The organism is Streptomyces sp. NBC_01334, from assembly GCF_035983595.1.
GTDB lineage: Bacteria > Actinomycetota > Actinomycetes > Streptomycetales > Streptomycetaceae > Streptomyces > Streptomyces coriariae.
On sequence record NZ_CP130718.1, the window covers coordinates 4749143 to 4806315 of the forward strand.

Sequence of the window (57173 nt, forward strand, 5' to 3'; positions counted from 1 at the left end):
AGCTCGGCCGTCCGGTGCCGCTCCACGAGATCGGCCTGGCGGACGCGGATCCCGCGCCCGAAGTGGGCCTCGCCTTCCCCAGGGACGTCAACCAGGCCGTGCGCTCCGCCACGGAGCTCTATCGCCTCGACCTCGCCGGCCGCCGGGCCGGTTCCGGGGGCATCTGGCAGTCGCTGGCCGGATCGTTCGCAGTAAGCGCGTACGCGACGCCCGCCTCACGGTGGCTGATAACCCCGGCCGACAGTTCGGTGGCGCGCGACGCACACCTCGTCGAGGAGTCCGGCGCACCGCTCAAAGTCGGCCACAGCGATGTGCAGAAGCTCCGTGAGGCCGCCGAGGACGCCAGACGCTGGGACTCCAAGTACGGAGGCGGCGACTGGCGTTCTTCCATGGTGCCGGAGTGCCTGCGGGTGGAGGCGGCTCCGCTGCTGCTCGGCTCGTACTCCGACGAGGTCGGCCGGGCCCTGTTCGGGGCGAGCGCCGAACTGACCCGGCTCGCGGGGTGGATGGCCTTCGACACCGGTCAGCAGGAGGCCGCACAGCGCTACTACATCCAGGCGCTGCGGCTCGCCCGCGCGGCGGCCGACGTACCCCTCGGGGGGTATGTGCTGGCCTCCATGTCCCTCCAGGCCACCTACCGCGGCTTCGGCGACGAGGGCGTCGATCTCGCGCAGGCGGCCCTGGAGCGCAACCGGGGGCTGGCCACGGCCCGCACGATGAGCTTCTTCCGGCTCGTCGAGGCACGCGCGCACGCACGCGCCGGGGACGCGCATGCCGCCGGCGCGGCGCTCAAGGCCGCCGAGGGCTGGCTGGAGCGGTCCCGTGACGGCGACCACGACCCGTCCTGGCTGGGCTTCTACTCCTACGACCGCTTCGCCGCGGACGCCGCCGAGTGCTACCGCGATCTGAAGGCGCCGCGTCAGGTGCGGAGGTTCACCGAGCAGGCGCTGTCGCAGCCGACGGAGGAGTTCGTCCGGTCGCACGGGCTGCGGCTCGTCGTCTCGGCGGTCGCCGAACTGGAGTCGGGGAACCTCGACGCCGCCTGCGCACAGGGGGTGCGGGCCGTGGAGGTGGCCGGGCGTATCTCCTCCGCCCGCACCACCGAGTACGTCAAGGATCTTCTGCATCGGCTGGAGCCCTACGGCGACGAACCCCGGGTGGTGGAACTGCGCGAGCGGGCCCGGCCCCTGCTGATGACTCCGGCGTAGGACGGCGCAGGACCCGCAGGACGCCCGACCCGGGTTTGAAGGCACTGTCAGTGGCGCAGTGCACTATCGAAGCCGGGAGGTGGTGTACGTGTCGAAGATCGCTTACGACTGTGATGTGCTCGTGGTCGGCGGGGGCATCGTCGGGCTGTCCACGGCGTACGCGATCACGCGTGCCGCGCCGGGTACGCGGGTGACGGTGCTGGAGAAGGAGCCCGGCGTCGCCCGGCACCAGACGGGGCGCAACAGCGGGGTCATCCACAGCGGGATCTACTACCGGCCGGGGTCGCTGAAGGCGCGGTACGCGGTGCGGGGCGCGGCGGAGCTGACGAAGTTCTGCGCGGAGTACGGCATCGCGCACTCCGTCACCGGCAAACTGATCGTCGCCACGGACCGGGCCGAGCTGCCTCGGCTGCACGCACTGGTGCAGCGCGGCCGGGAGAACGGGATTCCGGTCCGGGAACTGGGCGCCGCCCAGATCGCGGAGTACGAGCCCGAGGTCCGGGGACTCGCCGCCATACGCGTACGGACGACGGGGATCTGCGACTACACGGCCGTCGCACGGCAGCTGGGCCGGGCCTCCGGGGCGGAGATCCGGTACGGCGCGCGGGCCGTGCGGATCGACCGGCGGCCGGAGCGCGGGGTGGCGGTGCTCACCGCGCGCGGTGACGTCGTACGGGGGCGGGTGCTGGTGAACTGCGCCGGGCTGTACTCCGACGAGGTCGCCCGGCTGACGGGGGACGAGCCCGAGGTGCGGATCGTGCCGTTCCGGGGCGAGTACTACGAGCTGGCGCGGCCGGAGCTGGTGCGCGGGCTGGTGTATCCGGTGCCCGATCCGGCGTTCCCGTTCCTCGGCGTCCATCTGACCAGGGGGATCGACGGGGGCGTGCACGTCGGCCCCAACGCCGTGCCTGCGCTGGCCCGGGAGGGGTACGGCTGGGGCGTCGTACGGCCCCGCGAGGCGATGGCGACGGCGGCCTGGCCCGGGGTGTGGCGGATGGGCCGGCAGCACTGGCGGTACGGGGTCGGGGAGCTGCGGCGGTCGGTGTCGAAGGGGGCGTTCGTGGACGCGGTGCGCCGGCTGCTGCCGGCGGTGGAGGAGGGGGACCTGGTGCGGGCGGCGGCCGGGGTGCGGGCGCAGGCGGTGCTGCGGGACGGCGCTCTGGTGGACGACTTCCTGATACGGGAGGGGCCACGGACGGTCCACGTGCTGAACGCGCCCTCGCCGGCGGCCACCGCCTCTCTGCCGATCGGGCGGGAGGTGGCCCGCCGGGCCCTGGGAGCGCTGACCGACGCTTGAGCGGCGGGGTGCCGCGCTCACGGAGGCGGCGGTCGGGTGCCGGACTCCCGGCCGCGGCAGGCACCGCGAGCCGACCCGTAAAATCGACACCACTGTGTCTGATTCCGTGAGCACCCCCGAAGCCCCCCAGCCCTTTCCCGGTGGCGAGCACCACCCGGGCGAGTCCGTTCGGCACACCCGGGCCAAGGGGGAACCCAGGTTCCCCGACGGGCCCAAGGCCGATCCCGCCGGGTCGCACTTCGAGCGGCGGATCCGGAGTTTCCAGCCCCGGCGCAGCCGGGTGACGGCCGGGCAGGCGGACGCGTTGCAGCGGCTGTGGGCCAAGTGGGGGCTCGACATCGACGGGCACGCCGTCGACCTCGCCGAGCTGTTCGGCGACGACCGTCCCGTCGTGCTGGAGATCGGCTTCGGCATGGGTGAGGCGACCGCGCAGATGGCGGCCGCCGCCCCGGACACCGGCATCCTCGCGGTGGACGTGCACACGCCCGGCCAGGGAAATCTGCTCAACCTCGCGGACCGCACCGGGCTGACCAACGTCCGGGTGGCCAACGGTGACGCGATCATCCTGCTGCGCGAGATGCTGCCGGCGGACTCGCTCGACGGGCTGCGCGTCTACTTCCCCGACCCCTGGCCGAAGAAGCGCCACCACAAGCGGCGCCTGATCCAGCCAGAGTTCCTCGACCTGGCCGCGACCCGGCTGAAGCCCGGGGCGACCGTGCACTGCGCCACGGACTGGGAGCCGTACGCCGAGCAGATGCTCGAGGTGCTGACCGCGCACCCCCACTTCGAGAACACCCGGGCCGACGGCGGGTTCGCGCCCCGGCCCGAGTTCCGGCCGCTGACCCGTTTCGAGGGACAGGGGCTGGACAAGGGTCACGTCGTGAACGATCTGCTCTTCCGTCGCGTACAGCATCGCGTCCGGCCCGGGGATCGCTGACCGCCCAGGGGCCGATCAACAAGATCGGCCAAGGGATCACCGACCGACCTCCACCTCCACCACAGTCCTCTCCCTCGTTAGGGTCGATGCCGTGGCCATCAGTCCTCCGTTTCCGCCCTGTCCGCCGCATCCCGGCGGCGCACCCGAGGACGGTGTGCTCCGGCACGCTCACTGGTGGCAGCGCAGGAGAGTGCGGTACGGGGCGCTGATCACCCTGCTCACGCTGTCCGGCCTGGTCATCCTCGCGCTGGTGCGCGAACAGACCGGTACGGAGGGATTCCTGGTCGGGCTCGGGCTCGCCGTGCTGCCCGTGCCGCTGCTGGTAGCCGCCTTCCGGTGGCTGGACCGGGTCGAGCCGGGACCCTGGCGGAACCTGGTCTTCGCCTTCGCCTGGGGCGCGTGCGCGGCAGCGCTGATAGCCATCATCGCCAACAGTTTCGCGACCAGATGGATAGCCACCGCGACCGCCGACCCGTCCAGCGCGGACACCCTCGGGGCGACCGTCATAGCGCCGATCGTCGAGGAGTCCGCGAAGGCCGCCGCCGTCCTGCTGGTGTTCCTCTTCCGCAGGCGGGACTTCACCGGGATCGTCGACGGCGTGGTCATAGCCGGGGTGACCGCCACCGGCTTCGCCTTCACCGAGAACATCCTCTACCTCGGCACCGCCTTCGGCACCGACCAGCTCACGGGCGACACCGGCATCGCCTCGGTCACCGCCGCGACCTTCTTCGTCCGCGTCATCATGTCGCCGTTCGCGCACCCCCTGTTCACCGTCCTGACCGGCATCGGCTTCGGCGTCGCCGCGCTCTCCGGGGACCGCCAGCACCTGCGGCGCGGGCTGGTCCCGCTGGGCGGGCTGCTCCTCGCGATGGGCATGCACGCCCTGTGGAACGGCTCCTCGTCGTTCGGCGAGTTCGGGTTCTTCGCGGTGTACGCGGCGATCATGGTGCCCGCGTTCGGGCTGCTGACCTGGCTGGTGGTGTGGACGCGGCAACGCGAGCTGCGCACCGTACGCGAGGAACTGCCCGCCTACGCGGCCGCCGGCTGGCTCACCCCGGCCGAGCCGTTCGCGCTCGGCTCGATGCGGGCCCGGCGACTGGCCCGGGAGTACGCCGGCCGTCACCTCGGCAAGCCGGCCGCGCGGGAGGTCGCCCGGTACGAGGCGTACGCGACGTCCCTCGCGTTCCTGCGGCATCGCGGCCGACGGGGGCGGGCCGGCGCCGACTTCCTCGTACGCGAGCGGGAGTTGCTCAACGAACTGTGGCGGCGGACGGACGTCGCCCGGCCCGCGCTGGAGCACGCGGCCCGGATGACGGCCCCGCCGGTACGGGTGGCCGCGCCGCCCTGGCCGGTCCACGGGGCGTACGGGTACGGCCAGGGTCCGGCCCACGGCCAGGGTTACAGCGCCGGGTTCGGCCATCCGACGGCGCCGGTGTACGGCAGTCCGGCGGCGCCGTCGTACGGGTACGGGTACGGGTACGGGTACGGGTACGGCTACCCCGCGGCACACATCCCCGGACCCGGGCACGGACCCGGACACGGCCCATCGCACGGACCCGGACCCGGATATCCGGCGGAACCGTATCCCGCTCCCCACTCGCACCAGTAGGCCCGGCTGGGCAGGCCGGGCCGAGGCCCTGGTCGGGTCGTCAGACCGAGGCGCGGGTCAGCCGGGTGATCTCCTCCGCCGTCAGTTCCAGCTGCGCCACCCCCAGCAGCGCCGGCAGCTGCTCGACCGTCCGCGCGGAGGCGATCGGCGCGGCCACCGTGGGCTGCGCGGCGAGCCACGCCAGGGCGACCGTGGGGATCCGGGTGTCGTGAGCCTGGGCGATCTCGTCCAGGGCGGTGAGGACGTTCCGGCCCCGTTCCGTGTCGAGGTGCTTGGCGGCGCCGGCCGCGCGGGCGCTCTGCACGGTCGTACCGGGCCGGTACTTGCCGGTGAGGAAGCCGGCGGCCAGGGCGAAGTACGGGACGGCGGCGAGGCCGAAGCGGGCGGCGAGGTCCTGGAGTCCGCCCTCGTAGGTGTCGCGGGAGACCAGGTTGTAGTGGGGCTGGAGGGCGACGTACCGGGCCAGGCCCTCACGGTCGGAGAACTCCAGGGACTCCTGGAGGCGCTCGGGCGTGATGTTGGAGGCGGCGATGTGCCGCACCTTGCCCGCCCGCACCAGTTCGTCGAGCGCGCCGACGATCTCCTCGACGGGCACTTCGGGCTTGTCGAAGTGCGTGTAGTAGAGGTCGATGTGGTCGGTGCCCAGACGGCGGAGCGAGGCGTCGGCGGCGGCCTTGATGTTGTCGGCGGACAGGCCGGGGAACTCGGGGTGCTGGCTCACCTTGGTGGCGATCACGACGTCGTCGCGGTTGCCCCGGGCCTGCACCCACCTGCCGATGATGGTCTCGGACTCACCACCGCTGTTGCCCTCGATCCACGCCGTGTAGGAGTCGGCGGTGTCGATGAAGTTGCCGCCCGCGGCAGCGTAGGCGTCGAGTACGGCGAAGGAGGCCGTCTCGTCGGCGGTCCAGCCGAAGACGTTGCCGCCGAGGGAGAGCGGGAAGACCTCGAGGTCGGAGGAGCCGAGCTTGCGAAGAGAAGTCATGCTTCGTGTCAACGGGCGCCGACGGCCCGCCCATTCCAGGCGTGACGCGAAGAACATGTGAACAGCACGTAGGACCGGCACCCATGCCCGGCACGGACCGGCAGCCCCGACGCGGAGGGCGTCGGGGCTGCCAGGTGGATCAGGGTGACCGAACGAACCGGCTCAGGGGGTCCGAAGCAACGGCTCAAGGTTCGGTTCCCGGACGGCCGGCTCGGGGGCTCCGGAGGGACGACTCAGGGGTTGAGGCCCTTGTCGCGCAGCCAGGCCGCCGGGTCGATGCCTTCGGCGCTGCCGCCCGGGTGGACCTCGAGGTGGAGGTGGGCCCCGGTGACGTTCCCGGTGGCGCCCACCCGACCGATCACATCGCCGGTGGCGACCTTCTGGCCGACACTGACGCTGATCGACGACTGGTGGCAGAACCACAGCTCGGTGCCGTCGTCCAGGGTCAGGATGGTGCGGTAGCCGTACGAACCGGCCCAACCGGCCTCGGTGATGGTGCCGCTGTGGACGGCCTTGATGAGCGTGCCCGTCGGCGCGGCGAAGTCGAGACCCGTGTGGTAGCCGGAGGACCAGAGCGAACCGGCCTGACCGAAGGTCGAGGTGATCGTGTACGAGGAGGTCGGCAGCGTGTACTGCTTGGCCAGCTCGGCCAGGCGCGCGGCCTCGGCCTTGGCGGCTGCTTCCTCGGCGGCCTTCTTCTTCGCGGCGGCGGCCTTGGCCTCCGCCTCCTTCTCGGCCTTGGCGGCGGCGTCGGACTCGGCCTTGGCCGCTGCGGCGAGAGCCTTGACCTCGACCTGGGACTGCTGCGACTCGGCCTGCGCCATGATCCGGCTGCGCAGTGCCTCGCCGGCGTCGGCGGCGCTCTCCTCGGTGTCCACGGCGGCTTCGGAGCCGAAGCTGGCGAGGGCCGGCGCGGCTTCCGGGGCGGGCTCGTCGTCGGAGATGAGCGAGCCCACGTTGGGCAGGTCCGGCATCGAGATGGAGACCGGGGCCTTGCCGGTGTTGGCGCTGGCCATGCCACCCGCGCTGACGGCGGCTATGACGCCGACGCCGAGAACGGTGGAGCTGCGGGCGAATCCGCCGCCGCGCTGCTTGGCGACGCGGTGCTTGCCGCGTACCGGGCGAGTGGACTCCGCGGTGGGGTTCCACTCCTCCCAAGGTCCCTCGTCGGTGCGGTAGCCGCCGTAGCCGAAGGTCTCGGTGGACCGCTGGCTGGGCGCGTACGGGGCCTCGGGGGCAGGCGGGTTGGACGCCACGCGGGCGCACTCCTTTCCTTCCGTCGCCTACCGGGTTAGCTGACGGGTTCGGAGCGGGAAGGTCTCCTACGCGCGTATACCGGTCGTGGACTCTGCGAGTTCACGACGGCTTCCGCGTGATTCACCCCATGGTGGTGGTTCCCCGGTTCCCTTGCGGGATTCGGCACGTGCCGCACGGAGCCGACTCTGGTGCCGGCTGGGACGACCGCGCTGCGTTATCGAACGTTAATAGACCCGGGGGTGGGTTTCCAAGCTGTTCCTCTTGATCAACAACATTTCTGGCCTGGACTTTTGGGCTACCAGCGGTGAAAAACGGGCGAGTTGACCACGCCTCGACATACCCCGGAAACGCTTCATCAGTCACAGGAGTTTTGATGGTGACTCAGTCGTCATGCGCAGGGCGGTCGACCGGTCACCAAGAGTGAGGAAGCGATCGACGGGGTCGACGAAAACGCCGAAGGCCGGAACCCTTTCGGATTCCGGCCTTCGGTCCATCAGTAGCGGGGACAGGATTTGAACCTGCGACCTCTGGGTTATGAGCCCAGCGAGCTACCGAGCTGCTCCACCCCGCGGCGATGAACACAACTGTACGCCATCAGCGGGGCGGAAAGCACATCGGTTGATCCGCGGGGCCCCAGCGGCCTCACAGGAGGTGGCGGTTCGGCTCCTTCGCCCGCTCCTCGTACTCCGGGAGGACGAGGACGTCGACGCCCCGGGCCGTCAGCAGACCGGTTCCGTCCGCCTCGGTGACGAAGGTGTCCGGCTCGCGCCAGGCCGTGACCACCCGGCGCACCCCTGCGTCGAGGATGAGGCGGGCACAGGGGGCCGGGCGGGAGGAGCGGCGGGCGCACGGTTCGAGGCTGCTGTAGACGGTGGCGGTGGGCAGCCGGGGGTCGGCGGGGTCGAGCTTCGCGAGGGCGGCCTCTTCGGCGTGCACGACCGGGTCGCCGGCCTCGCGGGAGTGGCCGCGTGCCAGCTCCGTGCCGTCGGCGGCCACGATCACCGCGCCCACGCTGAAGGCGGTCTCCGACGGCGGGCAGTCGGCGGCGAGTGCGCAGGCGAGGGCCAGCCAGTGCCGGTCGGCCGCGGCGGGCAACGGTCCGGCACCGGGGGCGGTGGGCTCGTAGCGGTTCAGGACGACGTCCTCGATGCGCCGGGTCTCCAACAGACGCAGGCGCCCGCCCTGGTAGCCGCCCGGCCCGAACAGGCGGGGCGCGGCCGGGTCGCCCACGAAGAGCGGGGCGAGGACGAGCTGGAGTTCGTCGGCGAGGCCCTGCCGGAGCAGCTGGGTGTGGATCGTGCCACCGCCCTCGACCATGAGGCGCCGTACGCCGCGCACGTCGTGGAGGTGTTCGAGGAGGCGGCGCCAGTCCAGTTCGGGGCCGAGCGGGACGGCGTCCGCTGCGATGCCGAGCGCGTGGACCCGCTCGGCGCCCTTCTCCGTCGTGTACACGATCTTCTCGCCGCCCGTGTGCCAGAAGTTCGCCGCCGGGTCGAGATCGCCGGAGCCGCTGACGGTGACCTTGAGGGGGTACGGCGGCAGTCCGGCGGCCACGCGGGCGGCGCGGCGCTCGGGGGAGTTCACCAGGAGCCGGGGGTTGTCGGCGCGGATCGTGCCGGCGCCGATGAGGATGGCGTCGACGGAGGCCCGTACCTCGTCGACGCGGTCGAAGTCGGCGCGGCTGGAGAGGAGCAGGCGCTCGGGCGTGGTGTCGTCCAGATAGCCGTCGAGGGAGACGGCGGCGGACAGCAGGACGTACGGGTACGGCATCGGCGCGGCTCTCCCTGGGATGACGGGCAGGGCTTGGTTCAAGTTTGAAACAAACTTACACTGGGGGCATGACGACTCGCTGGCTCACCCCCGAGGAGCAACGCGCCTGGCGCGCGTACGTTGCCGGCTACCTCCTCCTCGAGGACGCGATCGACCGGCAGCTCCAGCAGGAGGCCGGCATGCCCCACCTGTACTACTCCATCCTCGCCAACCTCTCCGACATCCCGGAGCGGCGGCTGCGGATGACCGACCTCGCGGAGCGGCTGAAGATCACCCGCAGCCGGCTGACCTACGCGGTCTCCCGGCTGGAGAAGGACGGGCTGGTACGGCGTGAGGACTGCCAGTGGGACAAGCGCGGCAGCGTCGCGGTGCTGACGGACGAGGGCATGGCGGTGCTGGAGGACGTGGCGCCCGGCCATGTCGAGACGGTCCGCACGGCCCTGTTCGACCGGCTCACCCCCGAGCAGGTGGGACAGCTGGAGGAGATCTTCACGCAGGTCGCACGCGGGTTCCAGGAGAAGGACGGCGGCGAGACGGCACCGGAGGACCTCCCGTGGCGCCGCCGCTCGTCGCCCTGCTCCGGCACCCCGTGACCGCGGCGCCGTGACCCCCGTGACCGCGGCCCCGCAACCGGGGGCCGTGATCGCGACCGCCTGACCGCGGCCTCGTGAGGGGCGCCACAAACCAGTTGCTTCAAATTTAAAGCATGGGGTAGGGTCTCGACTCGTTGGATCTGCTTCAAATCTGAAGCACAAGGCGGCCCAGCGCCGCCTTGCCACCGTCCTCCGGACCCGGGAGACCGCATGCCCGACACCCCCGCCGCCACCCCGCGCGCCCGCGTCCGGGTACCGCTGCGTTTCCCCGACGGCTACTCCGTCGACGCCGAGCTGGTCACCTTCCACGGCCTCGTCGACGGCCAGGAGCACGTCGCCGTCGTCCTCGGTGAGCGGGCGCCCGGCGCCACCCCCCTGGTCCGGCTGCACTCCGAGTGCCTGACCGGTGATGTCTTCGGCTCCGCCCGCTGCGACTGCGGGCCGCAACTGCGCGAGGCGGTCGAGCGCATAGCCGGGACCGGCGGTGTCCTGCTCTACCTCCGCCAGGAGGGCCGCGGCATCGGCCTCTACAACAAGCTCGACGCGTACGCCCTCCAGGACCAGGGCCTGGACACCTACGAGGCGAACGCCGCGCTCGGCCTGCCCGAGGACGACAGGGACTACACGGCCGCCGCCCAGATGCTGCGCGCCCTGGGCATCACGAGCCTGGACCTGCTGTCCAACAACCCCGACAAGGCGGGCCAGTTGCGCGACCTGGGCATCGAGGTCCAGGACCGGGTCCCGACGGGCGTCTTCACGACCCCGCACAACGTCCGCTACCTGCGTGCGAAGGTCCTCCAGACCCAGCACACGCTGCCGCTGGCCGACCTCACCGGGCTCGGCGTGGGCTGACCGCCGGCGGTGCGAACGGGCCGTCCAGCGCGGCCCACTGGAGCAGCATGATGGTCTTCGCGTCCGCGATCGCGCCGGTGCGGACGAGGTCGAGGGCCTCGGCGAAGGGGAGTTCGACGACGGTGATGTCCTCGCCCTCGGCCGCCACGCCCGCCGTGTCGGCACCGGGGGCGGAGGCGTCGTAGGGCGCGGCGAAGAAGCTGAGGCGCTCGGTGACCGAACCGGGGCTCATGAACGCGTCGAAGACATGCTCGACGTCGTGCACCGCGCGACCGGTCTCCTCGGCCGCCTCGCGGCGGATCGCCTCGCGCGGGTCGTCGCCGTCCAGGAGTCCGGCGGCGGCCTCCAGCAGCATGCCGTCCGGATGTCCGTTGACGTACGCGGGCAGCCGGAACTGCCGGGTGAGCAGGACCGTACGGCGGTCGGGGTCGTAGAGCAGGATCGTGGCGCCGTCGCCCCTGTCGTACGTCTCGCGCAGTTCGCGGCTCCAGTGGCCGTCGCTGTGCCGGTAGTCGAAGGTGGTGCGGCGCAGGACGGACCAGTCGCAGGCGAGGACCTCGACGTCGAGGACGCGGACCCGGTCGTTGCCGGTGAGGTCGCGTCCGTGGCGGTCGAGTCCGGTGCGGCCGCGGGGGTCGGGGACGTCGATGCCGGGGGTGCCGGGGGCGGGCCGGGGCGGAGCGTCGTGGGAACCGGACGCGGGGGCGGGTGCGGTGTCGACGTGCTCGGTCATCGGCGGCCTTCGAGGAGGGTGGCAGCGGCGTCGGGGACGGCGCCGAGGTCGGCGTAGACGGGCTTGCCCTGGGCGCGGGCCTGCTCGGTCATCCGGTCCGCGCCCTGCGACGGACCGCCGATGCGCAGCACCGCGTCGCAGCGCTCCAGCAGGCGTTCGGCGACGGGGTGGAAGAGCTCGTCGAAGAGCGGGTCGCCGGGGGCGGCGCCGCCCGCCGCCTCCAGCAGGGGCAGCGCGAGCGCCTCGCCGGTGACGGGCAGGTGCCCGGCGCGGAACAGGGCGAGGGCGACCTCGTTCATGGCCCTGACATGGGCCGCGAGCTTCGCGGGGTCGTCGCCGGTGCCCGAACGGTACGGGCCGGCGACCAGGATCATCAGCGGTTTCACGGGGTCTCCTGGAACGGGTTCAGGCCAGCCGGGTCTCGACGCCTGCCTCACGCAGGGCGTCCAGGGTCTGCGGGCCGCCGGGATGGGTGGCGGGGTCCGCCGCGGCGGCGTCGGTGACGAAGGACTGCACGGCGTCGAGCGGGGCGACCTGACTGAACGCGCGCACACCGAGCTTGGTCGCGTCGGCGACGGCGACCGTACGGGCGGCCTGACCGAGTCCCACCTGCTTGACGGCCGCGTCCTCGAGCGAGAACTCCGACCAGCCGTGCACGGCGTGCACCCCGCCGATCGACATCACGAACACGTCGAAGGCCAGGGACTCGAGGGTGCGCAGGGCCAGCGGTCCGACGAGGGACCGCTCACCCGGGCGGGACCGGCCGCCGACGACCAGCAGGTCGATGCCGGGCCGGTCGGCCAGCCGCAGCGCCGCCTGGAGACTGAGCACGGCCACGGTCAACGGGCCCCGCGCGGCGAGGTGTTCCGCCACGTGCACGGTCGTGGTCCCGGCGTCCAGCAGCACCCGTGACCCCGGCTCGACGAGTGCGGCGACGGCCGCGCCGAGCCGATCCTTCGTCGCCGCCTGCCACGCCTGCCGGGCCTCGAAGCCGCCGCCCTCCTCGCGCGGCCGCCCGGCGACGGCCCCGCCGTGCACCCGCCGCACCAGCCCCTGCCGCTCCAGCACGTCCAGGTCCCGGCGCACGGTCATCTCCGAGACCCCGAGCCGCTGGGCGAGCTCGGCGACGGAGACCCGCCCCTGCCCCTGCCCTTGGTCCCGGCCGTGACCCTGCACGAGGCGAAGGGTCAGGTCGAGACGGTCTGCGACATCCATGACGCCATTTCTACCACGTCAATGTTCGAATGAACATCGACATGTTCACCTACTCCTGGGAACCCAGCGGAGTCGCCTGGACCTCGGGAGCGTGCGGATAGGCGGCCGACCGGTGCTGGAAGGAGAGGATCTTCGGGTTCTGGACGACCCCGTCGCGGATCTCGACGGCCTTCCTGACCGTGGGGTCGGCGTCCCATGCCGCGGGGCCGCTCATGACCTTGCGCAGGTACGGAAGGAGCGCCTCGCTGATCTCCCAGGTGGCGGAGTTCCACAGGTGGGACGGGCTGTGATCCACCGCGTAGTAGTGGCACCCCGGCCCCACCGCGGGCATGGGCTCGCCGAAGGTGGTCGGACGGGCCCATGCGAAGCCCATGCCCTCGTCGCAGGCGACGTCGACGAAGAAGGTGCCCGGCCGGAACAGGGCGAGTTCCTCGTCGGTGACGAACATGAGCGGCGCGTCGGTGTCCTGCAGGACGCAGTTGACGATGATGTCGAACCCGGCCAGGTACTCCGCCAGCGGCACGGAACCTGCCGCGGTGACCGCCCGCAGGCGCGACGGATCGTCCTCCTGCTCCTCGAAGTGGGCCATCACGACCGAGGGCATCGGCGAGGCCACCGCCGCGGCGGCGCGCTGGGTGAGCACCGTGACGTCCGTGACCCCCATGGCGCCCAGGCCGGTGACCGCTCCGCGCGCCGTGGCGCCGAAGCTGATCACCACCGCGCGCATGCGGCGGCCGTAGTGCCCGGTCAGCCCGCCGAGCTGGAGGGCGTGCAGCACCGAGCAGTAGCCGGCGAGCTCGTTGTTCTTGTGGAACACATGGACGCTGAAGGCGCCCGTGGGCGTCCAGTGGTTCATGGCCTCCCAGGCGATCAGGGTCAGCCGACGGTCGATGCCGATCTGGGTCATCTTCTCGTCCTGCACACAGTGCGGCCATCCCCACAGGACCTGGCCCTCGCGCAGCTCGGCGATGTCGTCGTGCATCGGCTTGGGCAGCAGCGCGATGTCGCACTCGGCGATCAGCTGCTCGCGGGAGCGCAGGCCGGCCACGAGTGGTCGCAGCGCGTCGTCGGCGATGCCGAACCGTTCGCCGTAGCCCTGTTCGAGGAAGATCCGCTCGCGTACGTCCGGGGCGATCCGGTCGAGGTGACGGGGGTGCAACGGGAGGCGGAACTCGTTCTCCTTGCGGGAGGAGGCGAATACTCCGAGACTCATCAGGCTCATGTGGGGCGGCTCATTTCCGACCGGACACGATGTGCTCCGGCATTGCCGTTCCCCGAGGGCGACGCCGAAACGGATGACGGCGTGCGAGGTGCGCTCGGTACCGCCACCGTACTCCCGGCCCGGCCACGGAGCGCCCGCCGCTCGTTTGAGCTCGAAGGATCCGCGAGCCCGAAAGGCGCCTGGGGCCCCCGCGGGCTTCTAGCATGATCGAATGGTTGCCGATGATGCCCAGAGGTCCGGGACAGGACGGGAAGCCGTGTCCCGCGACGACGTCGACGGCGGAAGCGACGCCCGGGAGGGCCCGCACCCCGTGGCCGACCTGGTGGAGCGGGCGGCCGACCTGGTCGAGCCGATCAAGCCGAAGCTGCGTGGCTGGCTCCACGCCGCGATGGTCCCCGCCTCACTGAGCGCCGGCATCGTCCTGATCTGCCTGGCCGGGACCCCTGAAGCGACCCTGGCCTGCGCTGTGTACGCCGTCACCGCCTGGCTGCTGTTCGGGACGAGCGCCGTCTACCACCTGGGCACCTGGGGGCCGCTGGGCGAGGCCGTTCTGCGTCGCCTCGACCACGCCAACATCTTCCTGATCATCGCCGGCACCTGCACCCCGCTGGCCGTGCTCCTCGTGCCGTCGGACCAGCGGGCCCTGCTGCTGTGGATCGTCTGGGCGGGCGCGCTGGCCGGCATCGCCTTCCGTGTCCTGTGGGTCTCGGCTCCCCGCTGGCTGTACACGCCCTGCTACCTGGCCCTGGGCTGGGCACCGGTGAGCTACCTGCCCGACTTCCTGCACGCCGGCGGAGCGGCCGTACTCACCCTGGTGGTGACCGGCGGTCTCCTCTACAGCGCGGGTGCGGTGGTCTACGCCGTCCGCCGCCCCGACCCCTCACCCCGCTGGTTCGGCTTCCACGAGGTGTTCCACACCCTGACCGTGGCAGCCTTCGCCGCGCACTACGTCGCCATCTCCCTTGCCGCCTACTGACCCCGGGCGCACCGCACCGCCGTCCGCCTTGGCGCTGCGCCGACCGCGGCACCGGTATCCCCGCGGGCCCGTCTCGGACGGGTCGGTGCATAGAATCCGATCTCATGCCGAAGCCTGACGAGCTGATCGTTGACATCGCCGCCCTTGTGGAGTCCGAGCAGAGCAATCAGATGCCCCTGACCGTGGTCACCGGTGGTGCCGTCATCACCGGTCGACTGGCTCCCGAAGCCACCTGGCGGCAGAGGGTGTCGGAGGTGCTGACGGACTCCGCCCACCTGGGAGAGTTCTCCGCCGTCTTCGACACCCCCGCGAAGAAGGACGGGCCACCCACGCATCTGCACTTCCATGTCGCCCGGATCCTCCAGGGCACGGTGGGGATCCCCGAGACGGGCGGGATGTACCGCGTGGCGATCGAGGACGTCAGCGCCTGGACCATCGGGGACTTCAGCTACTCCGACCACTGACCGACCGACCCCCCGCCGGGCCGAGAACGGCACGGTACCCGCGCTCACGCACCGGCCCTGGAACGGAAGCAGCGCTCGGGTCGACCGAAGTCGACCCGAGCGCTGCACCACAGGCCGGAAGGGGGTGTCCCCCGCCTCGCCGCCGGTAGGCCCTGTGGGACTCGAACCCACAACCAATGGATTAAAAGTCCACTGCTCTGCCAATTGAGCTAAGGGCCCAGGCGATGTTGCCTCCCCGAGCATAGCCGGACGCGGCCGTGTCTCCGATCGGGTATCGGAGACACGGGCGCGCCGGGCGACGCGAAGCGATCGAGATCGGTCACGGTTCGGGCAGTTCGGCGGGTGCCGCCGCCCGTGACGCCTCGCGGGCGATGGTCCGTTCGTGCTCGGGGTCGAGGAACCAGTTGCGGGCGGAGACCTGCCACCACACCCCCGCGAAGCCCAGCACGACGAGGACGGCGACCGGGGCGTAGTTGAAGGTCTCCCAGCTGACCGGGGAGACCTGGGGCAGCATGAACAGGACGGTGATGACGGCAACCCACGCCACCGACACCACGCCGATCGCCTTCGACCAGCGGCCCAGGTGCCACGGTCCCCGCGCGAAGGCCTCGCCCTTGCGGAGGCGCAGCAGGGTCGGGATGACGTACGCGATGTAGAGGCCGATGACGGCGATCGAGGTGACGGCCGCGTACGCGGTCACGTTGATCAGGTACGGCAGGCCCAGCACCAACGCGCCGCCGGCCGCGAGCCAGACCGCCGCGACGGGCGTGCGGGTACGCGGGCTGACCGTGTGCCAGATGTGCGAGTACGGCAGCGCCCCGTCCCTCGAGAAGGCGTAGATCATGCGGCTGTTGGCGGTCACCGACGCCATCCCGCAGAACAGCTGGGCGCCGATCACCACGAGCAGCAGCAGCTTGCCGGCGGTCGCGCCGAGCGCGTCGAGCAGGATCTGGGCGGGCGGCGCTCCGGTCGGGGAGGCGAGCGCGGCGTCGTAGGACTGGATGGCGTACGTGAAGCCGAGCAGCAGCACGAAGCCCGCGATCCACGAGGTCCAGATGGACTGCACGATCCCCTTGGGGCCGGCCGTCGACGCGTCGTGCGTCTCCTCGGTCATGTGGGCGGAGGCGTCGTACCCGGTGAAGGTGTACTGGGCCATCAGCAGGCCGAGCAGGACGACGTAGACCCCGCTGCCCCAGCCGGTGTTGTTGACGAACTCGCCGAACACGAAGGACGTCGACTGGTGCTTGTCGGGGACGAAGGCCAGCGCTCCGACGATGACGCCCACGCCCAGCACGTGCCACCACACGCTCACGCTGTTGAGGAGGGCGACGATCCGCACCCCGAAGGTGTTCAGCAGTCCGTGCAGCACCAGGATCCCGGCGAACAGCAGGACCGTCCGGCCGGGTGTCACCTCGAAGTCGAACTGGAGGTTCAGATAGGCGCCGAGGAAGGAGGCGGCGCCGAAGTCGATGCCCGCCGTCACCGCCACCTGGCCCAGCACGTTGAACCAGCCCGTGAACCAGGCCCAGGCCGCCGCCGATCGCGGGGGCGCCAGCCGGTGGGCCCAGAAGTACAGGCCCGCCGATGTCGGGTACGCCGAACAGATCTCGGCCATGGACAGGCCGACGAACAGGGTCATCAGCCCGACGGCGACCCAGCCCCAGGTGATCACCGCCGGGCCGCCCGTGTTCATGCCGAACAGATACAGCGTCAGACAGCCCGACAGGACCGAGATGATCGTGAAGGAGACCGCGTAGTTGGAGAACGCCGACATGCGGCGGGCGAGGACCTGGGTGTAACCGAGTTCGGCCAGCCGCTCTTCGTCCGAGAGTTTCCCGGGAGCCGGCCGACCCGCTGTGCCGTCATCTGTCATGCCCCCAGCAATTCCCCTGCCGAAGGCGTGACACACGTCACAACTTGGCTAGAAAATGCCCTTGTAGTTCTGCCACCCGGCGCCGATCTTGACCCGGGCCCCGAACGTGCCCGTCCCGGTGCCGGGCAGCCGGTACAGCCCGCCCGCGGTGTCGCGCACCACGAGGTCCGCCTTCCCGTCGGCGGCGACGAGACGCAGACGGGGTTGCCAGGAGACGCGAGAACGCCGTGGCCCCCACCGATGTTCGGTGGGGGCCACGGCGTTCACTCGACTGAGCCGACGTCAGCCGTTGCGCTTCCAGCGCGGCTTGTCGTCGCGACGGCCGGTCGTGCCGGAGCCGGAGCCGGTGCCGCGGTGGTCGTCACGGCGGCCGAACGGGCGGTCGTGGCCGCCGGAGCGGAAGCCCGGGCGGTCGTCGCGACGGTCACGGTTGAACGGACGGTCGCTGCCACGGTGGGTGGACGGACGGTCGTCGCGACGGTCACGGTTGAAGCCGCCCGACTGACGGTCGTCGCGGCGGAACCCGCCGGAGGGACGCTCGTCACGACGGTCACGGTTGAAGCCGCCCGCGGGACGCTCGTCACGGCGGAAGCCGCCGGAGGGGCGCTCGTCACGACGGTCGTCGCGGCGGTCGTCGCGACGGTCACGGTTGAAACCGCCCGCGGGACGCTCGTCACGACGCTCGAAGGAGCGGCCACCACGGTCGTCACGGCCGGCGCCGCCACGGTCGTCACGGCGGTCGCGGTTGAAGCCACCGCGGTCGTCACGACGCTCGAAGGAACGGCCACCACGGTCGTCACGGCGGTCGTCGCGGCGGAACCCGCCACGGTCGCCGTCACGGCGGTCACGGTTGAAGCCACCGCGGTCGTCACGGTTGAAGCCGCCACGGTCGTTGTCGCGGCGCTCGAAGGAACGGCCGCCGCGGTCGTCACGGCGCTCGTAGTTGCCCCGCTCGTCACGACGCTGACGCGGCTGCTCGTACGCGGGACGCTCGGCGGGCTGCTCGGAGACCGCGGCCTCGGCCGGCGCCTCCGTCACGGTGTTCTGCTCGACGACCGCCTCGGCGGCCGCGACGACAGCCGCCTCCGGGTCCTCGCCACGCTCGCGCGCCACGCGGGCCACCAGACGGTCGGCCTCCTCGCGCAGCTCGGTCGCGCGCCGCTGCGCACGCTCCAGCTCCTTGCTGAGCTGGGAGACCTCACGCTCGGCCTGCTGCGCCGCGTTGCCCGCGGACTCGGCCTGGACCTCCGTCATCGAACGGGCGCCGGTGATCTCGGCGACCTCCGGCTCGAAGGCGGCGCCGCCCTGGATGATGTGACGCCCGGCGTCGACGCCCGCGTCCTCCATCAGACGGAAGATCTGACGGCGCTGGTGCGGCAGCGAGAGGGAGACGACCGTGCCGGTGCGGCCGGCGCGCGCGGTGCGGCCCGCGCGGTGCAGGTAGTCCTTGTGGTCGCCGGCCGGGTCCACGTTGAGCACCAGGTCGATGCCGTCGACGTGGATACCGCGGGCGGCGACGTCGGTCGCGACGAGCGCGTTGACGTAGCCGTCCTTGAAGTCGGCCAGCGTGCGGGTCCGCGCGCCCTGGGTCATGCCGCCGTGCAGCGCGTCCGCCTTCACACCGGAGTCGCGCAGCTGCTCGGCGATACGGTCGGCGCCGAGCTGGGTGCGCACGAAGATGATGGTGCGGCCCTTGCGGGAGGCGATCGCCGCGGTGACCGGCGCCTTGTCCTTGGGCTTCACGATCAGGATGTGGTGCGACATGGTCGTGACGTTGCCCTGGGCGCTGTCGACCTCGTGCGTGACGGGGTTGCTCAGGTAGCGCTTGACCAGCGTGGAGATCTCGTTCTCCATCGTGGCCGAGAACAGCATGCGCTGGCCGCCGCCGGGGATCTGGTCGAGCAGCTCGGTGACCTCGGGCAGGAAGCCCAGGTCGGACATCTGGTCGGCCTCGTCGAGGACGGCGACCTGGACGTTCTCGAGCGAGCAGGCGCCGCGGTTGATGAGGTCACGCAGACGGCCCGGGGTGGCGACGAGGACGTCGACGCCGCGCTCCAGGGCGTACATCTGGTTGCTCATCGACGTACCGCCGCAGACGACCTTCATCTTCAGGCCGAGTACGTCGCCGTACGGCTGAAGCGCGTCCGCGACCTGCATCGCGAGCTCACGCGTCGGCGTGAGGATGATGCCGCGGGGCTTCTTCTTGTCGGTGTGTCCGCCGGACAGCGACGCCAGCAGCGGCAGACCGAACGAGAGGGTCTTGCCGGAGCCGGTGCGGCCGCGGCCGAGGATGTCCTTGCCGGCCAGGGCGTCCGGGATGGTCGCGGCCTGGATCGGGAAGGGGCTGGTCACGCCGTTCTGCGCGAGCTTGCGCACGACGCCCTCGGGGAGCCCGAGGGCGGCGAAGGTGAGTTCGGGGGTCTTGGGGGCCTCGGGCGTCTCGACGATGGCCTCTACGGCCTCGGCGATGGCCTCTTCGGCCCCGACGGTCTCCGCGACCTCGATCGCCTCGAGGTTGATCGGCTCGTCGTTGTTCTCGGGCACGACGGAGTGATCAGTACTGGAAATGGACATGCGAATGCGAAACCTTCCGGAGTCTCAAGTCGGCACGCGCCCGTCAACTCCGTGTTCGCATTGCACTACGACCGCCTCTATGCGGTCAGCCACGGCAAGGGAGAGTACGCGCCACACGGCGCGCTCTGCGGTGGCGCCGGGCAAATGGGATCAAACGATCTACCACTATAAGCACCCTGACCACCGAAGGCAAACCGAGCCTCATCACCGCAGCTCAGCGTCCTCCTCGGGCCGAGGAGAGAACCTGCCGAAGGACCTGCGCGATGGGCCCGTGCGATGGACCTTCCGAGACGGACGGCCTGCCCGGTACAGAGCACCTGCCCGAGACGAACGCCTGTCCGAGACGGACGACTGCCGGGACGGACGTCCGGCCGGGACAGAGCAGCAGGTCTACCAGGCGGGCTCGCCCGCCTCAGGCGCCGGCTCCCGGTCCGCCAGCTGCGCCGCCGCGCCCCCGTCGTCCTCGTGCGCCGAGGACGACGGCTCGGCGACCGTCGGCTCCGGCGTGGGCGACGGCGGCTCCGGCGTGGGCGCGGGCGGCTCCGGGTCGGGCGAGCGCGTGGGCGCGGGCGGCTGCGCTCCCGTGGGCGTCGGCACCCCCGGCTGCTCGCTCGTCCCCGGCCGCACCGCCCCCGGCGAGGCCGGCGCGCTCCGGCCCGCCGACGGCGGGGCCGAGACCGACGCCGAGGCGCTCGCTCCGCCCTTGCCGCCCTTCCCGTGCCCGTGCTTGCCGTCGCCGCCCGCCGCGCCCATCCCGAAGCCGCCGCCGGAGCCCGCCGAGACCCCGCCGGGAGCCTCACCGCCCCGCTGCCCCGCCGAGTGCGACGGCTTGGCCCGGCCGTCCTCCTCGTGCCCCACGCTCATGCAGCCGGCGGCCGTGGCGACGGCCATGACCGTCGCGGCCAGACGAACGGGTACGTACAAGGGGCGCACGGGGCCACCTCCGGGGCAGGCGTAAGGAGTCGACGTGCCCAACTCCCGGCGCCCGCAAGAAGACACGCGCCGACGCGCGCCCCGCTGCCGGACGGCTCAGCCGTAGCCGAGGGCGTGCAGCCGCGCGTCGTCGATGCCGAAGTGGTGGGCGATCTCGTGCACCACCGTGACCTCCGTCTCGGCGACGACCTCCTCCCGCGTCTTGCACATCCGCAGCGTCGGCCCCCGGTAGATCGTGATCCGGTCCGGCAGCACACCGGCGTACCACTCCCCGCGGTCCGTCAGCGGCGTCCCCTCGTACAGCCCGAGCAGCTCGGGATCGTCCGCCGCCGGTTCGTCCTCGACGAACACCGCGACGTTGTCCATCAGTCGCGTCAACTCCGGCGGAATCCGGTCCAGCGCCTCGGCGACCAGTTCCTCGAACTCCTCGCGCGTCATCTCCAGCACAGGCCCATTGTCCGGTACGACGCGGCCGGGGGGAGGTCACGAACCGTCCGCATACCAACGCCCGGACCGGGGCATAGGGCACCAATGGTCCGAGCCCGTCTCCCCACCGCCGCCCTGAAGCGCCGCAAGCCCGCCAGGAGCGGGAACCCGGTCCCCGAACTCGCCGCCCGCCCCAACCCCTGGTTCCGCGCTCTCGGCCTGACCGTCGTCGTCATCGTCGGCGCCTGGCTCGGCCTGCTGATCGTCGGGGACGTCCGCGTGTCCGTCGGCCCCATGAACACGACGATGACCCTGCGCCCGTCCGTCACCGGCGGCACGAAGATCAACATCTCCCCGCTGGGCGCGCTCAGCCTGGACAGCCACATCGCCCCGGTCCGCCTCGACGTGAACGTGGACCAGCTCGACCCCGAGCGCTCCCAGGCCCTCGTCGACCACCCCGAACGCCTCTCCGGCCTCCAGGACGAGGTCGCCCGTGACATCGAGCACGGCACCCTCGACCTCGCGCTCCGCTCCTGCGTCGCCGTGGTCTCCGGCGCCACCGCGCTCGGGCTCGCCGTCTACCGCCGCCCCCGCCGCGCCCTCGCCGCCGGCGGTCTCGCCCTGACCCTGCTGGCCGCCTCGGGCGCGACCGCGTACGCCACCTGGAACCCCAAGTCGGTGCTGGAGCCGCGGTTCTCGGGCCTGCTGTCCTCCGCGCCCTCGCTCGTCGGCAACGCCCGCAGCATCGTCACCGAGTTCGACGTCTACCAGCAGGAACTCGCCCGCCTGGTCACCAACGTGACCAAGCTCTACGACGTCACCTCCACGCTCCCCGCCTTCCAGCCGGACCCCACCACCGTCCGCGTCCTGCACGTGTCCGACATCCACCTGAACCCGGCGAGCTGGAAGATCATCGCCTCGCTCGTGGAGCAGTACAAGGTCAATGTGATCGTCGACTCCGGCGACACGATGGACCACGGCTCGGCCGCGGAGAACGGCTTCCTGGACCCCATCGCCACGCTCGGCGCGCCGTACGTCTGGGTCAGGGGCAACCACGACTCGCTCGTCACCCAGCGCTACCTGGAGGGCATGAAGAACGTGCACGTCCTCGACGACGGCCGCGCGGTCACCCTCGCCGGGCTGCGCTTCGCCGGCATCGGCGACCCCCAGTTCACCCCCGACCGCTCCTCCGCGCCGGGCGCCGAGGAGTCCCAGGAGGAGGCGGGCGCCCGGCTGGCCCAGGCCCTGCGCGCCCAGCGGGACGCCGGCACCCCGGCGGACGTGGCCATCGCCCACGAGCCCTCCGCCGCCCGGAGCACGGACGGCGAGGTGCCCCTCGTCCTGGCCGGACATCTCCACCACGAGGACACGGAGGTCATGAAGAAGGGCACGCGGCTGCGCGTCGAGGGCTCCACAGGCGGCAGCGGACTGCGTGCCGTCGAGGGCAAGTACCCGGACCCCATCGAGGCGTCGATCCTCTACTTCGACCGCGACACCCGCCGCCTCCAGGCCTGGGACGAGATCAAACTCGGCGGCCTGGGTCTGACGACGGCCGAGGTCAGCCGCCACCTCCCGAAGGAGAACCTGCCCGGAGCCGCACCGTCCCCGAGCCCCTCTCCGACTCCCTCCCCCAGCCCGCCGCTCAGCCCGTCCGTGAGCCCCTCCGGAACCCCCTCCAGGACGGCCCCGTAAACCGTTTTGGCGATACCCCCCGCCATCCCATATGCTCATGACGTCCCCGACGCGCTGAGAAGCGCCCAGGCGGGCCGATAGCCCTCATCGTCTAGCGGCCTAGGACGCCGCCCTTTCAAGGCGGTAGCACGGGTTCGAATCCCGTTGGGGGCACGCAACACCGTGTGCGACACTGTCGTACACAACAGCTTGGTCCTGTGGAGCAGTTTGGAGTGCTCGCCACCCTGTCAAGGTGGAGGCCGCGGGTTCAAATCCCGTCAGGACCGCTGAGGTTTCACTGAAACCTCGTGGCTGGGTAGCTCAGTTGGTACGAGCGATCGCCTGAAAAGCGATAGGTCGCCGGTTCGACCCCGGCCCCAGCCACAAGAACGAAAACCCCCTCCGGGCGACCGGAGGGGGTTTTCGTCGCTGCGCGTCGGACGGGGCGGGCCCAAAAGCACTCGCCCCTTCTTTCGCCGAGATGAGATCCTGGATCGCGTATGTCTACGCACCCCACTCCCGGCGCCTCCGCTCCGGGCACTCCCGCCCTCGGCGACCTCGCCCCCCGCCTGACCGAGCTGTCCCTGCGCGACGCGCACCGGCTCGGGCGCAGGCTCGAAGGCGCGCGCAGGATCCGCAAGCCGGAGGCCCGTGCCGCCGTCCTCGCCGAGATCGAGGCGGAGGTCGCACAGGTCGAGGAGCGGATGGTCCTGCGGCGCGGCCGGGTGCCGGCCGTCTCGTACCCCGAGCAGCTTCCGGTCAGCCAGAAGAAGGACGAGATCGCGGCCGCCATCCGTGATCACCAGGTCGTCATCGTCGCCGGTGAGACCGGGTCCGGCAAGACCACCCAGATCCCCAAGATCTGTCTCGAGCTGGGGCGCGGCGTCCGCGGCATGATCGGGCACACGCAGCCCCGTCGGATCGCCGCCCGCACCGTCGCCGAGCGGGTCGCCGAGGAACTCCGCACGCCCCTCGGCGAGGCCGTCGGCTGGAAGGTGCGGTTCACCGACCAGGTGAACCCTGACGCCACCTTCGTGAAGCTGATGACGGACGGCATCCTCCTCGCGGAGATCCAGACCGACCGTGAGCTGCGCGCGTACGACACGATCATCATCGACGAGGCCCACGAGCGGTCCCTCAACATCGACTTCCTGCTGGGCTATCTCGCCCAGCTGCTCCCCCGCCGCCCGGACCTCAAGGTCGTCATCACCTCCGCGACCATCGACCCGGAGCGTTTCTCCCGGCACTTCGGCGAAGCGCCGATCGTCGAGGTCAGCGGGCGGACGTACCCGGTGGAGGTCCGCTACCGGCCGCTCCTCGAAGAGGACTCCGAGGACGCCGACCGCGACCAGATCACCGCGATCTGCGATGCCGTCGAGGAGCTCCAGTCCGAAGGGAAGGGCGACATCCTCGTCTTCCTCTCCGGTGAACGGGAGATCCGGGACACGGCCGACGCGCTGGAGAAGAAGAAGTACCGCTTCACGGAAGTGCTGCCCCTCTACGCCCGGCTCTCGCACGCCGAGCAGCACCGGGTCTTCCAGCAGCACACGGGCCGCAGGATCGTCCTGGCGACGAACGTGGCCGAGACGTCCCTGACCGTCCCGGGCATCAAGTACGTCATCGACCCCGGCTTCGCCCGCATCAGCCGCTACAGCCACCGCACCAAGGTCCAGCGCCTGCCCATCGAGCCGATCTCGCAGGCCAGCGCCAACCAGCGCAAGGGCCGCTGCGGCCGGACCAGCGACGGCATCTGCATCCGGCTCTACGACGAGGACGACTTCCTCGCCCGCCCGGAGTTCACGGACGCCGAGATCCTCCGTACGAACCTGGCCAGCGTCATCCTCCAGATGACCGCGGCGGGCCTGGGCGACATCGAGAAGTTCCCCTTCATCGACCCGCCGGACCACCGCAACATCCGCGACGGCGTCCAGCTGCTCCAGGAACTGAACGCGCTGGACCCGGCCGAGAAGGATCCCCGCCGGCGGCTCACCCAGACCGGCCGCAAGCTGGCCCAGCTGCCCGTCGACCCGCGCCTCGCGCGGATGGTCCTGGAGGCCGACAAGAACGGCTGTGTGCGCGAGGTCATGGTGATAGCCGCCGCGCTGTCCATCCAGGACCCGCGCGAGCGCCCGGCCGACAAGCAGACCCAGGCCGACCAGCAGCACGCCCGCTTCAAGGACGAGACCAGCGACTTCCTCGCCTATCTCAACCTGTGGCGGTACGTGCGCGAGCAGCAGAAGGAGCGCGGCTCCTCCTCCTTCCGGCGTATGTGCAAGCAGGAGTACCTGAACTTCCTGCGCATCCGTGAGTGGCAGGACATCTACTCGCAGCTCCGCACGGTCGCCAAGCAGATGGGGATCCATCTGAACGAGGAGGACGCGCCCGAACAGAGCGTCCATGTCTCGCTCCTCGCCGGGCTGCTCTCGCACATCGGCATGAAGGACGTGAAGGACGGCAACAAGAACGAGTACCTGGGTGCGCGGAGCGCCAAGTTCGCGATCTTCCCGGGTTCGGCCCTCTTCAAGAAGCAGCCGCGCTTCGTGATGTCCGCCGAACTGGTGGAGACGAGCCGTCTCTGGGCCCGCGTCAACGCGCGGATCGAGCCGGAGTGGGTCGAGCCGCTCGCCGGGCACCTGCTGAAGCGGACGTACAGCGAGCCGCGCTGGGAGAAGGACCAGGCGGCCGTCATGGCGGACGAGAAGGTGACGCTGTACGGCGTCCCGATCATCGCCCAGCGGAAGGTCAACTACGGGCGGATCGACCCGGAGACCTCCCGCGACCTGTTCATCCGCAACGCACTGGTCGAGGGCGACTGGCGCACGCACCACAAGTTCTTCGCCGACAACCGCCGGCTCCTCAGCGAGGTCGAGGAGCTGGAGCACCGTGCCCGGCGCCGGGACATCGTGGTGGACGACGAGACGCTGTTCGACTTCTACGACCAGCGGGTGCCCGAACACGTCGTGTCCGGCGCGCACTTCGACTCGTGGTGGAAGCACAAGCGGCACGAGCAGCCCGATCACCTGGACTTCGAGCGGGAGATGCTCATCCGGGAGTCGGCGGAGGCCGTCACCAAGGCCGACTATCCGGACTCCTGGCGGCAGGGTCAGCTGAAGTTCCGGGTGACGTACCAGTTCGAGCCGGGCGCGGACGCGGACGGCGTGACCGTCCACATCCCGCTCCATGTCCTCAACCAGGTCACGGACGAGGGCTTCGACTGGCAGATCCCGGGTCTGCGGGAGGAGGTCGTCACGGAGCTGATCCGTTCCCTCCCCAAGCCGATCCGCCGCCACTACGTACCGGCGCCCAACTTCGCGAAGCGTTTCCTGGACCGGGCGGTGCCCCTTCAGGAGCCGCTCACGACGACCATGGCGCGTGAGCTGAAGCGCATGGTCGGCGTCCCGTTCGAGGCCGACGACTTCGACTGGTCGCGGCTCCCCGACCATCTGAGGATCACCTTCCGGATCGTCGACGAGCGGCGCCGCAACCTGGCCGAGGACAAAGACCTCGAGGCCCTGAAGCTCCGGCTGAGGCCGAAGGCGAGGCAGGCCATCTCGCAGGCGGCCGCGGCCACCGCCGAACGGCAGGGCGGCGAGTCCCTGGAGCGTTCGGGCCTGACGGACTGGACGATCGGCTCGCTCGCCCGCGTCTTCGAGACCCGCCGCGCGGGCCAGCCGGTGAAGGCGTATCCGGCGCTCGTCGACGACGGCGACACCGTGTCCGTGCGCCTCTTCGACACCGAGGCGGAGCAGGCGGAGGCGATGTGGAAGGGCACGCGTCGGCTGATCCTGCGCACCATCCCGGTCAATCCGGCAAAGTTCGCATCCGAGAAGCTGACGAACGCCCAGAAGCTCGCGCTGTCCGCGAATCCGCACGGCTCGATCCAGGCCCTGTTCGACGACTGCGCGATGGCGGCGGCGGACCGGCTGATCGCCGACTTCGGCGGTCCGGCCTGGGACGAGGAGTCGTACCGGAAGCTCTACGAGAAGGTGCGCGCGGAGATCGTCGACACGACGGTGCGGACGGTGGGGCAGGTGCAGCAGGTCCTGGCCGCCTGGCAGGCCTGTGAGCGCCGCCTGAAGGGCGTACGCAGCCCCGTGCTGCTCGCGAACCTGGCAGACGTGCGCAAACAACTGGACGCCCTCGTGAAGCCCGGCTTCGTGACCTGGGCGGGGCTGCGCCGCCTGCCCGACCTCATGCGCTACCTGGTGGCCGCGGACCGGCGGCTCCAGCAGATGCCGACCGGCGTCCAGCGGGACACCAGCCGCATGGAGAAGGTCCACGAGATGCAGGACGAGTACGCGTGGCTGCTGGAGCAGCTCCCGCAGGGCCGGCCGGTTCCCCAGCAGGTCCTGGACGTCCGCTGGATGATCGAGGAGCTCCGGGTCAGCTATTTCGCCCACGCGCTGGGCACGGCGTACGCGGTCTCCGACAAGCGGATCGTGAAGGCGATCGACGCGCTGGCCCCGTAACGGCTCCCGCACGGAGGGTGAGTTCGACCGGCGGGCTCACCCTCCTGTACAGTCCTTCTCGCAGCGCAACGCAACATCAAGTGCCGCAAAACCTGGTCCTGTGGAGCAGTTTGGAGTGCTCGCCACCCTGTCAAGGTGGAGGCCGCGGGTTCAAATCCCGTCAGGACCGCAGTGAACGAGCGAGGCCCGCTTCCCGTCAAGGGAGGCGGGCCTCGCTCGCTGTCGTGACCTGCATCAACCCGCCGACCGCCGGGCCAAGGCGCAGGCCGCGCCCGCGGCGCAGCCGCAATCGGGTACGGCACATCCCGTCAGGACCGCAGTGCCGGAGAGCCCGGATCTTCGGATCCGGGCTCTCCGCGTTGTCCGCCGCTCCCTTGACGCCGTCACTTTCCGCCGGTACCCCAGAAGCCAGGGCCCGTTCCCGCGTGGCCCCGACGGAGGTGGGGCATGGCGGCATCGGTCAGGCACGAGACGCGGGCACTGCTTCGCGCGCACCTGTCGGCCGCGACCCCCTACCGGCATCTGACCCGCCACTGCCCGATCTGCCACCGATTGCTGCGGCTGGCCATGGACGGCCCCCCACGGGGCACGGAGGCCCCTGAAGGGGCCGTGGAGGGCGAGAGCCCCTCGAAGGCCTGATCCGGCGTCCTCATGACCTCCGGCCGCACTCGTGTCCGCACTCGCGTCCGCCAACGGCCGTACCCACGTGGGGTGCTGGAATGAGAGCCTCCTCTAGCGCACATGAGCCAGAGGCAACAAGGCTGCTGGCATGTGACGGGTGTCACGGCATGAGTTTTGAAAAGCCGGGTTCTTACCAGGCTCCTACAACTGGTCAATTTTATATGTGCAATTGCACCACTCCGGAGGATGCCCCCAGGAACCCTCCCAGAGCCTCCCCAGACTCCGACAAGGCCGCTCACAGAGCCACCTGATACGACCCGCCGAGCGCCCTCAAGCAGTCTCAAGCGCACAAAAAAGATCGCGCTGGACCCGGCGGAGTCCAGCGCGATCGACGACGTTCCCAGTGGGCGAGGGGCCTGTTGGGGCAGGACCCACGTCGCTTGTAGCTAGGTTTCGGGCGTCCGAACAGATTGGGGGACCTGACGTGTTGCCCGGTTATTCACTTGTTCAGGCCTCGCTGCGCTGCTGCGGGATACCCGCAAGCAGTGCGCGGACCTCGGCCTCGCGATAACGGCGATGTCCGCCGAGCGTACGAATCGATGTGAGCTTGCCGGCCTTCGCCCACCGCGTGACCGTCTTGGGGTCGACGCGGAACATGGTGGCGACCTCAGCCGGGGTCAGCAGCGGCTCAGCATCAGGGGTGCGAGCGGTCATGAGCGGCCTCCTCGGGAGAACCGAACCTTCTCGGTTCTTTCCTCTAAATTCTGCACCTTGACCCGCGTTGCCCGAAATGGCGGACGCGAGTCGAGTCGGTTATAGGACGAACGGCTTGTCCTCGGCACTACAACTACACCATCCGTCCAGCCGCGTCGGCCAAACCGATGGAATTGCCCCCCAGGTGTTCATCGGCGACGGAAGCCGATGGACCATGCCATAGCGGACAGTCACGCCACTGTGACGATCAGTCACAGGACGATCAGGAGGCATCAGACCCCCCAAAGCGCTGCAATGCTGAGATTTCCCCCCACAGTGGAGCATAAGCAGGCGGACGGAGCCCTCCCCGGACTCCTTGTCCTATTTTGGCACGAGGAGGGGCAAGCGACGCAAGGGCCGTGTACGTGCGTTCCATCACCCTTGCGACATAAGCCCGGATCGGGACCTACGTCCCGTCAGTTCCGTGAAGTGCGGTTGACCGTACGCTGTTCCACTGCTTCACGGCCGTGACGTACGTCACTAATGAAAGCGCTGTCGCGTCTGTCACATCGTCAGATCACAGCAAGCGCGGGAGGTCGGCGGCCGTGCGCACCCACGGCGGCCGTCAGTTCGCCGAGCGCCGCTCCCGCACCGAACGCCACCGCTCCACGAGTCGCGCGTACGCCTCGCCCGCCGCCGCGCCGTCGCCGACCCGCAGCGCCTCGATGCCCTCGGCCACGTCCTTCGCCGAGTGATCGTCCTCCAGATCACCCGCCGGCAGCACGTGCACCAGACCGCCGTAATCCAGTTCCACCAGCGAACGCGGGTGGAACTCCTCGAGCCAGCGACCCACGTCCACCAGGCCCTCGACGAGCGGCCCGCCGTCCATGGTGTCCTTCAGCGTCCGCAGCGACCGGGCCACCCTGCGCCGCGCCTGCACCATCGGGGTGCGGTAGCGCAGCACGGGGGCCACCTCCGCCGTCCCCTTCTCGTACTCCCGCTCCTCGTCGGAGACCAGCACGAACCAGTTCAGGGGCACCTGCCAGACGGCGGTACGGATCCACGGGCGGGCATCGGGGTTGCGTTCCAGCCACCGCTCGTGGTCCTTGGCGGCCTCCAGGCGCACGACCTCGGGCAGTGCCGCCTCCAGGACCGGCCGGGGCAGCTCGTCGTCCAGCTCCGCCAGGGCCAGCCAGCCGCGCAGCCGGGTGCGCCAGGGGCAGACACAGAGCACCCCGTCCACCTGGGCCAGGAACGCGTCGCCGCTCTCGTGCACGGGCACCGCGACCGGCGGGGTGGGCAGCAGGTCGGCCAGCGAGCGGCGCAGCTCGTCCTGGTAGGAGGGGAGCTCGGGGCGGCCGGCGTAGCGCGCCCAGTGGGTGCGCTCGGGCTCGGGGAAGGCGGCCAGCGGCTCGTACACACGCAGATAGACCGCGTACGGAACGACCACCGAGGACACCTTGGGCACGCCTGCTCCCTCCCCCTTCGGCCGATCGGGAAACCCTGCGAATCGTCCCATGGCGGTACTCCGGGAGAAGGTGATCCCCGACACTGCGAGATCGGCGGGCCGGGCAGGCTCTACTCTCAGTCCATCAGGCCCGCCACCCTTACGGTGCCTGCGTCCCGACCGCCGCTCGATACCCGGGAGTCACCACAGTGACCGACGTTTCCGGCGCACCTGCTGATGTACTGCACACCCTGTTCCACTCGGACCAGGGCGGTCATGAGCAAGTCGTGCTCTGCCAGGACCGCGCCAGCGGCCTCAAGGCCGTCATCGCCCTCCACTCCACCGCTCTGGGCCCGGCCCTCGGCGGTACCCGTTTCTACCCGTACGCGACCGAGGCGGAGGCCGTCGCCGACGCGCTGAACCTCGCGCGCGGGATGTCGTACAAGAACGCCATGGCCGGTCTGGACCACGGCGGCGGCAAGGCCGTGATCATCGGCGACCCCGACACGATCAAGACCGAAGCGCTGCTGCTCGCGTACGGCCGTTTCGTGGCCTCGCTCGGCGGTCGGTACGTGACCGCCTGCGACGTCGGCACCTATGTCGCCGACATGGACGTCGTGGCCCGCGAGTGCCGCTGGACGACCGGGCGCTCACCGGAGAACGGCGGGGCCGGCGACTCGTCCGTACTGACCGCCTTCGGTGTCTACCAGGGCATGCGGGCCTCCGCGCAGCACCTGTGGGGCGACCCGTCGCTGCGGGGCCGCAAGGTCGGCATCGCGGGCGTCGGCAAGGTCGGCCACCACCTGGTGGAGCACCTGCTGGCGGAGGGCGCCCAGGTCGTGATCACGGACGTGCGCGAGGAAGCCGTGCGGCGGATCGCCGACAAGCACCCCTCGGTGGTCGTGGTCGCCGACACCGAGCGCCTGATCGAGATCGACGGGCTCGACATCTACGCGCCCTGCGCGCTCGGCGGTGCGCTGAGCGACGACTCCGTGCCGGTGCTGACGGCGAAGATCGTCTGTGGCGCGGCCAACAACCAGCTCGCCCACCCGGGTGTGGAGAAGGACCTCGCCGACCGCGGGATCCTCTACGCGCCGGACTACGTGGTGAACGCCGGCGGGGTCATCCAGGTCGCCGACGAGCTGCACGGTTTCGACTTCGAGCGGTGCAAGGCGAAGGCCGCGAAGATCTTCGACACCACGCTCGCCATCTTCGCTCGTGCGAAGGCGGACGGGATTCCGCCGGCCGCGGCGGCCGACCGGATCGCCGAGCAGCGGATGCACGAGGCCGCCCAGGCGCGCGGCTGGTGACCCTCGAGTAGGGCCCCGCGGCAACCCCTCCAGGGGTTTCGGCGGTACCGCCGGGAGGAAAGTTGGAGAGAACTCTCACTCTTCCCGGCGGGTCGGCCGCGGATAAGTGGTTAAAATCGCCACTGACCAGCGAGGACGGGGCGACCGAAAGGTGCTGCGCACACGCGCGTGCTACGGGCGACGTACCGTACGGGCGTGGGCTCAGGTACCGTGGGAGCCCTACGACGGGCTCTCCACGGAGAGACCGTCCTGGATCATGAACGCGTGTCAACCTGGGGCCGTCGAGCCCCGTCGTTGAGGGGGTCGAGCCATGGGGCGCGGCCGGGCCAAGGCCAAGCAAGCGAAGGTCGCCCGCCAGCTGAAGTACAACAGCGGCGGGACAGATCTCTCACGCCTGGCCGAAGAGCTGGGCGCATCGCCATCGAATATTCCGCCGAATGGTGAGCCATTCGAGGACGATGACGATGACGATGAGCAAGACGACGACCCGTACGCCCGGTACGCCGAGCTGTACGGGGACGACGACGAGGATGACGGCGAGGATTCCTCGCAACACCGTCGCGGCGCTTGACCTTGTACTGAGCACCCGCCCGGTCGGTGACTTCGGTCACCGACCGGGTCTTGTGCTGCCTACGCGGTCATGGGCCTGCCCGGTCGCAGGCCCGCCCGGTCCTCAGCCGGCGTAGTCCCCGACCAGCTCCGCGCCCGTCGGGTGCTCGCCGCGTTCGGTGATCTCGCCGGCGACCCAGGCCTCCACGCCACGGTCGGCCAGCGTCGCCAGGGCCACGTCGGTCGACTCCTCGGGCACGATCGCCATCATGCCGACGCCCATGTTCAGGGTCTTCTCCAGCTCCAGGCGCTCGACGGAGCCGGTCCTGCCGACCAGGTCGAAGATCGGGGCCGGGGTCCAGGTGGAGCGCTCCACGACGGCGTGCAGCCCGTCCGGGATCACCCGGGCCAGGTTGGCCGCGAGGCCGCCGCCGGTGATGTGCGAGAAGGCGTGGACGTCCGTCGTGCGGGTGAGCGCCAGACAGTCCAGCGAGTAGATCTTGGTGGGCTCCAGGAGCTCCTCGCCGAGGGTGCGGCCGAGGTCGTCGATCCGCGCCTCCAGGGACAGCCCGGCCTGCTTCAGCAGGACGTGCCGGACCAGGGAGTATCCGTTCGAGTGAAGACCGGAGGCCGCCATGGCGATCACCGTGTCACCCGTGCGGATACGATCCGGGCCGAGCAGCCGGTCGGCCTCCACGACGCCCGTACCGGCGCCGGCGACGTCGAAGTCGTCCTCGCCCAGCAGACCCGGGTGCTCGGCCGTCTCGCCGCCGACCAGGGCGCAGCCGGCGAGCACACAACCCTCGGCGATGCCCTTGACGATGGCGGCGACCCGCTCGGGGTGGACCTTGCCGACGCAGATGTAGTCGGTCATGAACAGCGGTTCGGCGCCGCACACCACGATGTCGTCCATGACCATGGCGACCAGGTCGTGACCGATGGTGTCGTACACACCGAGCTGACGCGCGACGTCGACCTTCGTGCCGACGCCGTCCGTGGCGGAGGCGAGCAGCGGACGCTCGAAACGCTTGAGGGCGGAGGCGTCGAAGAGACCGGCGAAGCCGCCGAGGCCGCCGAGGACCTCGGGGCGCTGCGTCTTCTTCACCCACTCCTTCATCAGCTCTACGGCGCGGTCGCCCGCCTCGATGTCGACTCCGGCGGCCGCGTAGGACGCGCCGGAGGCACTGCCCGTGGCCGGAGGGGACTGATCAGACACAGAAGACATTGCCTGGGATCTTTCGGGTTGGTGAAACGGGGCTCTGCGGCGCTACGGGCGACGGATGGCGTCAGCCGCGGCCGTGGCTGCGGGACCCGCGGCCAGCTCGGTCTCCAGGAGCTGCTTGCCGAGCAGCTCGGGGTCCGGAAGCTCCATCGGGTACTCGCCGTCGAAGCAGGCGCGGCAGAGGTTCGGCTTGGCGATGGTGGTCGCCTCGATCATGCCGTCGATGGAGATGTACGAGAGGGAGTCGGCGCCCAGGGAGGTGCCGATCTCGTCGATGGTCATGCCGTTGGCGATGAGCTCCGCGCGCGTGGCGAAGTCGATGCCGAAGAAGCAGGGCCACTTCACGGGCGGCGAGGAGATCCGGATGTGGACCTCGGCCGCACCCGCCTCGCGGAGCATGCGGACCAGGGCCCGCTGGGTGTTGCCGCGCACGATCGAGTCGTCCACGACGACCAGGCGCTTGCCCTTGATGACTTCCTTCAGCGGGTTCAGCTTCAGGCGGATACCGAGCTGGCGGATGGTCTGCGAGGGCTGGATGAACGTCCGGCCGACGTACGCGTTCTTCACGAGACCCGCGCCGAAGGGGATGCCGGAGGCCTCCGCGTAACCGATGGCGGCCGGGGTGCCGGACTCCGGGGTCGCTATCACCAGGTCGGCGTCGACCGGCGCTTCCTTGGCCAGCTTGCGGCCCATCTCCACGCGGGAGAGGTACACGTTCCGGCCGGCGATGTCGGTGTCCGGGCGGGCCAGGTACACGTACTCGAAGACACAGCCCTTGGGCTTCGCTTCCGCGAACCGGGAGGTCCGCAGTCCGTTCTCGTCGATGGCGATGAACTCGCCGGGCTCGATCTCACGGACGTAGGCGGCGCCGCAGATGTCGAGGGCGGCGGACTCGGAGGCGACCACCCAGCCGCGCTCCAGGCGGCCGAGGACCAGCGGGCGGATGCCCTGCGGGTCGCGGCCGGCGTAGAGGGTGTGCTCGTCCATGAAGACGAGCGAAAAGGCGCCCTTGACCTGCGGAAGGACCTGGTGGGCCGCTTCCTCGATGGTCAGCGGCTTGCCGTCCTCGTCGACCTGGGCCGCGAGCAGCGCGGTGAGCAGGTCGGTGTCGTTGGTCGCCGCGACGCGCGGGGTGCGGCCTTCCTGCTTGGGCAGGTCGGCGACCATCTCGGCGAGCTGGGCGGTGTTGACGAGGTTGCCGTTGTGACCGAGCGCGATCGAGCCGTGCGCGGTGGCACGGAACGTCGGCTGGGCGTTCTCCCACACGGAGGCCCCGGTGGTCGAGTAGCGGGCGTGTCCGACCGCGATATGACCCTGGAGCGAACCGAGCGAGGTCTCGTCGAAGACCTGGGACACGAGGCCCATGTCCTTGAAGACGAGGATCTGGGAGCCGTTGCTGACCGCGATCCCCGCGGATTCCTGACCTCGATGCTGGAGGGCGTAGAGCCCGAAGTAAGTGAGCTTGGCGACCTCTTCACCGGGAGCCCAGACTCCGAAGACGCCGCAAGCGTCCTGGGGGCCTTTCTCGCCGGGGAGCAGATCATGACTGAGTCGACCGTCACCACGTGGCACGCCACCGAGTGTAGGCGAGATCGACCACTGGTCCGAATTGGGGATACCCGCCGGTAACTCGATCACCGGCCGGCCGCCACCTCCATGATCGACTCATTTCCGCAGGTCAATGGCCGGATATGGTGATCCATTGGATGGTCGGACGGCCCCCGGGGGCGACCGCCCGAGCACCCGTTCCGCAGGGGCGAGTGAGGTGTCGCACATCATCGCGGCCGACGGGCGCGCCTCACCGGAGCCGGGGAGCCTCCCCCGGGTCATTTCCTGGTCAGCAGGACCTGATCGCCGTCGGCCGTGGCGAGCGTCAGCGTGGTGCCGTCGACCTCGGTGCTGAGGGCGCCCTCGGCGAGGGTGCCGGCCAGCGTGCGCTCGAAGTCCATCGGCTGGTCCGCGCAGGCCATCCTGGTCGACCTGGCGTCGCTGAACCGGATGCTGTCGCCCTCGACGGCGGCCTTGGCGGTGAAGTTGTTGCAGCCGTAACTGCCCGCCGCCTTGCCGTCGCGGATCTCGACGTGCGCGCCGGCCGGGGCCCGGTGGACGGCGCCGTCCACGGTGACGCTGTCGACGTTCCAGCGGACTCCGGTGACGGGCTGCTCGGCGCTCACCGCCCCGCTGCCGGGCTGCTCACCGTCCGCCTTCTCGCTGCCGCAGGCCGCGGCGAGCGGGATGAGCAGGACGGCCGCGGTCAGCGTCAGTCGCTGCTTGTACATGTGCGTAGGGCTGTGCCTCTGCCGGTACATGCCGGTTCGACGGGACGGGTGGGGCGGTCGGTTCCACCTGGGGTCGGATTCAGGACATGAGGGGCAGCAGCGCCGTGAGGTCGGCCCGCTCGCCGCTCGCCGCGACCTTCGCCTGTTCCACGGCGTCCGGCCAGGTCACCCGGCCCGTGGCCAGCCGGATCCAGGTCAGCGGGTCGGTCTCGACGACGTTGGGCGGAGTGCCCCGGGTGTGCCGGGGACCCTCGACGCACTGCACGACGGCGTACGGCGGGATCCGCACCTCCGTCGCGCCACCGGGCGCCCTGGCGGCGAGGGCGTCGGCGAGGAGCCGGGTGGCGGCGGCGAGCGCCTGGCGGTCGTACGGGATGTCCAGGCCGGGGACGGCGGCGTTCAGGTCGTCGGTGTGGACGACGAGCTCGACGGTCCGGGTGACTAGGTGGTCGGCGAGGCTCATCGCGCCGGTGCGGGTGGCGAGGAGGCGGTCACCGGGGGCGGTCGCGAGATCCTCGGTGATGCGCTCCTCGGTACGGGCGAACAGGGCGTTCAGGTCGGGGTGGGCCGCGGCGAGGTCCCGGGTGCCGTCGGAGATGTCGGCGGCCCGGGCAGCGGTGGCGAACGGCCACTCGAGGAGCGTGAGCTCCGCCTTCGGGGGCTCGTCCCGGTCCAGGTTGCGGCTGACCGTCGCCACCGCCATGGTCACGTGCGCGGCCAGGTCCCGTACGGTCCAGCCCGGCAGCCGCGTCGGCAGCGCGAGCTGCTCGGGGCCGAGGCCGGCCACGGCCCGCCGTACGTTCCCGAACTGCGCGGTGACCGCGGCGCGGGTCTTGGCGGGGTCGTACGCGCGGGTGCGTTTCCTGGCCGGGGGCATGGCGGTGAGCCTAGTGGCCGCCTGTGACACCGGGGCCGTCCCGTTCTGCGCGACCGTGTGACGGCACGACGAAGGCCCCGCCCGTGGGAACGGACGAGGCCTTGACCGCCGTACGGATGCCGCGGGTGGTGCTTACGCGAGCAGCGCCGGGATGGTGTCCTCGTGGGCCTTGCGCAGCTCCTCCAGGGACAGCTCGAACTCACCCTGGAGCTCGACCGTGTCCCCGTCGACGACACCGATGCGGGTGACGGGCAGGCCGCGCGCCCCGCACATGTCGTTGAACCGGAGCTCCTCGGAGCGCGGGACGGCCACCACGGCACGGCCCGCGGACTCGGAGAACAGGAGGGTGAAGGCGTCGAGCCCGTCCGGTACGACCAGCCGCGCGCCCTTGCCGCCGAGCAGCGCCGACTCCACGACCGCCTGGATCAGACCGCCGTCGGACAGGTCGTGCGCGGCGTCGATCATGCCGTCGCGGGAGGCGGAGATCAGGATCTCGCCGAGCAGCCGCTCCCGCTCCAGGTCGACCTTCGGGGGCAGACCGCCGAGGTGGTCGTGGATGACCTGGGACCAGGCCGAACCGCCGAACTCCTCACGCGTGTCGCCGAGGAGGTAGAGCAGCTGGCCCTCCTCCTGGAAGGCGACGGGCGTGCGGCGCGCGACATCGTCGATCACACCGAGCACGGCCACCACCGGGGTCGGGTGGATGGCCACCTCGCCCGTCTGGTTGTAGAGGGAGACGTTGCCGCCGGTCACCGGGGTGCCCAGCTGCTGGCAGGCGTCCGCGAGGCCGCGGATGGCCTCCGCGAACTGCCACATCACCGCCGGGTCCTCGGGCGAGCCGAAGTTCAGGCAGTCGGAGACGGCGAGCGGCTTGGCGCCGGTCGTCGCCACGTTCCGGTAGGCCTCGGAGAGGGCCAGCTGCGCGCCCGCGTAGGGGTCGAGCTTGGCGTAGCGGCCGTTGCCGTCGGTCGCGATGGCGACGCCGAGGCCGGTCTCCTCGTCGATCCGGATCATGCCGGAGTCCTCGGGCTGCGCCAGGACGGTGTTGCCCTGCACGAAGTGGTCGTACTGCGAGGTGATCCACTTCTTGGACGCCTGGTTGGGCGAGGCGACCAGCCTGAGCACCTGCTCCTTGAGCTCGGCGCCGGTCGTGGGCCGGGCCAGCCGGTTCGCGTCGTCCGCCTGGAGGGCGTCCTGCCACTCCGGGCGGGCGTAGGGGCGCTCGTAGACCGGGCCGTCGTGGGCCACGGTCCGCGGGTCGACGTCGACGATCTTGCCGCCGTGCCAGAAGATCTCCAGCCGGTCGCCGTCGGTCACCTCACCGATGACGGTCGCGATGACGTCCCACTTGTCGCAGATCTCCAGGAACCGCTCGACCTTCGCCGGCTCGACGACCGCGCACATGCGCTCCTGCGACTCGCTCATGAGGATTTCCTCGGGCGAGAGCGTGGAGTCGCGCAGCGGTACGTCGTCCAGGGTGACGCGCATGCCGCCGGAGCCGTTCGAGGCCAGCTCGGACGTCGCGCAGGACAGGCCGGCCGCGCCGAGGTCCTGGATGCCGACGACGAGCTTCTCCCGGAAGGCCTCCAGGGTGCACTCGATGAGGAGCTTCTCCTGGAACGGGTCGCCGACCTGCACGGCCGGGCGCTTCGACGGCTTGGCGTCGTCGAAGGTCTCGGAGGCGAGGATCGACGCGCCGCCGATGCCGTCGCCGCCGGTCCTGGCCCCGTAGAGGATGACCTTGTTGCCGGCGCCGGAGGCCTTCGCGAGGTGGATGTCCTCGTGCCGCATCACACCGATGGCACCGGCGTTGACCAGCGGGTTGCCCTGGTAGCAGGCGTCGAAGACGACCTCGCCGCCGATGTTCGGCAGGCCCAGGCAGTTGCCGTAGCCGCCGATGCCTGCCACGACGCCCGGCAGGACGCGCTTGGTGTCGGGGTGGTCGGCGGCGCCGAAGCGCAGCGGGTCCACGACCGCGACCGGACGCGCGCCCATCGCGATGATGTCGCGGACGATGCCGCCCACACCCGTGGCCGCGCCCTGGTAGGGCTCGACGTACGAGGGGTGGTTGTGCGACTCGACCTTGAAGGTGACCGCGTAGCCCTGGCCGACGTCGACGACGCCCGCGTTCTCGCCGATGCCCACGAGCAGCGCGTCGGACTGGGGGGCCTTCTCACCGAACTGGCGGAGGTGGACCTTGGAGGACTTGTACGAGCAGTGCTCGGACCACATGACCGAGTACATGGCCAGCTCGGCGCCGGTCGGGCGGCGGCCGAGGATCTCGACCACGCGCTCGTACTCGTCCTTCTTCAGACCGAGTTCGGCCCAGGGCAGCTCGACGTCGGGGGTCTCGGCCGCGTGCTCGACCGTGTCCAGAGGCGTCCGGCTCATGCGTTGACCAGCTTCTTGAGGATCGAGGTGAAGAACGGGAGACCGTCGGTGCGGCCGGAGCCGACGAGGGGCTCGACGGCGTGCTCCGGGTGCGGCATGAGGCCCACGACGTTGCCGGCCTCGTTGGTGATGCCGGCGATGTCACGGAGGCTGCCGTTGGGGTTGACGTCCAGGTAGCGGAAGACGACCCGGCCCTCGGCCTCGAGCTGGTCGAGGGTGCGCTCGTCGGCGACGTACCGGCCGTCCATGTTCTTCAGCGGGATGTGGATCTCCTGGCCCGCCTCGTAGTCGGCGGTCCAGGCGGTCTCCGCGTTCTCCACCCGCAGCTTCTGGTCGCGGCAGATGAAGTGGAGGTGGTCGTTGCCGAGCATCCCGCCGGGAAGCAGGTGGGCCTCCGTGAGGATCTGGAAGCCGTTGCAGATGCCCAGGACCGGAAGACCGGCCTTCGCCTGCTCGATGACGGTCTCCATCACCGGCGAGAAGCGGGAGATGGCTCCGGCACGCAGATAGTCGCCGTAGGAGAAACCGCCGGGCAGCACCACGGCGTCCACCTGATGGAGGTTCTTGTCCTTGTGCCAGAGAGCGACGGGTTCGGCACCGGCGAGCCGGATCGCACGCTGAGTGTCCCGGTCGTCGAGGCTGCCCGGGAAAGTGACGACGCCAATACGAGCGGTCACTTCGCGGCTCCCGCGACTGCTTCTTCCGACTCGACCTTGACGGTGAAGTCCTCGATCACGGTGTTCGCGAGGAAGGATTCCGCAAGATCGTGGATGCGGGCGAGGGCGGCCTCGTCGACCGGCCCGTCAACTTCCAGTTCGAATCGCTTTCCCTGACGTACGTCGGAGATGCCTTCGAAACCCAGCCGCGGCAGTGCGCGCTGCACCGCCTGGCCCTGGGGGTCGAGGATCTCCGGCTTGAGCATGACGTCGACTACGACGCGTGCCACTGGCACTCCCGGTGGTGTGGTGCTGAGCAGGTGCCTGCGGGTGTCTCCAACAGGTGTCTTCAGACTACCCGTACAAAATTTCTACGCGGGTAGAGTTGTAGGAAACTACGTGAGCGCCATCACGATCAGGTATCGGACCAGTGCCTCGGTGAAAATTTCAGGGAAAGATCCGGGGTGCGCCGACGTTCCCTATTGCCCTGGGACACGCGGGCAGATTTAGTCGAGCTTCACATTGCAATGCCGGGCACTGTACAAATGAATTGCCAATAGCCGATACTTTGCCCCATAACAGGCGGACAGTCGACATCTCCGTGACGTCTTGGCACGTCATCGCAGAGGTGTCGCACGAAGGGACCGATATTCGTGGCGCAGAAGGTCGTGGTCACTCTCTTTGACGACATCGACGGCTCGGAAGCGGCGGAAACGATCGCCTTCGGGCTCGACGGCAAGTCGTACGAGATCGACCTGAATGAAGCCAATGCCAAGAAACTGCGTAAGGCTCTCGAGCCCTACGTCGACGCCGGCCGCAAGCGGTCGAGGTCCGGCAAGGCGTACAAGCAGACGGAGGTCGCACCCGACCCCGCGGCCGTCCGGGCCTGGGCCCAGGCCAACAAGCTGGAGGTGCCGGCGCGCGGCCGCATCCCCAAGAAGGTCTACGAGGCGTTCGCCGACGCCCAGTGAGCCGCACCCGCTGATCGGCTCCCCGTGAGCCGCGGGCCGACGGCCGGTCACCGGCCCCTCGAACGTACCGACTTGCGCTGCACCCCTCCTGGTCAGCTAGAGTCTGGAGCACGCCGAGGGGCCAGGCCGAAAAGCCCAGCTCACGGAGTACACGCGGGTGTAGTTCAGTAGTAGAACATCCCCCTTCCAGGGGGAAGGCGCAGTGTGCGATCCCTGTCACCCGCTCTGCATGACCTGCCTGACCACTGCTGTGGATCAGGTAGGGTGGTGCTCGCGCCGATCGGTGAAAGCCGGTCGGAGGCAATGCGGACGTAGCTCAGTTGGTAGAGCGCAACCTTGCCAAGGTTGAGGTCGCGAGTTCGAGCCTCGTCGTCCGCTCGGGAATCAGACCCCGGTCCATTGGACCGGGGTCTTTTCGTGTGCCGTGAGCGGGTGGGCGACTGCCTTGAGCGGGTGCCTGACGCGAGCGACCGTCTGACATTTGTCATACGGACTGGTGACACCTCGCACTGCTGCCGGCCTCCGCCCGCGGGGAGGCTTGAGGCATGGACACGAATGAACACGTGATCGAGGTCACCGACCTCCGGCGTGTGTACGGGGGCGGGTTCGAAGCGGTCCGTGGGATCTCCTTCCACGTCGACCGCGGTGAGATCTTCGCGCTGCTCGGCACCAACGGCGCCGGGAAGACATCGACGGTCGAGTTGCTGGAGGGGCTCGCGCGCCCCGACGGCGGGCGGATCAGGGTTCTGGGCCACGATCCGTACACCGAGCGGGCCGCCGTCCGGCCGCGCACCGGCGTGATGCTCCAGGAGGGCGGCTTCCCCTCCGAGCTCACCGTCGCCGAGACAGCGCGCATGTGGGCCGGCTGTGTGAGCGGCGCCCGCCCGATCAGGGAGGCGCTGGCGCTGGTCGGGCTCGCCGGGCGGGCCGACGTCCGGGTCAAGCAGCTGTCCGGTGGTGAGCGGCGCCGCCTCGACCTGGCGCTCGCGGTCCTCGGCGAACCCGAGGTGCTGTTCCTGGACGAGCCGACCACCGGCCTGGACGCCGAGGGCCGCCGGGACACCTGGGACCTGGTGCGCGCCCTGCGCGACGCCGGTACGACGGTGCTGCTGACCACGCACTACCTGGAAGAGGCGGAGACCCTCGCCGACCGGCTGGCCATCCTGCACGCGGGCCGTATCGCGGCCGCCGGGACACCTGCCGAGGTGACCGGAGCCCAGCCGTCCCGGATCACCTTCGAACTGCCCGAGGGGTACTTCGTGGGCGATCTGCCTCCGCTGGGCGAGCTGGGGGTGTGCGGTCACGAGGTCGACGGGCGCGTCGTACGGCTGCGCACCCGGGAGCTCCAGCGGGCGGCTACCGGACTCCTGGTGTGGGCCGAGCGGGCCCAGGTCGCGCTGCGCGGGCTGGATGTGCGGTCGGCCTCGTTGGAGGAGGCGTTCCTGGGGATCGCCCGGGAGGCGTCGAAGCACGACGAGACCGAGGAGGTCGCGGCATGAGCGAGGCATCGGTGAAGGACCTGACCACCCGTGCGGTCGGCCGTTCGGTCACGACTCCCGCGAGCCGGATGGCCGCCCTCGCACGGGCCGAGCTGACCCTGCTCGGGCGGAGCAAGAGCACGATCATCGCCGCCGTGTTCGTGCCGCTGGTGCTGCCGCTGAGCCTGGCGTCGGTGGTCGAGGACATGGACGTGGAGGACGTCGGGCTCAGCGTCGGCCTGGTGCTGATGCCCGCCGCGATCGGCTTCTCGCTGCTGTTCGGGGTGTACTCGGCGCTGGCGGCCATCTACACCGCCCGGCGCGAGGAACTGGTGCTGAAGCGGCTGCGTACCGGTGAGCTGCGGGACCCGGAGATCCTCGGCGGGGCTGCGCTGCCCGTCGTCGCCACGGGGCTGGTGCAGTCCCTGGTGCTGGTGGCCGGCACCACGGTCCTGCTCGACGTGCCGGCCCCCGAGGCCCCTCATCTCGCCGTCCTGGGACTGCTGTTGGGCCTGGTGATGTGCGCGGCCCTCGCGGCGGTCACGGCGGCGGTGACCCGGACCGTGGAGAACGCGCAGGTCACCACGCTGCCCATGGTGCTCGTGTCGATGACCGGCTCCGGCGTGACCGTCCCCCTGGAACTGCTGCCCGACCGGCTCGCCTCCGTCTGCGAACTGCTGCCCCTGTCCCCGGTGATCACCCTGATACGCGGCGGCTGGACCGGAAGCCTGTCGGCCTACGAGGCACTGGGCGCCCTGGCGACCGCACTGGCCTGGACCCTGCTGGCGGTGTTTGCTGTACGCCGGTGGTTCCGATGGGAGCCCCGGCGCTGAGGTACGCGCGGCGCCGGGAGTACGGGGAAACGGGGGGCGTGCGGATGCGCAGGCCGTGGGGCTGGTGGGGGCGGAAGAGCACGCCCGCGAAGGTCGAGACATACACGCGGTGGTCGTTCCACTTCTTCGCCGTGGCCGAGTTCATGGCGGTGGGACTGCCGTTCACCGGCGGGCTGCGGACCGGCACGGGGTGGTGGCTGCCGGCGATGACGGTCGCGCACTGCGTCCTGAGCGCGGTGACGGCGTCACGGGCGCTGGACTGGACGCGCGGGCGCCGGCCGCAGCCCGTCCGGCTGCTGTGGGCCCTGGCCGCGGCCACCGCGGTCGTCGCCGTCACCGCGATCGGCATCGCGGAGCACGGTCCGGACCACGAGGGCGTCGACACCGCCGCGGGCGGGGTCTTCGGAGTCGTCCTGGTCTTCGGGGCCGGCTTCACCGCGCTCGGCGTGCGCAGACGACGACGGGTGCTCGCGGTCGTCGCCGGCTTCGCGCTGGGCGCCGGGATCGTGGCGTTCCCGGTCGGACTGCCCGGCCCGGCCACTCTGGCGACGATGACCGCGGTGTTCGTCGGCGGCGGATTCCTCGCCTTCACCTCCGTCTTCTCCGTGTGGCTGCTCGACGCCGTCTACCGGCTCGACGAGGCCCGTGACACCCGGGCCCGGCTCGCCGTCGCCGAGGAGCGGCTCCGGTTCGGGCGGGATCTGCACGACGTGATGGGCCGGAATCTGGCGGTGATCGCCCTGAAGAGCGAGCTGGCCGTGCAACTGGCCCGACGGGGACGACCGGACGCCGTGGAGCAGATGATCGAGGTGCAGCGCATCGCGCAGGAGTCGCAGCGCGAGGTGCGCGCTGTCGTACGCGGATACCGGGAGGCCGACCTGGGCGTCGAACTCGCGGGAGCGCAGGGGGTGCTGAAGGCGGCGGGGATCGCGTGCGCGGTGACCGGGGAGACCGGCGGGCTGTCCGCCGAGGTGCAGTCCGCGCTCGCCTGGGTGGTGCGCGAGACCACCACCAACGTGCTCCGGCACGGAAACGCCGGCCGATGCTCGGTCGCGTTGGACAGGACGGAGGGGCACGTGGTGCTGACGGTGGAGAACGACGGCGCGGGGCCCACCGGCGCCGGCGGGGGTTCGGGACTCGCCGGGCTGCGGGAACGGTTGCGGGGCGTAGAGGGGACGCTGGAGGCGGGGTTCGCCGAGGCGGGCGTCTTCCGGGTCGTCGCCGACGTCCCGCTGAGCGGAAAGGCTGCTGTGAGAGAGGTCGCTTCATGACCGTGCGGGTGCTGCTCGCCGACGACGAACATCTCATCCGGGGTGCGCTGGCGGCGCTGCTCTCCCTGGAGGACGACCTGGTGATCGTCGCCGAGGCGGCCACCGGGCCGGAGGCGCTGGCGATGGCGCTGGCGCACCGGCCCGACGTCGCCGTCCTGGATCTGCAGATGCCGGGCACCGACGGTGTGAACGTCGCCACATCCCTGCGCACCGAACTGCCGGAGTGCCAGGCACTGATCGTCACCAGCCACGGCCGGCCCGGGCACCTCAAGCGGGCGCTCGCGGCCGGTGTGCGCGGGTTCGTCCCGAAGACGGTGAGCGCGCAGCGGCTCGCGGAGATCATCCGTACCGTGCACGCCGGGAACCGGTACGTCGACCCGGAGTTGGCCGCCGACGCGATCGCCGCCGGTGACTCCCCGCTGACCTCGCGTGAGACGGAGGTTCTCGAACTCGCCGCCGACGGGGCGCCCGTCGCGGAGATCGCCGAGCGGGCCGCGCTGTCCCAGGGGACCGTGCGGAACTATCTGTCGTCGGCCGTCTCCAAGCTCGGGGCGGAGAACCGGCACGCGGCCGTGCGGCTCGCCCGGGAGCGGGGTTGGGTATAGTTGGCCTCGCGCCACGGCGCACTGCGGACGTAGCTCAGTTGGTAGAGCGCAACCTTGCCAAGGTTGAGGTCGCGAGTTCGAGCCTCGTCGTCCGCTCCATCGCAAAGGCCCCGGTCATCGACCGGGGCCTTTCGCGTCAGGCCCAGCCGATGCCCGTCAGGCGCTCGTAGGCCTCGACGTACTTCGCGCGGGTAGCGTCCACGATGTGCTGCGGCAGGGGCGGCGGGGGCTGCTCGCTCGCCCGGTCCCAGCCGGACTCGGCCGAGGTCAGCCAGTCCCGCACGAACTGCTTGTCGTACGAGGGCTGCGCGCGGCCGGGCTGCCACTGGTCGGCCGGCCAGAAGCGGGAGGAGTCCGGGGTGAGGACCTCGTCGGCGATGACCAGGTTCTCGCCCTCGAAGCCGAACTCGAACTTGGTGTCGGCGAGGATGATGCCCCGGTCGCGGGCGATGTCGCGGGCACGGCCGTAGACGGCGAGGGTCGCCTGGCGGAGCTGGGCGGCTGTGTCGGCGCCGACCTGACGGGCGACCTCCTCGTAGGAGACGTTCTCGTCGTGCTCACCGACGGCGGCCTTGGTCGCCGGGGTGAAGATCGGCGCGGGGAGTTCGCTGCCGTCGACCAGGCCCTCGGGGAGGGCGAGGCCGCAGACCGTGCGGGACTCCTTGTACTCGGCGAGGCCCGAACCGGTGAGGTAGCCGCGGGCCACGCACTCGACGGGGACCATGCGGAGCGACTTGCAGACCAGGGTGCGGCCGGCCCAGTCGGCGGGGGCGCCGACGGGCAGTTCCGTGCTCAGGACGTGGTTCGGGACCAGGTCGCGGAGCTGGTCGAACCACCACAGGGAGAGCTGGGTGAGGACACGGCCCTTGTCGGGGATCTCCGTCGGCAGCACCCAGTCGAAGGCGGAGGTGCGGTCGCTGGCGACCATCACGAGGTCGCCCGCCTCGTTCTGGTACAGCTCGCGCACCTTGCCGGTGTGCAGATGCACCAGACCCGGCACCTGGAGGGGCTCGGGCTTTTCTACGAATCCGGACACGGTTCCTCCCCGTGGTTCTGTCCTAGTGGGTCGATTGTCCCGTACATCGGGATCGATCAAGGACAGCGGGTGGCGCGAGCGGGCGTACGGGCGTCAGTCGCGTTTGCAGATGCGGTCCAGGAGGTTGGCCGTGGCGCGTTGGACGCGAGGGTCCACATGGCCGGGGCGGTCCAGGGCCGGAGACCAGGCGAAAGTCCCGGAGGCGAAGACCAGGGCACCGGAGGGAGCCCGGTAGAGGGAGGTCTCCTGGTGGCGGAGGACACCCTCGCTGTCGGCGTACGGGGAGTGGGCGAGGAGTATGCGGTCCTCGTGGGGCGGGAGGGGAGTGCGCGGGAAGTAGCGGTCGGCCTCGCCCGCGACCAGGTCCTCGATGCCGTCGCCGTCGCACGCGCCGGTCGCCTCCCACAGCCAGTGGTCGGCGTTGCGGACGATCAGCGGATGCGGCTCGGGCACCCGGCCCGCGTACTGGATGCCGACCAACTGCTGCTCGGCGCGGTCGATCTCCCGCCAGAGGACGGGTTTGCCGGGCCCCTTGCGCTTGCGGCAGGTCAGCAGGCGGCCGGGGACGCCGGACGGGGAGGGACCCAACTCCACCTGCCAGTAGAGGGAGTTGGCGGACAGGAAGACCAGTGAGGTGCCGCTGTCGCGGGCGAGTTCCACGGTGCGGCGCATGCTCGTCGACCAGTACTCGTCGTGGCCGGGGAAGACCAGGCCGCGGTAGCGGGTGGGGTCGATCTGACCGGCGTGCAGGTCGCGGGCGTCGGCGTAGGCGAGGTCGTAGCCGTAGCGCTCGGCCCAGCGGATGAAGTCGTAGGCGTGGCCGACATGGAGGGGCAGGCCAGCGCCGGCGTACGGACGGTCGAAGGAGACCGTGGTCGCGGCGTCGGCCTCGCCGAGGAGGCGGCCGTCCTCGTCCCACGCGTGGTAGAGGCTGGCGCCGCTGCGGCCGTCCTCGGGGTAGAGGTTGTAGGCCTGCCAGGTGACGTCGGGCAACAGCAGGAGCAGATCGGCGGGGTGGTGGTCGCGGACCGTGAAGGGGACGTGGGAGCGGTAGCCGTCGACGGTGGTGAGGACGGCCACGTACGCGCCGACGTTCCAGTACGACGGGACCTGTAAGCGCCAGGAGAGCCACCAGTGGTGGCAGGAGACCGTGCGGTCGGCGGTCAGCGGCGGGGGCTGGACGATGCCGGAGAGGCGTGGGCTGGTGGTGATCTTGGCGGCGCCGTCGCCGTCGTAGTGGCCGATGCGGTAGACGTCGACGCTGAATTCCTGGGGCGGGTCGACCGTGATGTGGAAGTCGACGGCCTCGCCGGGGGCGACCGCGCCGGTGGAGACGAAGCCCTTGATCTGGCGGCGCACGTCGTCGGCCGAGCGGGGGGCGCCGGCCGAGGGCTCGGTGCGGGGGGCCGGGACGCGGAGGCCGCCCCGGGCGGGGGCGGGGGCCGCGTCCACGTACCAGGGGACGACCTGACCCGTGTCGTCGAAGTACGTCTCGCTGCCGCGCAGCCAGGGGACGGGGCCCTGTCCGAAGGGGTCCGTCACGGCGTGGGCCAGTGCTCCCGACTCCCATCGGCGGATGTGTTCCGGTCCTGGTCCGGGTCCCATGGTGCTCCCCTCCCTTGTGCCCCCGTGCTGGTTCGTGCGTACGCCGTACGTGACCGCCCTGCGCGTTTGTCCTATGTCGCAAGCCCTTGCCATGGGCCCGATCGGTCCCAGCACATCACATAACGCGCGCAGGCAGTCACTATTCGTTGCGAATTGGCCGAAAGTGGAATATAGAGCTCCGCTAGGGCTTGGTCGGTGGGGCGCCCGGGGTTGCCGGGGGGCGGCTGGGATCGGCTGGGGTCGGACGGCACGGGCAGCGTCGGTGCTGCGGGGCGCTCAGCCGAGCCGTACCGGCTTCTCCGGGCGTATCCCGAGTTCCACCAGCCAGGTGCGCAGGGGGACCGCGTCGCCGTCCTCGACGAGGCTGAGCACCCGGGGCGCCAGGTCGGCCACGCGCTCGCCGTCGACCAGGAGGGTCGGGCCGTCGAGCCAGTCGAGACCCGGAACGGCGCCGACGGTGTCCATCGCGGCGCAGCAGACCATCGCCGTGACGTGATCGGCCAGGAGCTCGCGGTCGGTGCGCGGGGGCTGGAGGGGGAACAGGGGGAGCGCGTCCTGGTCCCAGAGGGCCATGTCGGGACCCTGCCCGGGCGCCGGAGGACCGGACTGGGCGGGGGGCGCCGCCGCCGCGGCTGCGGCCTCCTCCCGCCCCAGCTCGGCACCGATCCCGGCGGCGAGGGCCGCGCTGCGGGGGTTCGGAGGCAGGAGGTCCTCGTCGTCGGCGAGGTAGGCGGCCTCGGGGGCCGGGAGGGGGGCCGGGGCCGGGGCTGTGCCGGGAGCAGGAGCGGGGCTGGAGCCTGGGGCGGAGCCGGCGCCCGGAGCGAGGTCGGGGCTCGGGTCCTGGTCGGGGTTCGGGACGGCACCCCGGTCGGCCGAGGTGGCGGCGGGGACGGCGTGGACGGCGGCGGCTTCGGGATGCCCGGCGGGGGCGGGGGCCGACGTGGTCGGGTGACCGTCGGAGTCGGAGAGGCCGTTGGGGTCGGAGAGACCGGTGGGGCCATCAGCGCCGGAAAGCCCGTTGGGGCCGGAGAGACCCATGGGACCGGAGAGACCCGTGGAACCAGCAGCGCCGGAAAGGCCGGTGGGGCCGGACAGACCCGTGGGGCCAGCAGCGCCGGAGGGGCCGTTGGAGTCGGTGTGGCCCGAAGGGCCGGTGTGGTCGGTGAGGCCGTCAGCGTCCGTGGGGGACGGCAAGGGCGCCGGGCCGGACACAGGGGCCACAGGCAGGCTCGGCTCGGCCGTCGGGGAGGGCGGGGCCGCCGGGGCAGGTGCCGCCATCGGGGAGGTGGTCGGTGCCGGGGCAGATGCCGCCGCCGGGGCAGGGGTGGCCGTCGGGGCGGCTGTGGCCGTCGGGCGTGCCAGGTCGGTCGGCTCCGTCGGGTCCGTCACGTCGGTCGGCTCCGTCTGTTCCGTCGGCTCCGTAGGGTCCGCCACGTCGGTCGGGTCCGTCGGGTCCGTCGGGTGGGGGTGCTCCGTGTCGGCGGGTCTGTCCGTCAGGTGGTCCAGGACTCGGGCCAGAGTGGGGCCGCTGTGGCCGCCGGGGTGGGGGCCGCCGGGGTGGGCGGTGCGGGTCGGGTCGTAGGTGCGGCGGACGCCGAGGGTGTCGAGGACCCGATGGAGCCGGGCCGCGTCGGTGCGCCACTTGCGGTCGACCACCTCGTCGGGGTAGTCCTCCCAGGCCACCGGCGACCAGTCCGGACCCGGGTCCGCGGGGCCGCCGTGGAAGAGGCGGGCGGCGAGCAGGGAGGTGGCCTCGTCGATCGTGCCGGGCTCTTCGAGGAGGTCGCACGCGGGGCGCTCGCCGAGGCGGGAGGCGAACCCCTCGGCCAGCCGGTCGCGCCGGGACAGCTCGGTGAGGGCGGCGACGACGCCCGCGTCCAGCCGGGAGGGCCAGCGGCCCATCCGCCAGGCGGGCAGCGCCACCCGCGTCAGAAGACGGTCCCAGCCCGCGTAGGCCAGGCCCACCTGCTCCTGGGCGACGATGCGCAGCCCGTAATCCACAGCCTGTGCACGCTCGGAGGCCGCGGCGGCGACGCCCCGCTCCATCTCGCCGGCGTGGATCTGACAGCCCCGCAGCATCAGGCGGGCGGCCCAGCCGATGCCCGAGCAGGCCGGGCGCAGCACGGGATACCGGTCGCCCCGGTAGGCGCAGACGGCCACCGCGGCGTCCAGCCCGCGCACGAAGCGCCGGGCCGCGGCTATGTCGGGGTGCGCCGAAGGGCCCGTACCGGCGACGACCGGGGCCAGCACGGCGCGCAGCTCGCCCACGCGCATCCACCACAGGAACGGGGAGCCGATGACGAGCACCGGTGACGCTCCCGTACGGCGGTGGAGCGGGCCGTGGGAGCCGCCCGGGCCGGCTATCTCGTCACCGCCGCGGGACGGCGACGGGCCGTGGGCCGGGTGGGTGCGGTCCTCCAGCCAGCTGTCGCAGTCCGGCGTGAGCGCTATCGCGGAGGGCGCGGGGACGTCGAGGCGGTCGGCGAGGTCCCGGACCAGCCGGTACAGATCGGGGGCGGCCTCCTCGGCGATGGCGACCGTGGGACTGACCGCGGGGCGCGCGCGGGCGACGACCAGGCCGATGACGCCGGCGGCCAGCAGCACGACCAAGGCGACGACGGACACCGTCCAGCGGGCGGCGTCCCATCCCGTGCCCACGAAGTGCCCGGTGGAACCGCCCGCCAGCAGGATCACCGCGGCGGCCGCGGGCAGCAGCGCGACGGCGAGCGCCCGGCTGCGGATGCGTAGCACCGCCAGTGCCCGGGCCCGCGCGGCCTGCGCGCCCATCTCCACTCCCATACCGGTCACGACCGGACCTCACCCCCTCCCTACGGTCCTGTTTCCCCCGGCTGTCTTCGCAGTGGTCACTCCCCCACTGTGGCACCGACCACCGACATCGCAATGCCGGTGGGCCAAGTGCCGGAACGAGTGCCGGAACGCTTGCGCCGCACCCTAGTTGGCGCTCCGGCCCACGTCAGCCGGATAGCTCAGCGCTCACACGATGGAATGGCTTTGGGGAAAGGTGGATGACGGTGGGCAACGATCAGGCCCCGGGTTCCACGGGTCCTCCGTGCGGAGTTCCATGGTGGCCCGGGGCCTGAGAGATCCTGGCTGACACCTGCTGAGGTGCCCGTTCGGGGTGCCTGCCGAGGTCCCTGTTCGGGGGTGCCTGCTGCCTGCCTCGGCGGGTGCCTACGCGCCTGCCGCCGCCTTCGCGGCGATGTCCGTACGGTGCTGCGAACCGTCGAGCCCGATGCGCCCGACGGCCTGGTACGCGCGCTCGCGGGCCTCGGTGAGGTCCGTGCCGGTCGCGGTGACGGACAGTACGCGCCCGCCGGCGCTGACGACCGTGTCGCGGTCGTCACCGTCGTACTTCGTCCCGGCGTGCAGGACGTACGCGTGCGGGGCGTCCTCGGCGGCCACCTCGGCGAGCCCGGAGATCGGGTCGCCGGTGCGCGGGGTGCCGGGGTAGTTGTGCGAGGCGATGACGACGGTGACGGCCGCGTCCTCGCTCCAGCGCAGGGCCGGCAGGTCGGCGAGGTCACCGGTGGCGGCCGCCTTGAGGACACCGGCCAGCGGGGTCTTCAGCCGGGCCAGCACGACCTGCGTCTCGGGGTCGCCGAAACGGGCGTTGAACTCGATGACCCGGACACCGCGGCTGGTGATCGCGAGGCCCGCGTAAAGGAGTCCGGAGAAGGGGGTGCCGCGGTGCCGCATCTCGTCGACGGTCGGCTGGAGAACCGTCTCCAGGACCTCGTCCACCAGCTTCGGGTCCGCCCAGGGCAGCGGCGAGTAGGCACCCATGCCGCCCGTGTTGGGGCCCTCGTCGCCGTCGAGCGCGCGCTTGAAGTCCTGGGCGGGCTGGAGCGGGACGACGCTCACGCCGTCGGTGATCGCGAAGAGGGAGACCTCCGGGCCGTCGAGGAACTCCTCGATGACGACCCGCTCACAGCCGGCCGCGTGCGCCGCGGCGGCCTCCAGGTCGTCGGTGACGACGACGCCCTTGCCGGCGGCCAGGCCGTCGTCCTTGACGACGTACGGCGCGCCGAAGGCGTCGAGGGCCTCGGCGACCTCCTCGGGGGTGGTGCAGACGTAGGAGCGGGAGGTCGGCACGCCGGCCGCGGCCATCACGTCCTTGGCGAACGCCTTGGAGCCCTCGAGTTGCGCGGCCTCCTTCGAGGGGCCGAACACCGGGATGCCCGCTTCGCGTACGGCGTCGGCGACCCCGGCGACCAGCGGCGCCTCCGGGCCGACGATGACCAGCTCGGCGCCGAGCTCCACGGCCAGCGCGGACACGGCCTCGCCGTCCAGGGCGTCGACCCGGTGCAGCTCGGCGACCTCGGCGATGCCGGCGTTGCCGGGGGCGCAGTACAGCGCGGTGACGGCGGGGTCGAGGGACAGTGAGCGGCACAGGGCGTGTTCGCGGGCGCCGCTGCCGATGACGAGGACGTTCACGGGGGTCAGCCTAACGGGCGGGGGCGGGGGTGTTTTGTGCGGGCTTCCGAAAGCCGGGAGGCGGGGATGTAGTGCGTTCCTCCAAACGGCAGGGCGCGGGGAGGGCGCCGCCGAGGGGACGTCCGTGTCACCCCCTACTCGTTGGTGAACTCCTCCACCACCGTCGCTCCGAGCTCGCGCACGATCAGTTCGTAGCCGGAGAGGGCCGACTCGTTGAGGTCGGGGTCGTCGTCCTCGGGGGTGTCGTCCTCGGGGGCCACCGGTTCCGGGGCGGGCGGACGGGACGGGGCCGGGGCGGACGCCGCGTGGGCGTGGGCCGACGCCGATGTCGACGCGTGCTGGGAAGGGGCTGCGGGAGCCGCCGGTGCCTGGGTCGGGGCGGCGCCCGACGGGGCCGTCGAACCACCGCCGCCGTAGCCACCGGGGCTGTTGTGCCCCCCGGGGCTGCCGTAGCCGCCGGGCGCACCGCCTCCGCCGCCACCGAGGCCGCCGCTCGGCGGGGGACCCGAGCCGCCGGACGGGTCGATGACCGCGTCGATCTTCCACTGGACGCTGAACTGCTCGGCCAGCGCTTGGCGCAGCACGTCCTCGCTGCCGCTGCTCGTGAAGTTGTCACGGGCGCCGGCGTTCACGAAGCCGAGCTGGAGGGTCGTGCCGTCGAAGCCCGCCACATGCGCGTTCTGGCTGAGCAGGATCCAGGTGAAGCGACGACGGTTCTTGACCGCCTCCAGGATGTTCGGCCAGAGCATGCGGGGGTCGAGGCCGCCGGAGGGGGGCGCGTAACCGCCGGGTGCGGGCGCCGGGGTGGCCGCGGGGGCGGGGGCCGGGGCCGGGGGGCCGGCCGAGGCGGCGGGGGCGGATGCGGGGGCCGGCGTCGTCGGGGGCCTGCCTCCGCCGCCCGCGGGCGCGGCCGTGGGCCAGCCGCCGGGGCGGCGCCCGCTGCCCGCCGCGGTGGCGGTGGGCCAGGCACCGGGGGCGGGCTGGGCAGGAGCCTGGGGGCTCGCGGCCGGCACCTCCTCCACCGGCGGGGCGGAGGCCGCGACGGGGGCGGGGGCGGGAGCGGAGGTGGGGGCCGGGGCTGCCGGAGGCTGGGCGGGCGCGGGCGGCGCGGCAGGCGCAGCCGACCGGTCCGGCGCCTGACCCGGTACGGGACCCTGCCCCGGACCCGGCCCCCGTACCGCGGCGCGGGCGGCGGCCGCCCCGCCACCGGGCGGGATCGGAGCGCCCCCGGTCAGAGGGGCGCCGGCGTGCGCCTCAGGCCCGGGCACGTAACCCATCGCCGGCATCGCGGGCGCACCGGGCGCCGCCCCCTGCGCACCGCCGCCCGGCGAGAAGTTCACGCCACGCTCGATGCGGTCGAGGCGGGCCATGACGGAGCGTTCGTCGCCGTAGGCGGCGGGCAGCATCACGCGCGCGCAGATCAGCTCGAGCTGGAGACGGGGTGAGGTGGCGCCCCGCATCTCCGTCAGCCCCTCGTTGACGAGGTCGGCGGCACGGCTCAGCTCCGCGGCGCCGAAGACGCCGGCCTGGGCCTGCATGCGCTCGATCACGTCGGCGGGAGCGTCGATGAGCCCCTTGTCGGCCGCGTCCGGCACGGCGGCGAGGATGACGAGGTCCCGGAGCCGCTCCAGCAGGTCGGCGACGAAGCGGCGGGGGTCGTTGCCGCCCTCGATGATCCGGTCGACCACCTCGAAGGCGGCGGCGCCGTCACCGGTGGCGAAGGCCTCGACGACGGAGTCGAGCAGCGAGCTGTCCGTGTAACCGAGCAGGGAGGTGGCCATGGCGTACGTCACACCCGCGTCGCTCGCGCCGGCGAGCAGCTGGTCCATGACGGACATGGAGTCACGCACGGAACCCGCGCCGGAGCGCACGACGAGCGGCAGCACGCCCTCCTCGACGGGGATGGCCTCCTGCCCACAGACCTCGCCGAGGTAGTCCCGCAGCGTCCCCGGCGGCACGAGCCGGAACGGGTAGTGGTGGGTCCGCGACCGGATGGTCCCGATGACCTTCTCCGGCTCGGTGGTCGCGAAGATGAACTTCAGATGCTCCGGCGGCTCCTCGACGACCTTGAGGAGCGCGTTGAAGCCGGCCGGCGTGACCATGTGGGCCTCGTCGATGATGTAGATCTTGTACCGGCTCCGGGCGGGCCCGAAGAACGCCTTCTCCCGCAGGTCACGGGCGTCGTCCACACCACCGTGCGAGGCCGCGTCGATCTCGATGACGTCGATGGACCCCGGGCCGTTCCTGGCGAGGTCCTTGCACGACTCGCACTCCCCGCACGGGGTCGGGGTGGGCCCCTGCTCGCAGTTCAGGCACCGGGCCAGGATCCGCGCGCTGGTGGTCTTCCCGCACCCACGCGGCCCGCTGAACAGGTACGCGTGATTGACCCGGTTGTTCCGCAGCGCCTGCTGCAAGGGGCCGGTGACATGCTCCTGCCCGATGACCTCGGCGAACGACTCCGGGCGATAGCGGCGGTACAGCGCGAGAGACGACACGCATACGAGGTTATAGGCGACCGCTGACATCGGGTCCCACGCGCGAACCCGGCACCCGGCCCCACCGCAAACGCAAGCGCCCCCCACGCACCCGCCAGAGCCGACCTACCCTTGCTGCCTTCCGGCCCTGGGGGAGTTCAGTCAGATAGCGCCGCGTGAGGGGCTGCGCACAGGCTACAGGATCTGAGCGGGGGGAACGAGTTCGCGAGCACTCCTCAACGTCTTGTATTGTTTGCCGCGGAGGATTCGCCTAGTGGCCTAGGGCGCACGCTTGGAAAGCGTGTTGGGGGCAACCCCTCACGAGTTCGAATCTCGTATCCTCCGCCAGTGCCTCACCGGGCACGATGTCGAAGGGCCCCACCGCGAGGTGGGGCCCTTCGTCGTTGCCCGTCCCGACCATCCGTCTCGGATGCCGTCCTCGCACGCCGTCTCGTCCGACCGTCCGGGAACGTCCGATGGGGCCGCCCGCGACGCTGTGCGTCATGCTCATGATCCTGAGCCTGATCCTCGCGACCAGCTGAGGTGGAGCGGGTTCCGAAGGTAACGGTCTGTGGTGGGGTCCCACGGGCGCTTCGGTGGGCTCATCGGCGAAGCACCAGGTCAGAGGCGCGTGGCTGCCCGTGTTCGGGCCGAGGTGATGATCGCTGTCCGGGTCTGTGACGAACAGCGGAGAAAGACGGCCGCTACGAGTGGCCCATGCAGGCCCATACTGGAGGCAATGACAAAGCCATCGGCACCGAAGCGCTACTTGCCCACCAGTCCCTTCAAGGCCCCGGCCGCGCCGTCTCCGAAGCACTTCGAGGTGGGCGACCAGGTCACGCACGACATGTACGGCCTCGGCCGCGTGATCGGCATCGAGGACGGAATCGCGGCCCTCGTGGATTTCGGTTCGGCGCAAATGCGGATCTTGAGCCCGTACACCAAGATGAGCAAGCTGTAGGACCGCTGTGCCCGGTCACGGCACGCCAGGTCCGTTCACGGCCCTGTAACGAATGGGAGACCTCTCATCGACCCGACCTCGCTGTTCTCCGCTCCGGAAGGGGCGACTCGCTATGCCACCGCGGCATCGCCGCCTCCGACGACCAACCCCTTCCAGGCCCCGGACTTCGGGGAGGACGAGATCTTCCTGATCGAGGATGCGCAGGCATCCCTCTCCGGCATGGGTGCGGCTCGACGCCAGGCGAGCTAGCTCCGGCCGGTGACCGTGGCCTCGCAGTCGGCGGCCACGCGCCGTCCCGGTTCCGCGCATGCCGAAGGGCCCCACCGTTCGCTGTGGGGCCCTTCGACATGCGCGGAACCGGCGGGTCAGCGAGCCCCTTCGGCGAGCAGCGTCAGCTCGTCGAGGAACGCCTCCGCCAGCAGGCCGGCGTCCTCGCGGCCCGAGTTGGTGGCGACGCTCAGGGTGTGGCCCTTGGCGCAGCCGCCCAGCGCGAAGGTGGCCGTGTCGGCCGGGGGCACCATGGGGACGATGGTGAGGTGGCGCAGCGGTCGTCCGGCCAGGGTCTGGCCCTGCTCGCGCAGATGGACGTAGGAGCAGGCCGCCGGCGCGTACGCGGGCGCGAAGATCTTTCCGCCGGCCAGCGCCAGGGTCGCCCCGGGAACCGCCGCGAGCGTGCCCTCGACCAGCTTCTCGGCGGTGCGCCGGGGGCGGGTCACGGTGGTCAGCAGGCCGGTGCACGCGGTCAGGCGGGCCGCCGGGTCGGCGAGGGTCACCGGCGCGGGGACCCGGACGTTGGCGAACGCGTTGCCGAGGAACTCACCGCAGTCGTCGGGCCGCTCGTCGACCGGGACCGACAGCCACACCTGCCTCGCATCCGGATCCCGGTCGCCGCCGCGGGAAGCGGAGGCGCAACCGGAGTCGGCGTCGGACGCGGAACCGGAGTCCGAAGCCGAAAGGCAGGCGCGCAGGACCCCGGAGACCGTCGCCAGGAACACCTCGTTGGTGGTCGCCGGGCGGGAGTCGCCCGCCGCTCCCACGCAGACGGCCGCGCGCGCGGCCCGCAGGACGTCGGCGCGCAGCCGTACGACGGTGTACGCGGGCTCCCGCGGGCCCCGGTGCGGCAGCGGCACCGCGCGGCCCGTGGTGAGCAGGCCCGGCGGGCCGCCCCCCGTCGGGCCGGGGCCGACCGTCCGGCGCCGGGGGCCGGGCACCGCCAGGGACGCGGCGCCGTCCAGCGGCCCGCCGTCGTCGAAGAGGGCGCGCAGCAGGGTCGTCAGGGAACGGCCGTCGAGCAGGCTGTGGTGCATCCGGAACAGCAGGGAGAACTCCCCCTCCGTCGCCCCGCGCAGCAGGTGGAGGCTCCAGGGCGGCCGGTCGGCCGGGAACGGGGTGTGGAACCACTGCCGGACCGCGTCCCGGAGGGTGAGGTCCGCGCTGTCGATCTGCTGGGCCAGGTCGTGGCCGTCCCGCCGCGCCCAGCGGTGCCGGCCCGTCCACCAGGCCAGGCCCGTCCGGGCGCCGCCGGGAGCGACCAGGGTCTGGGTGAGCCTGGGCAGCGCCTTCCAGCGTTCCTCCACCAACGCCCGCAGCTCGTCCAGCGACGGTGGGGCGCCCGCGAGGTCCAGGGCGATCCCGGCGTTGGGCGGGCCGAACGGCCAGCGGGCCATCCCCTCTTCCATCAAGGGCAGATGCGATCCGGGCATGAGACTGCTCCTGTCGTGGGCCGTCCGTGCCGTGGGCCGGTCCTGTCGTGGGCCGGCTGCTGACGGACGACGTCCTGTACCCCCAACGGCCGATCGGACCGGCGGTCACGTCCGCCGCGTCACCGGCAGTCCCGCCAGGTACCCCTCAGGTGTTCCGCAGGTGTCAACGCGCGGCCGTGAAGGCTCCCTGATGGGGTGACACTGCCGCAGGTTTGCGGTCACGAACGGTGTCCGTGCGCCTTTAATCGGGACTCCGCGTCCGCCGTTCGGGCGCCCCGGTCCCGAATCCCCCGCCCCGGCTCCGTGCCGGACAGGAGTTGTGTGTCGTGCCTGGTACTCATCCGAATCCCGCGCACATCGCCGTGTTCAACGTTCCGATGCACGGGCACGTGAATCCGACCCTGGGGGTCGTCGAGGAGCTCGTCCGGCGGGGGCACCGGGTCAGCTACGCCGTCACCGAGGACTTCGTGCACCAGGTGAAGGCGGCCGGTGCCGAGCCCGTGCTCTACCCGGACGCGGGGGACGGCTCGGACGCGCCGGAGGACATGGGCGAGGGGTTCGCGCGGGTCGTCGAGGTGGCGCTGGCGGCCCTGCCCGCGCTCACCCGGGCGTTCGGCAGGGACCGCCCGGACCTGGTGCTGTGCGACATCTACGCCTTCGCGGGCCTGCTGC

Annotated in this window: 47 protein-coding genes, 10 tRNA genes, 1 other RNA gene and 1 riboswitch (2 of these 59 running past the window's edge); of the genes, 28 read left to right on the forward strand and 30 right to left on the reverse strand. The window is 71.3% G+C overall.

All coding sequences use genetic code 11. The features are described from left to right. From OG736_RS21180 to OG736_RS21195, 4 genes are all read left to right on the forward strand, one after another. Window positions 1–1208, forward strand: the 3' portion of a protein-coding gene (locus tag OG736_RS21180; protein ID WP_028807071.1) for an NsdA family TPR-like regulatory protein. 217 nt of this gene lie to the left of the window's left edge; the window shows 1208 of its 1425 coding nt (coding positions 218–1425); the start codon falls outside the window, past its left edge; it ends in the stop codon at window positions 1206–1208. A gap of 79 nt (window positions 1209–1287) precedes the next feature. Next, window positions 1288–2505, forward strand: a complete 1218-nt coding sequence (lhgO, locus tag OG736_RS21185) for an L-2-hydroxyglutarate dehydrogenase (RefSeq protein ID WP_327187670.1) — start codon at window positions 1288–1290, stop codon at window positions 2503–2505. A 94-nt stretch (window positions 2506–2599) separates the two neighbouring features. Next, complete coding sequence (trmB, locus tag OG736_RS21190) at window positions 2600–3442, forward strand: tRNA (guanosine(46)-N7)-methyltransferase TrmB (RefSeq protein ID WP_327183843.1); 843 nt, start codon at window positions 2600–2602, stop codon at window positions 3440–3442. A gap of 91 nt (window positions 3443–3533) precedes the next feature. After that, window positions 3534–5051, forward strand: a complete 1518-nt coding sequence (locus OG736_RS21195) for a PrsW family intramembrane metalloprotease (RefSeq protein ID WP_442817058.1) — start codon at window positions 3534–3536, stop codon at window positions 5049–5051. A 40-nt stretch (window positions 5052–5091) separates the two neighbouring features. Here OG736_RS21195 and OG736_RS21200 read toward each other — a convergent pair whose 3' ends face one another. The 4 genes from OG736_RS21200 to OG736_RS21215 form a co-directional block, all read right to left on the reverse strand. Then, window positions 5092–6036 (reverse strand): aldo/keto reductase, encoded by a 945-nt coding sequence (locus OG736_RS21200; protein WP_327183844.1) that lies wholly within the window; start codon window positions 6034–6036, stop codon window positions 5092–5094. Window positions 6037–6269: 233 nt separating this feature from the next. Beyond that, on the reverse strand, window positions 6270–7292 hold the full coding sequence (locus tag OG736_RS21205) for a M23 family metallopeptidase (RefSeq protein ID WP_314223021.1): 1023 nt from the start codon (window positions 7290–7292) through the stop codon (window positions 6270–6272). Between the two features lie 9 nt (window positions 7293–7301). Further along, a riboswitch (cyclic di-AMP (ydaO/yuaA leader) is annotated at window positions 7302–7468 on the reverse strand. A 322-nt stretch (window positions 7469–7790) separates the two neighbouring features. Next, a tRNA-Met gene (locus OG736_RS21210) sits at window positions 7791–7864 on the reverse strand. Window positions 7865–7935: 71 nt separating this feature from the next. Continuing rightward, window positions 7936–9063 (reverse strand): dihydrofolate reductase family protein, encoded by a 1128-nt coding sequence (locus OG736_RS21215; protein WP_327183845.1) that lies wholly within the window; start codon window positions 9061–9063, stop codon window positions 7936–7938. Window positions 9064–9131: 68 nt separating this feature from the next. Here OG736_RS21215 and OG736_RS21220 point away from each other — a divergent pair, with 68 nt between their 5' ends. Both OG736_RS21220 and OG736_RS21225 read left to right on the forward strand, forming a co-directional pair. Beyond that, a complete protein-coding gene (locus OG736_RS21220; RefSeq protein WP_327183846.1) occupies window positions 9132–9656 on the forward strand; it encodes a MarR family winged helix-turn-helix transcriptional regulator in 525 nt (174 codons plus the stop codon). Window positions 9657–9866: 210 nt separating this feature from the next. After that, window positions 9867–10508 carry a GTP cyclohydrolase II gene (locus OG736_RS21225; protein WP_327183847.1) on the forward strand — a complete coding sequence of 214 codons (642 nt, stop codon included), beginning with the start codon at window positions 9867–9869 and terminating at the stop codon, window positions 10506–10508. Here OG736_RS21225 and OG736_RS21230 read toward each other — a convergent pair. From OG736_RS21230 to OG736_RS21245, 4 genes are read right to left on the reverse strand one after another with little or no spacing between them, the layout of a single operon-like run. Beyond that, on the reverse strand, window positions 10486–11241 hold the full coding sequence (locus tag OG736_RS21230) for an NUDIX domain-containing protein (RefSeq protein ID WP_327183848.1): 756 nt from the start codon (window positions 11239–11241) through the stop codon (window positions 10486–10488). The two genes, OG736_RS21225 and OG736_RS21230, sit on opposite strands and share 23 nt — an antisense overlap. Next, window positions 11238–11615: a DUF4406 domain-containing protein gene (locus OG736_RS21235; RefSeq protein ID WP_327187672.1), complete on the reverse strand. Its 378-nt coding sequence runs from the start codon at window positions 11613–11615 to the stop codon at window positions 11238–11240. Before OG736_RS21235 ends, OG736_RS21230 begins: the two co-directional genes overlap by 4 nt. Window positions 11616–11646: 31 nt before the next feature. Beyond that, on the reverse strand, window positions 11647–12456 hold the full coding sequence (locus tag OG736_RS21240) for a DeoR/GlpR family DNA-binding transcription regulator (RefSeq protein ID WP_327183849.1): 810 nt from the start codon (window positions 12454–12456) through the stop codon (window positions 11647–11649). Window positions 12457–12505: 49 nt separating this feature from the next. Beyond that, a complete protein-coding gene (locus OG736_RS21245; RefSeq protein WP_327183850.1) occupies window positions 12506–13678 on the reverse strand; it encodes a N(5)-(carboxyethyl)ornithine synthase in 1173 nt (390 codons plus the stop codon). Window positions 13679–13934: 256 nt separating this feature from the next. Between OG736_RS21245 and trhA the strand changes: the two genes are divergently transcribed. Continuing rightward, window positions 13935–14654, forward strand: coding sequence for a PAQR family membrane homeostasis protein TrhA (trhA, locus tag OG736_RS21250; protein WP_327183851.1), 720 nt, complete (start codon window positions 13935–13937; stop codon window positions 14652–14654). Between the two features lie 104 nt (window positions 14655–14758). Then, the gene (locus OG736_RS21255; RefSeq protein WP_020131259.1) at window positions 14759–15118 is read left to right on the forward strand and encodes a GvpU-like protein; all 360 of its coding nucleotides are present in this window, start codon (window positions 14759–14761) and stop codon (window positions 15116–15118) included. Window positions 15119–15264: 146 nt separating this feature from the next. Here OG736_RS21255 and OG736_RS21260 read toward each other — a convergent pair. The 6 genes from OG736_RS21260 to OG736_RS21285 all read right to left on the reverse strand — a co-directional run bounded on the left by OG736_RS21260 (window position 15265) and on the right by OG736_RS21285 (window position 20945). Further along, window positions 15265–15337: transfer RNA gene (locus tag OG736_RS21260), tRNA-Lys, on the reverse strand. 100 nt (window positions 15338–15437) lie between these two features. Then, complete coding sequence (locus OG736_RS21265; protein ID WP_327183852.1) at window positions 15438–16991, reverse strand: amino acid permease; 1554 nt, start codon at window positions 16989–16991, stop codon at window positions 15438–15440. A 48-nt stretch (window positions 16992–17039) separates the two neighbouring features. Further along, window positions 17040–17249, reverse strand: a complete 210-nt coding sequence (locus tag OG736_RS21270) for an FG-GAP repeat domain-containing protein (RefSeq protein WP_327183853.1) — start codon at window positions 17247–17249, stop codon at window positions 17040–17042. Between the two features lie 24 nt (window positions 17250–17273). Further along, window positions 17274–19565, reverse strand: a complete 2292-nt coding sequence (locus OG736_RS21275) for a DEAD/DEAH box helicase (protein WP_327183854.1) — start codon at window positions 19563–19565, stop codon at window positions 17274–17276. Between the two features lie 390 nt (window positions 19566–19955). Continuing rightward, entirely contained in the window at window positions 19956–20498 is a 543-nt protein-coding gene (locus OG736_RS21280; protein WP_327183855.1) for a hypothetical protein, read from the reverse strand. 96 nt (window positions 20499–20594) lie between these two features. Next, window positions 20595–20945, reverse strand: coding sequence for a metallopeptidase family protein (locus OG736_RS21285; RefSeq protein ID WP_216377826.1), 351 nt, complete (start codon window positions 20943–20945; stop codon window positions 20595–20597). Window positions 20946–21029: 84 nt separating this feature from the next. On the opposite strand from OG736_RS21285, the gene OG736_RS21290 reads away from it, so the two are divergent. The 7 genes from OG736_RS21290 to OG736_RS21320 all read left to right on the forward strand — a co-directional run bounded on the left by OG736_RS21290 (window position 21030) and on the right by OG736_RS21320 (window position 27703). Next, on the forward strand, window positions 21030–22616 hold the full coding sequence (locus tag OG736_RS21290) for a metallophosphoesterase family protein (RefSeq protein WP_327183856.1): 1587 nt from the start codon (window positions 21030–21032) through the stop codon (window positions 22614–22616). Between the two features lie 80 nt (window positions 22617–22696). After that, window positions 22697–22769, forward strand: a tRNA-Glu gene (locus tag OG736_RS21295). Between the two features lie 38 nt (window positions 22770–22807). After that, window positions 22808–22882: transfer RNA gene (locus OG736_RS21300), tRNA-Asp, on the forward strand. A gap of 23 nt (window positions 22883–22905) precedes the next feature. Next, window positions 22906–22979: transfer RNA gene (locus OG736_RS21305), tRNA-Phe, on the forward strand. Between the two features lie 116 nt (window positions 22980–23095). Then, on the forward strand, window positions 23096–27064 hold the full coding sequence (gene hrpA / locus OG736_RS21310; RefSeq protein WP_327183857.1) for an ATP-dependent RNA helicase HrpA: 3969 nt from the start codon (window positions 23096–23098) through the stop codon (window positions 27062–27064). A 94-nt stretch (window positions 27065–27158) separates the two neighbouring features. Beyond that, a tRNA-Asp gene (locus OG736_RS21315) sits at window positions 27159–27233 on the forward strand. A gap of 278 nt (window positions 27234–27511) precedes the next feature. Next, entirely contained in the window at window positions 27512–27703 is a 192-nt protein-coding gene (locus OG736_RS21320; RefSeq protein WP_327183858.1) for a DUF6274 family protein, read from the forward strand. Between the two features lie 489 nt (window positions 27704–28192). Here OG736_RS21320 and bldC read toward each other — a convergent pair whose 3' ends face one another. Beyond that, complete coding sequence (bldC, locus tag OG736_RS21325; protein WP_003949541.1) at window positions 28193–28399, reverse strand: developmental transcriptional regulator BldC; 207 nt, start codon at window positions 28397–28399, stop codon at window positions 28193–28195. Window positions 28400–29003: 604 nt separating this feature from the next. Beyond that, window positions 29004–29846, reverse strand: coding sequence for a DUF8083 family protein (locus OG736_RS21330; protein WP_327183859.1), 843 nt, complete (start codon window positions 29844–29846; stop codon window positions 29004–29006). 188 nt (window positions 29847–30034) lie between these two features. Here OG736_RS21330 and OG736_RS21335 point away from each other — a divergent pair, with 188 nt between their 5' ends. Together OG736_RS21335 and OG736_RS21340 are read left to right on the forward strand one after the other, a co-directional pair. Continuing rightward, window positions 30035–31135 (forward strand): Leu/Phe/Val dehydrogenase, encoded by a 1101-nt coding sequence (locus OG736_RS21335; protein ID WP_327183860.1) that lies wholly within the window; start codon window positions 30035–30037, stop codon window positions 31133–31135. A 310-nt stretch (window positions 31136–31445) separates the two neighbouring features. After that, on the forward strand, window positions 31446–31706 hold the full coding sequence (locus OG736_RS21340) for a DUF3073 domain-containing protein (RefSeq protein WP_020131270.1): 261 nt from the start codon (window positions 31446–31448) through the stop codon (window positions 31704–31706). Between the two features lie 102 nt (window positions 31707–31808). Here the strand turns inward: OG736_RS21340 and purM are convergent, their stop codons facing one another. The 7 genes from purM to purS form a co-directional block, all read right to left on the reverse strand. Further along, entirely contained in the window at window positions 31809–32909 is a 1101-nt protein-coding gene (purM, locus tag OG736_RS21345) for a phosphoribosylformylglycinamidine cyclo-ligase (RefSeq protein ID WP_327183861.1), read from the reverse strand. A 42-nt stretch (window positions 32910–32951) separates the two neighbouring features. Further along, complete coding sequence (gene purF / locus OG736_RS21350) at window positions 32952–34478, reverse strand: amidophosphoribosyltransferase (protein ID WP_028807077.1); 1527 nt, start codon at window positions 34476–34478, stop codon at window positions 32952–32954. Window positions 34479–34732: 254 nt separating this feature from the next. Beyond that, complete coding sequence (locus OG736_RS21355; RefSeq protein WP_327183862.1) at window positions 34733–35185, reverse strand: META domain-containing protein; 453 nt, start codon at window positions 35183–35185, stop codon at window positions 34733–34735. Between the two features lie 79 nt (window positions 35186–35264). Then, the gene (locus OG736_RS21360; RefSeq protein WP_327183863.1) at window positions 35265–36062 is read right to left on the reverse strand and encodes a maleylpyruvate isomerase family mycothiol-dependent enzyme; all 798 of its coding nucleotides are present in this window, start codon (window positions 36060–36062) and stop codon (window positions 35265–35267) included. Between the two features lie 132 nt (window positions 36063–36194). Continuing rightward, entirely contained in the window at window positions 36195–38453 is a 2259-nt protein-coding gene (gene purL / locus OG736_RS21365) for a phosphoribosylformylglycinamidine synthase subunit PurL (protein ID WP_327183864.1), read from the reverse strand. Further along, window positions 38450–39130, reverse strand: coding sequence for a phosphoribosylformylglycinamidine synthase subunit PurQ (gene purQ, locus OG736_RS21370; protein WP_020131277.1), 681 nt, complete (start codon window positions 39128–39130; stop codon window positions 38450–38452). The genes purL and purQ overlap by 4 nt, the downstream gene beginning before the upstream one ends. Then, window positions 39127–39399: a phosphoribosylformylglycinamidine synthase subunit PurS gene (gene purS / locus OG736_RS21375; RefSeq protein WP_020131278.1), complete on the reverse strand. Its 273-nt coding sequence runs from the start codon at window positions 39397–39399 to the stop codon at window positions 39127–39129. The genes purQ and purS overlap by 4 nt, the downstream gene beginning before the upstream one ends. A gap of 363 nt (window positions 39400–39762) precedes the next feature. Here purS and OG736_RS21380 point away from each other — a divergent pair, with 363 nt between their 5' ends. The 8 genes from OG736_RS21380 to OG736_RS21415 all read left to right on the forward strand — a co-directional run bounded on the left by OG736_RS21380 (window position 39763) and on the right by OG736_RS21415 (window position 44366). Then, window positions 39763–40080 (forward strand): histone-like nucleoid-structuring protein Lsr2, encoded by a 318-nt coding sequence (locus OG736_RS21380; RefSeq protein WP_020131279.1) that lies wholly within the window; start codon window positions 39763–39765, stop codon window positions 40078–40080. Between the two features lie 153 nt (window positions 40081–40233). Next, a tRNA-Gly gene (locus tag OG736_RS21385) sits at window positions 40234–40305 on the forward strand. A gap of 80 nt (window positions 40306–40385) precedes the next feature. Further along, window positions 40386–40458: transfer RNA gene (locus OG736_RS21390), tRNA-Gly, on the forward strand. A 167-nt stretch (window positions 40459–40625) separates the two neighbouring features. Then, window positions 40626–41579: an ABC transporter ATP-binding protein gene (locus OG736_RS21395; RefSeq protein WP_327183865.1), complete on the forward strand. Its 954-nt coding sequence runs from the start codon at window positions 40626–40628 to the stop codon at window positions 41577–41579. Then, a complete protein-coding gene (locus tag OG736_RS21400) occupies window positions 41576–42391 on the forward strand; it encodes an ABC transporter permease (RefSeq protein ID WP_327183866.1) in 816 nt (271 codons plus the stop codon). Before OG736_RS21395 ends, OG736_RS21400 begins: the two co-directional genes overlap by 4 nt. Before the next feature lie 44 nt (window positions 42392–42435). Next, the gene (locus OG736_RS21405; RefSeq protein ID WP_327183867.1) at window positions 42436–43662 is read left to right on the forward strand and encodes a sensor histidine kinase; all 1227 of its coding nucleotides are present in this window, start codon (window positions 42436–42438) and stop codon (window positions 43660–43662) included. Beyond that, window positions 43659–44267: a response regulator transcription factor gene (locus tag OG736_RS21410; protein ID WP_020131283.1), complete on the forward strand. Its 609-nt coding sequence runs from the start codon at window positions 43659–43661 to the stop codon at window positions 44265–44267. The genes OG736_RS21405 and OG736_RS21410 overlap by 4 nt, the downstream gene beginning before the upstream one ends. 23 nt (window positions 44268–44290) lie before the next feature. Then, window positions 44291–44366: transfer RNA gene (locus OG736_RS21415), tRNA-Gly, on the forward strand. 37 nt (window positions 44367–44403) lie between these two features. Here the strand turns inward: OG736_RS21415 and OG736_RS21420 are convergent. The 6 genes from OG736_RS21420 to ffs form a co-directional block, all read right to left on the reverse strand. Then, entirely contained in the window at window positions 44404–45303 is a 900-nt protein-coding gene (locus OG736_RS21420) for a phosphoribosylaminoimidazolesuccinocarboxamide synthase (RefSeq protein ID WP_327183868.1), read from the reverse strand. Between the two features lie 93 nt (window positions 45304–45396). Then, the gene (locus tag OG736_RS21425; protein WP_327183869.1) at window positions 45397–46908 is read right to left on the reverse strand and encodes a N,N-dimethylformamidase beta subunit family domain-containing protein; all 1512 of its coding nucleotides are present in this window, start codon (window positions 46906–46908) and stop codon (window positions 45397–45399) included. 276 nt (window positions 46909–47184) lie between these two features. Beyond that, on the reverse strand, window positions 47185–49707 hold the full coding sequence (locus OG736_RS21430; RefSeq protein WP_327187673.1) for a collagen-like domain-containing protein: 2523 nt from the start codon (window positions 49705–49707) through the stop codon (window positions 47185–47187). Between the two features lie 393 nt (window positions 49708–50100). Continuing rightward, window positions 50101–51363, reverse strand: a complete 1263-nt coding sequence (gene purD / locus OG736_RS21435) for a phosphoribosylamine--glycine ligase (RefSeq protein WP_327183870.1) — start codon at window positions 51361–51363, stop codon at window positions 50101–50103. 134 nt (window positions 51364–51497) lie between these two features. Then, on the reverse strand, window positions 51498–53858 hold the full coding sequence (locus OG736_RS21440) for a DNA polymerase III subunit gamma and tau (protein ID WP_327183871.1): 2361 nt from the start codon (window positions 53856–53858) through the stop codon (window positions 51498–51500). A gap of 69 nt (window positions 53859–53927) precedes the next feature. Beyond that, window positions 53928–54026: signal recognition particle sRNA small type (gene ffs, locus OG736_RS21445), an RNA gene on the reverse strand. A gap of 71 nt (window positions 54027–54097) precedes the next feature. Here ffs and OG736_RS21450 point away from each other — a divergent pair. Further along, window positions 54098–54185, forward strand: a tRNA-Ser gene (locus OG736_RS21450). 391 nt (window positions 54186–54576) lie between these two features. Then, complete coding sequence (locus OG736_RS21455; protein WP_028807083.1) at window positions 54577–54798, forward strand: hypothetical protein; 222 nt, start codon at window positions 54577–54579, stop codon at window positions 54796–54798. Window positions 54799–55163: 365 nt separating this feature from the next. Here the strand turns inward: OG736_RS21455 and OG736_RS21460 are convergent, their stop codons facing one another. Continuing rightward, on the reverse strand, window positions 55164–56501 hold the full coding sequence (locus OG736_RS21460; protein WP_327183872.1) for a wax ester/triacylglycerol synthase domain-containing protein: 1338 nt from the start codon (window positions 56499–56501) through the stop codon (window positions 55164–55166). A 326-nt stretch (window positions 56502–56827) separates the two neighbouring features. On the opposite strand from OG736_RS21460, the gene OG736_RS21465 reads away from it, so the two are divergent. Continuing rightward, window positions 56828–57173, forward strand: partial view of a macrolide family glycosyltransferase gene (locus tag OG736_RS21465; RefSeq protein ID WP_327183873.1) — the 5' portion only. The gene runs 815 nt beyond the window's last position; 346 of the gene's 1161 nt are visible here — the first part of the coding sequence; the start codon lies at window positions 56828–56830; its stop codon lies beyond the right edge, outside the window.

Coding starts and splice junctions, on each gene's coding strand:
- OG736_RS21400 (WP_327183866.1), top strand. CDS start 41,576: ATGAGCGAGGCATCGGTGAAGGACCTGACCACCCGTGCGGTCGGCCGT.
- OG736_RS21215 (WP_327183845.1), bottom strand. CDS start 9,063: ATGCCGTACCCGTACGTCCTGCTGTCCGCCGCCGTCTCCCTCGACGGC.
- OG736_RS21410 (WP_020131283.1), top strand. CDS start 43,659: ATGACCGTGCGGGTGCTGCTCGCCGACGACGAACATCTCATCCGGGGT.
- bldC (WP_003949541.1), bottom strand. CDS start 28,399: ATGACCGCTCGCACCCCTGATGCTGAGCCGCTGCTGACCCCGGCTGAG.
- OG736_RS21290 (WP_327183856.1), top strand. CDS start 21,030: ATGGTCCGAGCCCGTCTCCCCACCGCCGCCCTGAAGCGCCGCAAGCCC.
- OG736_RS21245 (WP_327183850.1), bottom strand. CDS start 13,678: ATGAGCCTGATGAGTCTCGGAGTATTCGCCTCCTCCCGCAAGGAGAAC.
- OG736_RS21460 (WP_327183872.1), bottom strand. CDS start 56,501: ATGCCCGGATCGCATCTGCCCTTGATGGAAGAGGGGATGGCCCGCTGG.
- OG736_RS21225 (WP_327183847.1), top strand. CDS start 9,867: ATGCCCGACACCCCCGCCGCCACCCCGCGCGCCCGCGTCCGGGTACCG.
- OG736_RS21395 (WP_327183865.1), top strand. CDS start 40,626: ATGGACACGAATGAACACGTGATCGAGGTCACCGACCTCCGGCGTGTG.
- OG736_RS21240 (WP_327183849.1), bottom strand. CDS start 12,456: ATGGATGTCGCAGACCGTCTCGACCTGACCCTTCGCCTCGTGCAGGGT.
- purM (WP_327183861.1), bottom strand. CDS start 32,909: ATGTCTTCTGTGTCTGATCAGTCCCCTCCGGCCACGGGCAGTGCCTCC.
- OG736_RS21255 (WP_020131259.1), top strand. CDS start 14,759: ATGCCGAAGCCTGACGAGCTGATCGTTGACATCGCCGCCCTTGTGGAG.
- OG736_RS21320 (WP_327183858.1), top strand. CDS start 27,512: ATGGCGGCATCGGTCAGGCACGAGACGCGGGCACTGCTTCGCGCGCAC.
- OG736_RS21455 (WP_028807083.1), top strand. CDS start 54,577: ATGACAAAGCCATCGGCACCGAAGCGCTACTTGCCCACCAGTCCCTTC.
- OG736_RS21355 (WP_327183862.1), bottom strand. CDS start 35,185: ATGTACAAGCAGCGACTGACGCTGACCGCGGCCGTCCTGCTCATCCCG.
- OG736_RS21230 (WP_327183848.1), bottom strand. CDS start 11,241: ATGACCGAGCACGTCGACACCGCACCCGCCCCCGCGTCCGGTTCCCAC.
- OG736_RS21200 (WP_327183844.1), bottom strand. CDS start 6,036: ATGACTTCTCTTCGCAAGCTCGGCTCCTCCGACCTCGAGGTCTTCCCG.
- OG736_RS21340 (WP_020131270.1), top strand. CDS start 31,446: ATGGGGCGCGGCCGGGCCAAGGCCAAGCAAGCGAAGGTCGCCCGCCAG.
- OG736_RS21265 (WP_327183852.1), bottom strand. CDS start 16,991: ATGACAGATGACGGCACAGCGGGTCGGCCGGCTCCCGGGAAACTCTCG.
- purL (WP_327183864.1), bottom strand. CDS start 38,453: ATGAGCCGGACGCCTCTGGACACGGTCGAGCACGCGGCCGAGACCCCC.
- OG736_RS21405 (WP_327183867.1), top strand. CDS start 42,436: ATGCGCAGGCCGTGGGGCTGGTGGGGGCGGAAGAGCACGCCCGCGAAG.
- OG736_RS21275 (WP_327183854.1), bottom strand. CDS start 19,565: ATGTCCATTTCCAGTACTGATCACTCCGTCGTGCCCGAGAACAACGAC.
- OG736_RS21430 (WP_327187673.1), bottom strand. CDS start 49,707: ATGGGAGTGGAGATGGGCGCGCAGGCCGCGCGGGCCCGGGCACTGGCG.
- OG736_RS21235 (WP_327187672.1), bottom strand. CDS start 11,615: ATGATCCTGGTCGCCGGCCCGTACCGTTCGGGCACCGGCGACGACCCC.
- hrpA (WP_327183857.1), top strand. CDS start 23,096: ATGTCTACGCACCCCACTCCCGGCGCCTCCGCTCCGGGCACTCCCGCC.
- OG736_RS21360 (WP_327183863.1), bottom strand. CDS start 36,062: ATGCCCCCGGCCAGGAAACGCACCCGCGCGTACGACCCCGCCAAGACC.
- OG736_RS21220 (WP_327183846.1), top strand. CDS start 9,132: ATGACGACTCGCTGGCTCACCCCCGAGGAGCAACGCGCCTGGCGCGCG.
- OG736_RS21425 (WP_327183869.1), bottom strand. CDS start 46,908: ATGGGACCCGGACCAGGACCGGAACACATCCGCCGATGGGAGTCGGGA.